Source organism: Halosaccharopolyspora lacisalsi (assembly GCF_014137975.1).
Taxonomy (GTDB): domain Bacteria; phylum Actinomycetota; class Actinomycetes; order Mycobacteriales; family Pseudonocardiaceae; genus Halosaccharopolyspora; species Halosaccharopolyspora lacisalsi.
The window spans coordinates 567,283-624,564 of sequence record NZ_JACGWZ010000001.1; the positions used below are offsets into that span (position 1 = coordinate 567,283).

Genomic DNA, 57,282 nt, shown 5'->3' on the forward strand with positions numbered 1-57,282 from the left:
CTCGTTGTCCGAGCGACAACAGCGCATCGTGGACTACGTTTCCGCGCGGGCGGGCGACCGCGAGATTCCGCTCATGTCCACCAGCGGCGCTCACGGAGCCTCGTCCTACATCATCCACACGGACCTGACCGTGGTCGGGATGGGCGGTTTCACGGGTGGTGACGACGCACCGACCGTGGAGCAGTTGACGCGCTGGCAGCGTGCCGGTCGGCTCGGGTTCGTCCTGGTCGGTGGCGGCTTCGGCGGCCCCGGCGGTGGTGATGTGCCGGGGCGGGATCGCGCTTCCGGCGGCACGCAGTCCCCGGGAGGCGGATTCGGCCGGGACACCGGACGCACGCAGTGGGTCCGGCAGTCCTGCACGCCCGTGGATTCCGCCGCTGTCGGATCCGAGGACGGTTCCTCGCGGCTCTACGACTGTCGTTGACGGGGCGGGAGCCGCGCCCGACGGGCGCGGCTCCCGCCACCCGCGACGGACGTCACAGCGTTGGGAGAGCATGGACCAGTGGCCGGTAATACCGAACAGGAATCCGCCCGGGTGTTGGTCGTCGACGACGAGCCGAACATCCTCGAACTGCTGTCGGCCTCGCTGCGGCTGAGCGGCTTCGAGGTGCGCGCGGTGGCCGACGGTGCCGAGGCGTTGCGTGCGGCGCAGGAGTTCCGTCCGGACATCGTGGTGCTGGACGTGATGTTGCCCGACGAGGACGGGTTCACCGTCGCTCGTCGGCTCCGCGCGGAGGGCGACCGGGTCCCGGTGCTGTTCCTGACCGCGCGGGACACCGTCGAGGACCGCATCGAGGGACTCACGGCCGGAGGGGACGACTACGTCAGCAAGCCGTTCAGCCTCGACGAGGTCGTGCTGCGGCTGCACGCCATCCTGCGACGGGTGCGGCCCGCGGAGGCGGGACCGAGCTCCGGGTTGCGCTACCACGACCTGGAGCTCGACGAGGACACCTACGAGGTGCGCCGGGGTGGCAGGCTGGTGAGCCTGTCGCCCACCGAGTTCAAGCTGCTGCGCTACCTGCTGGTCAACGCCGAGAAGGTGGTCAGCAAGGTGCAGATTCTGGACCGGGTGTGGAACTACGACTTCGGCGGGGACAGCCGGGTCGTGGAGTCCTACATCAGTTACCTGCGGCGCAAGGTCGACGTCGACGGGCCACCGCTGATTCACACCGTTCGCGGTGTCGGTTACATGCTGCGCCTGCGTCCGGAGGACGGGCGGGGTGATGCCTCGTGAGGCGCCTGCTGCACCCGGGTACGTGGTCGCTGCGCGCGCGGCTGGTGTTCGCGCTGGTGGTGCTGACCACCCTCGGCCTGGCCACGGTCGGTGTCACCAGCATCCTGCTGCTGCAGCGGTCCCTCGTGGCCAAAGTGGACGAACGGCTCACCGCGATGTCTCGCCCGTGGGACGAGGGAGGTCCCCCGCGTCCGCCTCCCGACGGAGCGGATTCCGGGCGCGAGTTGCCGACCGACTTCCGACTGCTGTTCTTCGACTCCCGGTACAGGTTGGAGGGGGTGGCCGGGCAGGTGCCCGGGGATTCCTCCGCGCCTGCGGTGCGCCCGGCGGGCATGCGGATACTGTGCGCGCGGGACGGTCCGGCGACCGTGCCGGACGCGACCGGTGGCGCGCCCTGGCGGCTGCGGTGCGAGGTGCTGCCGAGCGGTGACGTGATCGGTGTGGCCCTGTCCCTGGGCAACACCTACGCCACCGTCAACCGGTTGCTGATGATCGAGCTGATCGTGGGCACCGGCGTCGTGCTGGTGCTGGCCGTCGTCGCCACGCTCGTCGTTCGGATCGGATTGCGACCGCTGTCCCGCATCGAGGCCACGGCCGAGGCGATCGCCGACGGTGACCTCGAGCGCCGGGTTCCCGAGTACGAGTCCCGCACCGAGACGGGGCGGTTGGCGGCGGCGCTGAACACGATGCTGGCCCGGTTGTCCGAGGCGCGTCGTGAACGCGAGCTCTCCGAGCAGCGGCTGCGGCACTTCGTGGCCGATGCCTCGCACGAGCTGCGCACGCCGTTGACCTCGATCCGCGGGTTCGCCGAGCTCTACCGCCAGGGCGGGGCGCCCGAGACCGACGACGTGGCCCGGCTGATGTCGCGGATCGAGCAGGAGGCCCAGCGCATGGGGGCGCTGGTCGAGGACCTGTTGCTGCTGGCGCGGCTGGACCGGCAACGTTCGCTGGACCTCGGTGATCTCGACGTGATCGCGCTGCTCGGCGAGGTGGTTCACGACGCCCGCGTCCGCGCGCCCGAGCGCGAGATCACGGCGTCGCTGCCGGAACGGCCCGTGCGCGTTCCGGCCGACCGCAACCGGTTGTGGCAGGTGTTGAACAACCTGGTTACCAACGCTCTGGTGCACACGTCGCCGGAGACGACCGTTCACGTGCGGGCGAGCTACGAGACGCTCGGGAGCGGCGAACCGGTGGCTTCGGCCGGGGTGGACCTCCCGGTCGGTACGCGCCTGGCCCTGGTGGAGGTCGCCGACGACGGAGCCGGTATCGAGCCCGAGCACGCCGCCAGGGTGTTCGACCGCTTCTACCGGGTGGCCGACGGGCGCGGTCGGGCGACCGGGGGCACGGGGTTGGGGCTGGCGATCGCCTCGGCCGTCGTCGAGGCGCACGGTGGCCGGATCGAGCTGTTCAGCACTCCGGGCGAGGGGACGACCTTTCGGGTGCTGCTGCCCCTGACCTGACCGTGCGACCCGGCCCGTGATGCCCGGTCCGTACCGAAGCCGCGGAACCAGGAGGTGCACCGCACCGCAGCGAGGTATGTGCGGGTTTCGCGCGAAACCGCCGAAATGCGGTTTCGCGCGAAACCGCCGAACAGCACGGCCGTCGGGGTCAGACCTTGATGGTCGGGTTGTACAGGTCGAACCAGACGGACATGTCCAGGGCGCGCTCGAAGACGTTGCGCGTGGAGGTGTCCACCCGTTCGGCGGGAGTGTCCACGGAGTCGCGGATCCACTGCCGGTCGAGCAGCGACAGCGCCGGGTCGTCGTCGGAGATCAGCTGCTTGACCTGCTTCTGCAGCTCGGCCGCGTAACCGGGGTCCTGAGTGGACGGGTACGGGCTCTTGACCCGGTCGGTCACGGACTTCGGCAGCGTGTCGGCCGTGGCCTTGCGCAGCAGGCTCTTCTCCCTGCCGTCGAAGGTCTTCAGCGACCAGGGCGCGTTGAACACGTACTCGACCAGCCGGTGGTCGCAGAACGGCACGCGCACCTCGAGCCCGACCGCCATGCTCATCCGGTCCTTGCGGTCCAGCAGCATCCGCACGAAGCGGGTCAGGTGCAGGTAGCAGATCTCGCGCATCTTGCGCTCGAAGGCGCTCTCACCGTCGAGCACCGGCATCTGCCCGACGGCCTTGTCGTACTCGGCCGCGACGTAGCCCGGCAGGTCCAGCGTGGAGGCCAGCGAGGGGTCCAGGACGCCGCTGCCGGACATGTGCTGCTGCTGGGCGATGGCCAGCCACGGGAACGTGTTGGACTCGCGGACCTGCTGGTCGAAGAACCACTTGTAACCGCCGAAGACCTCGTCGGCGGACTCGCCGGACAGCGCGACCGTGGAGTGCTCGCGGATCGCCTTGAACAGCAGGTACAGCGAGTTGTCCATGTCGCCCATCCCCAGCGGGATGTCCCGCGACCGCACGGCGGCCCGGCGCACCGACGGGTCGGCCAGCGTCTTCGGGTCCAGCACGATGTCCTGGTGCCGGGTGTCGACGTGCTTGGCGACGTCCTGCACGTACGGTCCGTCCGGGGTCTCGCGCATGGGGTCGGGCACGAAGTTCTCGGACTGGCCGAGGAAGTCGACCGCGAAGCTGCGCACCTGTTCGTTCTGCTCGGCCAGCTGCCGGGCGGACAGAGCGGTGATGGCGCTGGAGTCCAGCCCGCCGGACAGCAGCAGGCAGCGCGGCACGTCCGAGATGAGCTGGCGGGACACGATGTCGTCCAGCAGCTCGCGCACGTGGGAGACCGAGGTCTCCTGGTCGTCGGTGTGCTCGACGGCCTCCAGCTTCCAGTAGGTGTGCTCGCGCAGACCGTTGCGGTCGAGGGTGACCACCGTGCCGGGCTCGACCTCGCGCATCCCGGACCACACGGCGTGACCGGGGCTCTTGGTCATGGCGAACATCTCGCGCAGTCCGTCGGCGTCGACGACCTTCTCGGCCAGCGGGTTGGCCAGGATCGCCTTGGGCTCGGAACCGAACAGCACGCCGTTGTCGGTGGGGTAGTAGTACAGCGGCTTGATGCCCATGCGGTCGCGAACGAGCAGCAGCTGCTCGACGCGGGAGTCCCAGACCGCGAAGGCGTACATGCCGTTGAGCTTCTCGGCGACCGAGGCGCCCCACTCCAGGTAACCGTGCAGCACGACCTCGGTGTCGCTGTCGGTGTCGAAGCGGTGGCCGCGTCGGCGCAGCTCGTCGCGCAGCTCGGTGAAGTTGTAGGCCTCACCGGAGTAGACCAGTGCCACCGGCCCGTCGGGCGTGTCGAGCTCCATCGGCTGGGTGCCGCCGGGCAGGTCGATGATGGCGAGCCTGCGGTGCCCCAGCCCCGCGTGCGGGCGAACCCAGGTTCCTCCGTCGTCCGGTCCGCGGCACGCCATCGTCTCGCACATCGCGTCGATCACGGATTGTTCGCGAGTCAGGTCGCGCTGAAAGTCGACCCAACCACAGATGCCGCACATGGCTTGCTCCCATCCGAGCGAAATATTTCATTAGCCACGTTAACGAGATTGTTGCACCGATGAAACAAAAAACTTGGTGAGATGGGACACTCGTGAAAGCCGCATAACCGCGAAACTTCCCGAGAACGGCTCGTGGATGTATTCGGTCGGCGGACACTCGTTGGCCAAGGCCGCCGGTGGTGACGTGCCTCCGGAGGTCCTGGCCGCGGACGCGGCGGGAGTGGTCACCGGAACCATCGGCGTCGTCCCCGTCGTCGGCTCGGAGATCAGCCTCGCGAGGGACGTGGGCGCGCTGGGCGTCTACGGCGGTATGGAAGCCGCCACGGGCGGGGAGCTACCACTTTCTTCGACGACCTCGCCGACTACTGGGTGCCCCAGAACCCGGCGCAGGCGGGGATGCACGGCGCGGGCGTCGTCGTTCCCGGTCTCGCGCTGGGCGTTCCACTGTGGAACGCCGTCGAGTCCGGCATCGAAGAGGACCAGGCGGCTCAGGCCGAGCAGGGGAAGAGCGCATGAGCGCGGACACCGACCAGCGGATCGAGACCGAACGCCCTCCTGGGTTCGCGGGCCTTGCCATCGGTCGGTCGGCCGACGAGCTGCGCGCCCGAGCACGCGCACTGGCCACCGAACTGGCCCAGCACGGCGCGGGTGACGTGGAGCAACTGGCCGAACACCTCGCTCTGGTCGGCGCACGCTTCAGTCGCTTCGACGTGCGCGTGTTCGGCCAGTTCCCCGTGGGAGATACCGACCCCGCGTTGGCGACTATGACCCTGGCGGCTTCGGAACTGAACACTGATGACCGGGAAGAGGTCCGTCGGAATCGGTACGCGACCGCCTCGGCGATGCTTCGGCAATACCAGCAGCGGCATCCCGACGCGGACGCACGGATCGTGCAGGTGCCCTCCGGACCGGCGGTGGCCGCTGTCGTCGCGGGCGAGTTTCGCCTGCCCGCCGAGCAGTTCGGCGAGGTGACGCGGACGGGAGGAGGTCGTGCGACCGCTGCGGCGGGCGGAGTTCCAGCTCGTGACTCCGGCCGGTGCGAGCGTGATCGTTCTCGACGTCAGTACGGGCAGCGAGTCGGGCTGGCCCGAAGTGGCCGAGCAGGCGGTCAGGACGGCCCGGAGTATTCGATTGGTCGTGGAGGAGGCACAGGAGTGACTCTCTCCGCGATGCAGCCGGCTCGCTCCTCGTCAGCCGTGCAGGATCATGCCACTGCGGCAGGACCAGTTTTCATCCTCGTTGGGTGCTTCATTGTCGGCGGCGGGATTGTCGCTTTCTTGGCATTCATGCCGCGGCACAGGTTCAAGTCGCCGGAGCGGCAGGCCGAGCTGTTGGTGCGGAAGTTCGACGGTCGACCGGAGGTGTACGTGGGCAAGTCGCACTGGTCGTTGGACTACGGCAGTGTTCGCGATGTTGCCCGGCGGTGCGGTTGTGTCGAAGGTGGGACGCCGGGATACAGGTTCCACGCCTTCCGGCGTCAGTGGTGAGCCCGGAGCCTCAGCGATGCCTCGGCCAGGTGAGGTGACGAGGGCGCAGGAGTTTCCGGTTTCGCGCGAAACCGGGTCACCCACGCAACCAAGCATCCCAGATGACTCGGTTGTCCACAGGGAGTAAGCCGCTCCGGCCAGGCAAGTCCGAGAAGTCACACGTCGGGCGCGAGAGTTCGTGTGGTGATACCGGCCGTACAGGCCGAGCCGGTGATCCTCATCCCCGCACGCCCGCGAGCGGGGGCGTCGGCGGGCTCGGGACGCGCCGTGCGCCCCCGAGCCCGGCCGGATCAGCCGTAGGTGATGTCCTCCGCGGTGTAGAGGCAGTGGGTGTCGTCCGGACCACTGCCGATCTGCTCGGGCTCGCCCTCGGTGACGCCGCGGTACTTGCCGCAGATGGTGATCTCCCGCTCGGAGTCCCCGTGGACCGTGATCCCGGAGAGCCGGGCGGTGTCGCCGTAGTTGGTGTTGATGCCGACCAGGGCCTTGCCCGGCGCGTACACCGACACGTTGTTCAGCACGACGTTGCGCTGGTTCGACTCCGAGCAGTTGCCGCACGAGCGGTAGAGCTTGCCGAAGTCGGAGACGGCGAAGTCCTCGACCCGCACCGTTCCCGGGCCGTTGTGCTGGAAGACCTTGTCCTCCGCCTGGCGCGCCGCGCCGCCACTGATGGTCATGACAGCCTCGGAGGAGGAGGCGTCTGAGGTCGCCGCGTCCTCGCCGACGTCCTCCCACCACACGTTGCTGATCGTGCAGCTGCCGAGGCAGTGCACGCCGTCGGCCGCCGGAGCGCCGATGACGACGTTCCTCAGCGTCGCCCCGTCCTCCAGCGCGAACATCGCGGGCTGGCCCTCGTCCTGGCCGCTCCCACCGAGGTCGCCCGTGCCGTAGTAGCGGGTGAGCTCGCCGTCGAACGTGCCGCTCACCTCGATCGTCGAGTCGACGGCCCGCTCCCCGGTCGGCGTGGGGAAGTCGATGTCGGCAGCCCGTGGGGCGGGGGCCGGCGAAGGAGCTCGACCGTCGGAGGTCGTCGTCGCGGCCTGCGCCGGAGCGCTGACCACGGCCGCGATCACCGCGACCAGCAGAGACGACCGGGATGCCCACCGCAACGCACGTGAACGTGTGGTGCGCGTCCGCTTCGAGAGATGGTGTTGTTCCATGATCCCTTCCTTGGAAAGCGTATTCCAACTGGGAAGAGGATTCCACCACGGTGGGTCGAAGCGGCCAAGACCGCGAATGGGCGAATGCCGCTGGGCCTATTCCGCGCCTCAGCGCCGCGCCGTGCCCGGCCAGGCGAGGGTCACGAGTTCGCGGCCCGACGAGCCGAGGTCGGGTGGGTGCTCCGGGTCGATGCCCAGGTCGCGCAGGGCTCGGTCCACGTCCTGCCGGGCCGTGGGCGGCAGGCACAGTCGCCTGCGGGCGACCTCGACCAGGTCGGCGAAGTTCGCGTACTCCGGTTCCGGTGGCAGGGACCAGTGGTGCACTTCCGGCCGAATGTCGAGTTCGTCCAGCACGCCGCGGAAGTCGTCCACGCTCGGCCCGGTCGGGCGCTCGACGCCGTGGAAGCGCCGCCACAGCGGATTCAGCTCGGTCAGCGGGTGGCGCGGGGTCATCTCGACGATGACGCGGCTCCGGGCGCGCTCGGTCATGGCCGTGACGAAGGTGTCCACGTCGGCGACGTTGTAGGTCACGTTCCCGGCGAGGACGACATCGGACGTGCCCGCCTGCTCGGCGGACTCGGGCCACGAGCCGTGGACGGCGCGGGCCGGGACACCGAGGGCCTCGGCGCGGCGGACGAAGGCCGTCAGCAGTTCGTTGTCGGTGTCGACGGCGGTGACCTCGGTGACCTCCGCGCGTCCCACCAACGGCAGCGAGGTCGCGCCGGAGGCGGCACCGATGTCCAGCACGCTTCCCGGCGAGTCCAGTGCCCGCCGTGCGAGCTCGTGCGTGCTGCCGACCGGGTGGGTGATGTGCCGGTCGGCGCGGCGGGTGAAGACCTCGCGCGGGAGGACCCACGGTGAGTCGGTCGCGTTCTCGGCCACCGACTCCGGGATCCGCCACTGCTCCAGTTGCCGCGCCCAGTTCCGCGAGTTCTCCATCGCGCCACTCACCTCCACGCCCGAATCGGTACCGACATTCGCCAATCACTCTCCCCGGTGACCGCATGAGCGGCAAATCTGGGGCGCGGGCCCGGTAGCTGCTGACGTAAGGGCTTGCGTAAGCGCTTAACCGAAGTCTAACGTCTCGGCAACCCACGGCAGGTCGATGAGCTGCCCCAACGTGGGGTCGATGACGCAGCGAGGAAGGCGGACAGGTCATGGACACGGCACAGCGGGAGGGGCCCGGCCCGCCGTCCGGCGGTCGCTCCGTCGTGGTCGGCGCGTCGGCCATCGCAGCTCTCGGAGGGCTGCTGTTCGGTTACGACACCGGTGTCATCTCCGCCGCCCTGCTCTACATCGGACCCGATTTCGGCCTCTCCGACGCGATGAAGCAGGTCGTCGTCGCCTCGCTGCTGCTCGGCGCCATCGCCGGTGCCGCCAGCGGCGGAGTGGTGGTCGACCGGCTCGGGCGCAAGCGCGCGCTGCTGGTGGCCTCGCTGGTGTTCACCGTCGGCGCGCTGTTGTCGGCGGCGGCCACCGGTGCCGTGTACCTGGTCGTGGCCAGGGTGCTGCTGGGCATCGCCATCGGAGCCAGCTCACTGGTGGTGCCGACCTACATCGCCGAGATCGCCCCGCCCGCGCTGCGGGGCCGGCTGGTCTCGATGAACCAGCTCATGATCACCATCGGCATCTTCACGTCCTACCTGGTCGGGTACGCCTTCGCCGACGCCGGAGCCTGGCGGTGGATGCTCGGCCTGGCGTGCGTGCCGTCGATCGCGATGTTCGTCGGCCTGCTGAAGCTGGACGAGAGCCCGCGCTGGCTGCTCGCGCACGACCGCGTCGATCAGGCCCGCGCCGTGCTGCGCCGGACCCGCTCCGCCGACGAGGTCGAGGACGAGATCGCCGAGATGTCGACGGCGATGCGGGAGGAGAGCAAGTTCTCCTACCGCGACCTGTTCCGCCCGCGGCTGCGCCCGGCCGTTCTGCTGGGCGTCGCGGTGGCGGCCACCAACCAGCTCGTCGGCGTCAACGCGGTGATCTACTACGCGCCGACCATCCTCAAGCAGGCCGGGCTGGGCGACTCGGCCTCCATCCTGTCCTCGGTCGGCATCGGCGCCGTCAACATGATCTTCACGGTCATCGCGCTGCTGCTCGTCGACAGGGTGGGGCGCCGACCGCTGCTCATCGGCGGGACCGGAGTGGTCATCGCCGTCCTGTTCGGACTCGGCGCGCTGTACCTGCTGCCCAGCCTGCAGGGATTGGGGATGCTGCTGACGATCGGGCTGATGCTCTACGAGGCCGCCTTCGCCGCCAGCCTCGGCATCGCCATCTGGCTCATCAACAGCGAGGTGTTCCCGACGGCGGTGCGCGGCAAGGCCGCCAGCGTGGGGACCATGACGCACTGGGTGCTCAACTTCTTCATCTCGATCTCGGTGCTGAGCATCATCAACACCCTGACCGCGACCGGACTGTTCTGGATCTACGGCGTGCTCGGCGTCTGCGGGCTCGTCTTCCTGTACCGCAACCTGCCCGAGACGAAGGGCCGTAGCCTGGAGGACATCGAGATGTCCCTGCGCGGTGCGCGCGGCCGGCAGTCACAGGAGGACGAGTGAACGAGGCCGACCCCGAGCGGTGCGGCGGTGACCTGGACGAACTGGTCGTCAGGGCGCGCGCGTTGACGACGTCCGGCCGCCGCCGCATCCTCGGTATCGCCGGAGCGCCCGCCTCCGGCAAGGGCATGATCGCGGACCAGCTGCTGGAGCGGTTGGGCTCGTCGGCCGTGCTGGTGCCGATGGACGGCTTCCACCTGGCCGAGGCCGAACTGCACCGGCTCGGGCGGCACGAGCGCAAGGGCGCCCCGGACACCTTCGACGCCGCCGGTTATCTCGCGCTGCTGCGCCGGATCCGGTACTCGGACGACGAGGTCGTCTACGCCCCGAAGTTCCACCGCGAGATCGAGGAGTCCTTCGCCGGGGCCATCGCGGTACCCCCGGACGTGCCGCTGGTCATCACCGAGGGCAACTACCTGCTGCTGGACAGCGGACCGTGGGCGCGGGTGCGGGGGCTGCTCGACGAGGCCTGGTTCCTGGCGCCGGAGGAGGACGAGCGCGTCGAGCGCCTCATCGCTCGCCACGTTCGCCACGGCCGCACTCCCGAGCAGGCCCGGGAGTGGGTGCACCGCAGCGACGAGCGCAACGCCGCCCTGATCGCTCCCACGCGGGCCCGTGCCGACCTCGTCATCTCCGGCGATTCGGTGTAGTCGGTGCCGACGCGGGATGCAGATCTCGCGGTATCCCTCCGAGCACCCGATGCCCGGTCGACGGTCGTAGCTCGCAGGGATGCAGGCGCAGCACGCCGCGCACCCCGACGACGAAGGTGTCCGGGGCGATCGGCTCTTCCGCTGACATCACGGTCGGCATGATAGGCGGACCGGGTGGGGGACCGGCCGGCCTGTGGTTCCTAACGCAGGTCGAGTTCGGCGCGGACGTCGTCGGGGATGCGTCCCGTGTGGTCGATGGGAGTCCACGGCTCGCTGCGAATCCACTGTGAACCGCACCCCCGGCAGGCCAGCAGGGGCAGTCCGCCGAGGTCGGTGGGAGTGCGGTGCCAGGAGCACAGCGACCGGCAGGCGTGGACGGCGAGTTCGGGCATCAGCGACCCGACCGCGTGGTGGACGACGAGGTGTCGGAGTCCGACGAGGTCGGTTCCTCGGTGGTCGTGGGCGTCGAGCTCGACGTCGGCGGTTCCGTCGATGTCGACGGCGGTGACGTGGGCGTCGGTGGTGTGGAGTCCTGGGAGGTGGTCGGCGTATCCGGCGGCGGTGGCGGCTCCGGCGGACGTGGCCGCGTCGCCGTACCGGTCGACTCCGGTGGCGACGACGACCGCTCGTGGTCGTCCTCGGAGCTCGTCGATGTCGTCGACGAGGTCGTGGTGGTCGACTCGTCACTCGTGCTCGGCCCGGTGGATTCGGACGACGACCGCGGGCCGCTCGACTCCGGCGGGGGCAGCACGGGGGGAGCGGATCCGGACACCGGCGTGCTCGTACTGGTGGAGACACCGGGTGCGTGGATCGTCATGTTCGGCCCGGCGGCCTGGTACTGGCTGCTGCCGAGGACCATCGCGGCGACGGTGGCGAAGCCCGTCGCGACCACCATCCCCGCCCCCGCCAGGACGACCAGTCGCCAGGACTGGGCGTCGGTGTCTTCCTGCGGCATCGCGTCCATGGGCGTCCACTCGGTCGGGTTTCTGGGCCGGACTCGTCCTGAGGACGGCTCGGGCAGTGCGGCATCATACCGGGTGTGACGGAAACGGATTCGATTCGACTGACCGCGTGGGTGCACGGGCGCGTGCAAGGAGTGGGTTTCCGCTGGTGGACCCGTTCGCGAGCACTGGAGCTCGACCTGGTCGGCAGTGCGGCCAACCGGCCGGGCAACCGCGTCGAGGTGATCGCCGAGGGGCCCCGGAGCAGCTGCGAGCAACTCCTGGAGTCGCTGCGTTCGGGGGACGCGCCGGGAGAGGTGGACCACGTCGCCGAACAGTGGTCGCAACCGCGCGGTAACCTCACGGATTTCGTGGAACGCTGAACCGAGCGTGGTCGTGCGAGGTCACGGCCGCGCTTCACGTAAGCTTTCCCGAACGGCGGTTACGCCGTGTGGAGTACTCACCTCGCGGGAAGGTCGCCGACACGCCGTGTACTTGAAGAGCCTGACGCTCAAGGGATTCAAGTCCTTCGTCTCGACCACGACGCTGCGGTTCGAGCCGGGAATCACCTGCGTGGTCGGGCCGAACGGTTCGGGCAAGTCCAACGTCCTCGACGCGCTGACCTGGGTGATGGGCGAGCAGGGCGCGAAGGCCCTGCGCGGCGGCAAGATGGAGGACGTCATCTTCGCCGGCACCTCCGGGCGCGCCCCGCTGGGTCGCGCCGAGGTCACCCTGACCATCGACAACGCCGACGGCGTGCTGCCCATCGACTACACCGAGGTCTCGATCACCCGGCGGATGTTCCGCGACGGCGCCAGCGAGTACGAGCTCAACGGTTCCTCGTGCCGGTTGCGCGACGTCCAGGAGCTGCTGTCGGACTCCGGCATCGGCCGCGAGATGCACGTCATCGTCGGTCAGGGACAGCTCTCCACCATCCTGCAGGCCAAACCCGAGGAGCACCGCAAGCTCATCGAGGAGGCCGCCGGGGTGCTCAAGCATCGCAAGCGCAAGGAGAAGGCCCTGCGCAAGCTCGACGCGATGCAGGCGAACCTGACCCGGCTGACCGACCTGACCAGCGAGCTGCGCAGGCAGCTCAAACCGCTGGGCAAGCAGGCCGAGATCGCCCGCAAGGCCCAGTCGGTGCAGGCCGAACTCCGCGACGCCCGGCTGCGCCTGATCGCCGACGAGCTGGTCACGGCCCGGTCCGAGCTGGCCCGCGACGAGGCCCAGCAGGAATCCGCGCGCGCCCGGCGCGCCGAGGTCGAGCGCGACCTCCAGCACGCCCAGAACGAGGAGAAGACCCTCCAGGAGCAGGTCTCGGCCGACGCCCCGAAACTCGCTCGCGCCCAGGACACCTGGTACCGCCTCTCGGCGCTCGAGGAGCGCCTGCGCGGCACGTCGCGGCTGGCCGCCGAGCGGTACAAGCACCTCACCGCTCCCGCCGAGGAGCACCGCGGGGAACGCGACCCGGAGGAGATGGAGCTCGAGGCCGAGGAGGTCGCCGAACGGGAGGAGACCCTCCAGGAGGAGGCGCAGCGGGCGCAGGACGCGCTGTCGGAGGTGGTGCGGCGCCGCTCCGAGCTGGAGTCGGCGGCTCAGGAGGCCGAGCGGGCGCACATGGCCGCCGTCCGGGCCATCGCCGACCGCAGGGAGGGCATGGCCCGGCTGTCCGGCCAGGTCGAGTCCATGCGCAGCAAGGTCAGCGCGACCGACGAGGAACTCGAGCGGTTCTCCGGGTCGCTGACCGAAGCCACCGAACGGGCTCGGGTCGCCCAGCAGGCTTACGACGAGGCCGCGGTCGAGGGCGGCGACGGCGACACCGACGAATCGCAGCTGCGAGAGCGCCACGACCATGCCGCGCAGGAGCGCGACACCGCCCGCGAACGAGTGGACGAGCTCGTGCGGGCCGAGCGGTCCACCGAACAGGAGATCGCCTCCTGGACGGCTCGGGTGGAGGCGCTGTCGATGGGACTGCGCCGCAAGGACGGCGCCGCCGCGCTGTTGGCGGCCGGTGAGCGCGTGTCCGGTCTGCTCGGTTCGGTCTCCGACCTGCTCACCGTCGAACCGGGCGCGGAGGCGGCACTGGCCACGGCACTCGGTGCTGTGGCCGACGCCGTGGCCGTGAGCGGTGTCGACGACGCCGTGGAGGCGTTGGAGGTGCTCAAGACCGACGACGCCGGCCAGGCCGGCGTGCTGGTCGGGGAGGCGGCACCGACCGACCGGGAGCAGTGGCCGGAGCTGGAACGGGGCGCGCGGTGGGCGGTCGACCTCGTGCACGTGCCCGAGTCGTTGCAGGCGGCCGTGACCCGGGCGCTGGATCGGGTGGCGGTCGTCGACGGGCTGGCCGAGGCGCGGACGCTGGTCCGGCGTCATCCCGAGGTGTGCGCCGTGACCGGGGAGGGCGACGTCCTCGGGGGACACTGGGCCACCGGCGGGTCCGGCCAGGCGCAGAGCCTCATCGAAGTGCGCGCGGCCGTCGACGAGGCCGAGCAGGAGCTCACCGCCGCTCGCAGGCGTTTGGAGCACCACTCGGCGGCCCTGGAGGGCGCACGAGCCGAGCAGCGGGCTCGCGAGGAGGAGGTGCGCGCGGCACAGGAGCGAATCAACGAGGCCAAGGTCGCGCGGGCGCGCAGTTCCGAGCGCCTGTCCAGTCTGGAGCAGGCGGCCCGTTCCGCCTCCGACGAGGTCGACCGCCTGCACCAGCAGCGGAGTTCGGTGGAGCAGTCCCGGCAGGAGGCGTCGACCCGGCTGGCCGAGCTGGAGGAGCGGCTGGAGGTCATCCAGGACGACCAGCAGGACCAGGACGAGCCCGACACGACCGAGCGGGACCGTCTCAACGAGGAGCTCTCCGGCCTGCGCCAGGAGGAGATGGACGCCCGGCTCGGGGTGCGCACGGCCGAGGAGCGGGCGCGGGCGGTGCAGGGCAAGGCCGAGCAACTGCGCCGGGCCGCCCAGCAGGAGCGCGAGGTCCGGGCCCGGGCCGAGGCGGCGCGCAGGGCCCGGCAGCACGGAGCGCGGGTGGCCGAGGTGGTCGTCAACGGCTGCGATACGGCACTGGAACGCATCGCTTCTTCGCTGCGCGCGGCCACCGAGGAGCGGGACACCGTGCAGGCGCAGCAGAGCGAGCACCAGCAGGCGCTCGACTCGATGCGCAACCGCGTCCGGGAACTGTCAGGTGAGCTGGAGAAGCTCACCGACGCCGTGCACCGCGACGAGGTCGTGCGCGCCGAGCAGCGGCTGCGCATCGAGCAGCTCGAAAACAAGATCATCGAGGACTTCGGGGTCGGACTCGACGATCTGCTCGACGAGTACGGCCCGACCGTGCCGGTTCCGCCGAGCCCGGCCGAGATGGCCGAGTACGAGGCGGCTAAGGAGCGCGGCGAGCAGGTCAGCGAACCGCCCTCGATGCCCTTCGACCGCGACACCCAGCAGCGGCGCGCCGACCGGGCGGAGAAGGACCTGGCGAAGCTGGGCAAGGTCAACCCGCTGGCCCTGGAGGAGTACGCCGCGCTGGAGGAGCGCTACAAGTACCTGTCCGGTCAGCTGGAGGACCTCAAGGCCACCCGCAGGGACCTGCTCGACGTGGTCAAGGAGGTCGACGAGAAGATCCTGGAGGTCTTCTCGTCCGCCTTCGATGACGTGGCCGCAGAGTTCCGCGAGGTCTTCGGGGTGTTGTTCCCCGGCGGCGAGGGACGGCTGGTGCTCACCGACCCCGAGGACATGCTCACCACCGGTGTGGAGGTCGAGGCGCGCCCGCCCGGCAAGAAGGTCAAGCGGCTCTCACTGCTGTCGGGCGGGGAGAAGTCGCTGACGGCGGTGGCGATGCTGGTGGCGATCTTCCGGGCGCGGCCCTCGCCGTTCTACGTGCTCGACGAGGTCGAGGCGGCCCTGGACGACACCAACCTGCGGCGGCTGATCGGGCTGCTGGACCAGCTGCGCAAGACCTCGCAGCTGCTCATCATCACCCACCAGAAGCCCACCATGGAGATCGCCGACGCGCTCTACGGCGTGAGCATGCGTGGCGACGGGATCACCACGGTGATCTCCCAGCGCCTCGGTTCGCGCGCCCGACCCGTCGAGAACGTCGAGGCCGTCGAAGGCTCTCCGGGCTCCGAGACCTCCGAGACCTCCGAGACCTCCGAGACCTCCGAGGAACGGAATGCGTCCCCGGAGACCCCGGAGCAGGCGCCCCCGGAGTCCGAGGAGGTCTGACCGGAGCGAGCGGGGGTTTCCCGGTTTCGCGCGAAACCGGGAAACCCCCTGTGCCGTGGTCGAGGTTTGCGCTCGCTGTGGCCGTCGCCTCGTGTCTGGCTTCCCGCCTCGAGGCCATTGTCGGGTGCCTCGGAGGTCAGACTGCCTCGGACTCGAGCGAGACGGGTTCCTGCGGCGGGTTCGAGCGGTGCCGCAGCGACAGCAGTCCCCCCACGAGCAGCGTGATGATCACGCCGATCGGGGTGTACCAGGGGAACGCCAGCGGATCCCGACCGCCCTCGCCGTTGGGGAAGGTCACCCCGGCGACCAGGTACAGCATCACCAGCAGGGTGACCACGAAGGCGACGACGGCGTCGCTCTGCCGCGCTCGGCGCACGAGCAGCCCCAGCAGGAAGGCGCCCAGCAGGGCACCGTAGGTGTAGCTGGCGATTCCCAGCCCGACCTCCACCACGGGGTTCTCGGTGCTGCTGAACAGCGAGGCGAACACGATGAACACCGCCGCCCAGATCACGGTCCAGAGCTTGCCCTGGCGCAGCACGGTGGCGTCGTCGAGCTCGTGCTTGGTGATGCGCTGGTAGAGGTCGCTGACCGTCGAGGTCGACAGCGAGTTCAACGAGGACGACAGCGTGCTCATCGCCGCGGCGAGGATGCCCGCGATCAGGATTCCGGACAGTCCCGGGGGCAGCTGCTCGACGATGAAGCGGGGGAACAGTTCGTCGTCGCTGGCCATGCCCAGGGTCGAGGGGTCGGCGCCCTGGAAGAACGCCCACAGCATCGAGCCGATGAACAGGAACAGGGCGAACTGCAGTGCCACCACGATGCCGCTGGTGATCAGCGCGCGTTGGCTGTCGCGCAGGTTCTTGCAGGACAGCAGCCGCTGGACCATGAGCTGGTCGGTACCGTGCGAGGCCATCGAGAACACCGCACCGCCGACGATGGCGGTCACCGCCGAGTACTGGTTGGTGATCACGGAGGACTCGAAGTCGAAGAGCTGGAACTTGCCCTGAGCCATGGCCTCGCCGAACCATCCGGCGGGCAGTTCGCCGAACAGAATGGCGCCGGCGACGATCGATCCGCCGACGTAGACGAGCATCTGGATCGCGTCCACCCACACTACGGCCCTGATCCCGCCGAGGTAGGTGTAGATCACGGTCAGCAGCGACAGCACCGCCACGATCTGCCAGTAGGAGACGTTCACGCCGAAGGACGCCATCATGACCTTGACCGGGATCGCCGTGGCGAACAGCCGCAACCCGTCGGCGAGCAGTCGCGTGATCAGGAACGTCACCGAGGCGGTTCCCTGGATGCCGGATCCGAAGCGCTGTCCGAGGAAGGCGTAGGCGCTGATCATGTTTCCCGCGTAGTAGCGGGGCAGCAGCACGAACGCGACCACGACCCGCCCGATCAGGTAACCGAAGGCCAGCTGCAGGTAGGTGAACGATCCCAGGTAAGCCACCGTCGGCACGCTGATCACGGTGAGGGTGGAGGTCTCGGTGGCCACGACCGAGAAGCACACCGCCCACCAGGGCAGTCTGCGGTCCCCGACGAAGTAGTCCCGCGCGGTGCGTTGTCGCCCGCTGAGCAGGACGCCCACGGCGGGCATCGCCAACAGGTAGAGCACGATCACTATGAGGTCGGCGATGCGCATGGCGCCTCCTGCTCGTCGTCGGCGTCGTGGTCGGTCACGCGGAGGGACCGCACCGGCTGCGCGGCCGGTCGCGGCAGGCGCAGGGGTGTCGTCCCGGGAGTGATACTGCCCAGCGAGCGCGGTTCACGCGCGCCGGTCGTTCCCGGAACGTTGCCGGGCAGCCCGTTGAAGGTCAGAAAGCCCAGCAGGGCGGCGAGGTAGGCCTCCTTGCCGTCGGTGGGCAGCCCGTGATCGTCGCTGAGCACCAGTTCGGTGCCGTGCTCGGCGAGTCGGCGGCGCAGGGCGGCCATCAGCACCGGATTGCCGGTCCCGCCGCCCGACGCGACGACCTCGCGGGGGTGGTGCCGGACGCAGGCCGCGGCGACGGTGACCGCCGTCAGCTCGGTGAGCGTGGCCAGCAGGTCGGAGTCGTCGACCTCACCGACCCTGTCGAGCGCTCGCCGGAGATGGTCCCCGTTGAAGTGCTCCTTGCCGGTGGACTTCGGCGGCGGGGCCTCGAAGTAGGGGTCCGCGAGCAGCTCCTCCAGCAGGTCGGTGCGAATCCGGCCCCCGGCGGCGAGGCGCCCACCGGTGTCCTGCGTGGCCCGGCCTCCGGTGACCGTCGTCGCCGCGACGTCGATGAGAGCGTTGCCGGGCCCGGTGTCGTAGGCCAGCGGTCGGTCCCCGCCGACCACGGTGATGTTGGCGATTCCGCCGATGTTGAGCGCGATGGTCACCGTTCCCGCCCCGGGCGCCAGCCACAGCGCGTCGAGGACACCGGCCAGCGGCGCGCCGTGTCCTCCGGCCGCCACGTCACGAGCGCGCAGGTCGGCGACCACGGGAAGCCCGGTGGTTTCGGCGATCCAGGCTGGTTGGCCGAGTTGCAGGGTCCCGCGGGCGCGGCCGTCCTCGACCCAGTGGTGCAGCGTCTGGCCCAGGGAGGCCACCAGCTCCGCTCGTCCGCCCGCCAGCGCCTCGGCACCGTGCCGGGCCGCCTCGGCGAAGGCCCGGCCGACCCCGGTGTCGAGCTCGCACAGTTCCCCGGCGCCGCACGCTTCCCCGGCCACGGCGGTCATCAGGCGCGTGCGCAGCCGCGACGGGTAGGTGACCGCGGTGTGGCCGAGCGGACTCAGCTCGACGGTCTCCCCGCGCAGCCGCAGGTCCGCGGCGGCCACGTCGATGCCGTCCATCGACGTGCCCGACATGAGTCCCAACACCCGAACGCCGCTCGCGGGTGTGGCGTGCTCCACCGTCATGGAAAGATATAAGCACATAGGTCAAGAGTTGGTTAATCGCTCACCTGGGTCCGCGCTGGCAGCAGCGGTCCGAGGTGCGACGATGGACGGCGTGACCACCACGAACGTGATCCTGATCATTGTCGTCGCGCTGATCGTGCTCGGCCTGCTCATCGTCGGCGGTGTGGCGCTGAACCGCCGCAGGCGGATCAGCCTGAGCCGGTCCGAGGAGCGAACCGACAGCACGGAAGCCGGTCCGGGCGGTTACCGCACCGAGAGCGGGATCAGTCTGTCCAGCGGTGGTACCGGTACCGCCGCCCCGCCGGAGCCCCCGGCCGGTGAACGCACCGAGGTGGAGGGCCAGCCGGGCGTCGGGGACGACGCGGCCGTGCCGCGTGACGCCGAGCGCCGCGACATCGTGGACGTCCCGCTGCCGGAGCAGTCCACGACCGAGACCGCGCCCACGAGCTCCGCGACGGAGTCCGACACCACCGCGACGGAGAGCGTGGAACCCGTCGTCGAGTCCGTGACGGAGATTCCCACGCAGGACGAGCGCCCGACGACGATCGAGCCGCCCGAAACCACCGCGCCCCCCGAAACCCCCGCGCCGGCCGAGCCCGCCGAGCCGGAGGCCGCTCCCACGGCTCCGCCCGAGCAGGCCGAACCGACCGCTCCGCCCGAACCCGTCGAGGAGATCGAGCCCACCGCGGGCCGACTCGAAAGGCTGCGCGGCCACCTGTCGCGGTCCCGCTCGACCTTCGGCCAGAGCCTGCTCGGCCTGCTGGGTGCCGGTGACCTCGACGAGGACTCCTGGGAGGAGATCGAGGACACCCTGCTGATGGCCGACCTGGGCGCGGCCACCACGACAGAGATCATCGAGCGGCTGCGCTCGGAGATCGCGGCTCGCGGCGTGCGGACCCCCGAGCAGGTGCGGGCGCTGCTGCGCGAAGTGCTCATCGACACGCTGGACCCGACCATGTCGCGTTCGGTGCGGGCGCTGCCGCACGGTGACCCCGCGGACGGCGGCAAGCCCGCCGTGGTGCTCGTGGTCGGTGTCAACGGCACGGGCAAGACCACCACGACCGGCAAGCTGGCCCGGGTACTGGTGGCCGACGGACGCACCGTCCTGCTCGGCGCCGCCGACACCTTCCGCGCCGCCGCGGTGGAGCAGCTCGCCACCTGGGGCGAGCGCGTCGGCGCCGAGGCGGTGCGCGGCGAGGAGGGTGCCGACCCGGCCAGCGTCGCCTTCGACTCCGTCCAGCGCGGCTCCGAGACCGGTGTCGACGCGGTACTCGTCGACACCGCCGGGCGGCTGCACACCAAGACCGGGCTGATGGACGAGCTCGGCAAGGTCAAGCGGGTGGTGGAGAAGCGCGCTCAGGTCGACGAGGTGCTGCTGGTGCTGGACGCCACCACGGGGCAGAACGGACTCACCCAGGCCCGCGTGTTCTCCGACGTCGTCGACGTCACCGGCATCGTGCTCACCAAGCTCGACGGCACCGCCAAGGGAGGCATCGTCTTCCAGGTGCAGCGTGAGCTCGGTGTCCCGGTCAAGCTCGTCGGCCTCGGCGAGGGAGCCGATCACCTCGCTCCGTTCGAACCCGAAGGCTTCGTCGACGCCCTGCTGGGGTGATTCCACCGCGGCTTCGGCGGTACGGTCGGTGATCGTGCCCAGCCTCGCCCGACGGAGGGAACACCGGTGAGCGCGGAGTCGGACGCCCCGTCAACGGTCACTCGCGGTCCCGCCTCCCGAGCGGGAACGACCACGGTGATCACCCTGGTGTTGATCGTGCTCGTGGCCCTGGCGTTGCGGCCGCCCGTGACCGCCGTGGCCCCGCTGCTGGAGCGGATCCTCCGCGACCTGGGGTTGTCCACCGCGTTCGGCGGTGCGCTCACCACCCTGCCGGTGGTCTGTCTCGGGCTCTTCGCCTTCCTGGCTCCCGGACTGCGGCGGCGCTTCGGCGACGAGCGGGTGCTGCTCGGCTGCCTGGTCGTGCTGCTGGTGGGAAACGCGGTGCGGGCGGTCGGGTCGGCGTGGTCGCTGCTGACCGGGACCGTGGTCGTCGGCGCCGGGATCGCGGTGGCCAACGTGGCGCTGCCCGGGCTGATCAAACGGGACTTCCCGCACAGCATTCCGCTGGTCACCGCCGTGTACACGATGTGCCTGACGCTGGGTGGCGCCGCCGCGGCGAGCATCGTCGTCCCGCTCGGCGGGATGCTGGGATCACCGTGGCGGGCACCGTTGGGACTGTTGGCCGCGCCGGTCCTGCTGGCCCTCGTGATCAGCCTGTTCGTGCTGCGCAGACGTTCGGGCGTGGGAAGTCCGGCGGCACGTCCCGGTGCACTGTGGCGTGACCGGCTGGCCTGGCAGGTCACCGCGTTCATGGGCATGCAGTCGCTGATGGCCTACGTGGTGTTCGGCTGGTTGCCCTCGATGGCGCTGAGTCGGGGACTGAACCCGGCTTCGGCGGGGGTGCTGCTCGGCGTGCAGGCGGCCGTGCAGGCGCTCGGGTCGCTGACCGTACCGGTGCTGTGCCGGAAACTGCGTGATCAGCGGCCGATCGCGGCGGTGGTGGCGGTGCTGACGGCGCTCGGCTTCGCCGGCATCGTCGTCGGTCCCGTTCCCGGCGGCGTCTGGGCGGCGACCGTGTTGCTCGGGGTGGCCCAGGGCGCGGCGTTCGGCCTGGGGCTGACGCTGTTCGGCCTGCGGTCCCCGGACAGCGACACCACGGCCGCGCTGTCGGCGATGGGGCAGGGAGCCGGGTACCTCATCGCCGCCGTCGGCCCGCTGGCCATGGGGCTGGTGTACTCGCTGACGGGAAGCTGGACCGTCCCGTTGATCCTGTTGCTGTTCGGCTGTGCGGTGGAACTCGTCGCCGGGCTCTTCGCCGGACGCCCCGCTCAGGTGCCCTCCGTCCGGCAGCCGGAGAACACCGCGTAACACGCCGTTGACCGGCGAAACGGGGACTTCACGAACGTGGTGCGGGGATTCACGGCGCCGCAACAGCGACAACCTCGCCTCGAAACACCGGTGCCCGAAGGTGTGGACCTGGCCCTGATGGCTCGGTCGGCAAGGGAGGCAAGGTGGATTCAGGCGACACCGCATGGGTACTCGTCAGTGCGGCGCTGGTCATGCTCATGACACCGGGACTCGCGTTCTTCTACGGGGGAATGGTGCGCTCGCGCGGCGTGCTCAACATGCTGATGATGAGCCTGGGCAGCATGGGCGTGGTCGGCGTGCTGTGGGTGCTCTACGGGTACTCGACGGCCTTCGGCTCGGATCTCGGCGGGCTCGGACTGCTGGGAGCACCGACGGAGTTCTTCGGCATGGGCGGACTGCTCGGCACCGATGAGGTTTCCGACACCGTTCCGACACTGGCCTTCGCGGCCTTCCAGGCGATGTTCGCGATCCTGACGGTGGCGCTGATCTCCGGGGCGGTGGCCGATCGGGCGCGCTTCGGCCCCTGGCTGCTGTTCGGCGGAGCGTGGGCGACGCTGGTCTACTTCCCCGCCGCCCACTGGGTCTTCGACCTGAGCGAGTCCGGAGGATGGATCGCCACCCGGCTCGCGGCGATCGACTTCGCCGGAGGTACCGCCGTACACATCAACGCGGGCGCCGCGGCGCTGGCGCTGGTGCTGGTCCTGGGCAGGCGCAGTGGCTGGCCGCGGGAGATGGGCAAGCCGCACAACCTGCCCTTCGTCGTGCTCGGGGCCGGGCTGCTGTGGTTCGGCTGGTTCGGCTTCAACGGTGGTTCGGCGCTGGCCGCGGGGCACACGGCCGCCGTGGCCTTCGTCAACACGCTGGTGGCCACCAGCGCCGCGATGCTCGGGTGGTTGCTGGTCGAACGCCTCCGCGACGGCCACGCGACCACGCTCGGCGCCGCATCCGGCATCATCGCCGGCCTCGTGGCGATCACCCCGGCGTGCTCGTCGGTGACTCCGTTGGGGGCGATCGCGATCGGCGTGCTCTCGGGAGGCGTGTGCGCTTTGGCCGTGAGCCTGAAGTACCGCTTCGGTTACGACGACTCCCTCGACGTCGTCGGTGTCCACCTCGTGGGCGGAGTGGTCGGCACCCTGCTGGTCGGGCTGTTCGCCGCTCCGGCCGCACCGGAGGGCGTGGCCGGACTGCTCTACGGAGGTGGTCTCGACCAGCTGTGGCGTCAGGCGGTCGGAGCCGTGGCGGTGCTGGTCTACTCCTTCGTGGTCAGCTTGCTGATCGCTTGGGTGATCAAGGCCACCGTCGGTTTCCGGGTCGGTGCCGCCGACGAGGCCGATGGCATCGACGAGCGGCAGCACGCCGAGACCGGTTACCACTTCGGTGACGAGCACGCGCTGTCGCAGCGTTCCCGGCTCCGCGAGTCCGTCGAACACGAACTGGAGGGCAACAAATCGTGAAACTGGTGACCGCGATCGTTCAGCCCAGCCGGCTGGACGAGCTCAAGGACGTGCTGGAACGGCTCGGTGTGCTGGGAATGACGGTCAGCAAGGTCGAGGGCTACGGGCGTCAGAAGGGACACAAGGAGGTCTACCGGGGCGCGGAGTACTCGGTGGACTTCCTCGACAAGCTGCGGATCGAGGTCCTCGCCGACGACCCGGACGTGGAGCGGATCGTCGACGGCATCGTCACGGCCGGCCGCACCGGCAGGGTCGGAGACGGCAAGGTCTGGGTCGCACCGGTGGAGACCGTCGTGCGGGTACGGACGGGAGAGACCGGCGTCGAAGCGCTGTGAAGAGCCGTTTCAGGACGGCTCGCGAAGTGGGCACGGGCCGAGCAGGCCCGTGCCCACTTTTTTCGGTGCGGTGCCGTCGGCTCCGCTCCCGGCAGTGGGCAGGTTTACGCAGCGGTGACGAGGGGGATCTGCGTAGCACTACGCAGATGCATCCAGGGGGCTTCACGGTCTCGTACGGGCCGCTGAGGCGGCAGACTTCGGGACGCGACGCGATGAGGAGGAGCCGGCAGGGGAGTCCCCGCCCGTTCTGGGGGTCGGGCGGGGAAGGTGCCGGGACGTCGGCATCGCGTCCGGGGGACCGGTGCCGGGATGGCCCGTCGAGGGGGGCGGGCCATCCCGGAAGCCGGCTGGATCGTTTCGACCGCTTTGTCCGGAGCTACGAGCGGTGAAGATCATGGCGCGCGTAGCCTAAACGTTACATGGATACTTCGGAGGCGACCGTCAACTCGGCCGAGCCGACACCGCCACGAGTGCGGGTCGGCCGCTGCGACCTCGTTGTTTTCGCAGGTCTGCCCGGCGCGGGCAAGAGCACCGTGCTGCACAAGCTGTACGCCTCCGAAACCGTCCCGGTGCTCGACTCCGAACAGGTCCGCGGGGCCGTGCGTTCACTGCTTCCACGGAGCGTGCCGTACGGCAGTTACCGGGCCGTGGTGCACTGCATTCACCGTGCCCGCATCGCCTGGTACTGCGCCGCTGCCGCCTCTCCGGTCATCGCACACGAGCCTTCGACCCGCCCCACGACTCGCGTGATGCTGCTCCTGATCGCGTTGCTGACGCGGCGGCAGCGGGTGCTGGTGTGGTTGCACGTGGACGCCGTCGAGGCCCTGGCCGGTCAGTACGCGCGCGGACGCCGTATCCGCGCGCACTCCTTCGTGCGTCACGTGCGGCACGCCGACCGGGTTCAGAGTCTGTTGCGCAGGGGATGTCGGTTGCGCGGATGGAACACGGTCCACGTTTTCACCCGCGAGGACCTCGATTCCGGTGTCGAACTGGACGTCGCGCAGTGAGATACGTCGCTTCCGGCGGGGCGGGGGGCATGGGGGGATTCGGGGGCGCGCTATCCTGATGGAGCGCGTGCCGGAAAGTGTCCGGCGCGGTTGGCTGAGATATCGAGCTGCGAGTGACTGGCAACAGTGTGTGCGTTGCAGGTGTGCGCGGCTTGACTAGCGCGAGCAGCGCAACCCCGACAGGTGGTGCTGCGCTCGGACCTGACTGTTGCTGATCCTTCCAGTGGACGTTGGTGCAGGGCCGTTTCGCGTCCCTTCAGCCGCAGCGACCACTTTGAGGAGACTCATCCACAGCATGTCCACTTTCGACTCCCTCGATCTCGACTCCCGCGTCCTCCAGGTCATCACCGAGCTCGGCTACGAGACCCCCTCGTCGATCCAGGCCGAGACGATCCCCACGCTGCTGTCCGGGCGCGACGTCGTGGGCCAGGCGCAGACCGGCACCGGCAAGACCGCCGCGTTCGCCCTGCCCATCCTGTCGAACCTGAACTTGGAGGCGAAGAAACCGCAGGCACTGGTGCTGGCCCCCACCCGGGAGCTGGCCATCCAGGTGGCCGAGGCGTTCCAGCGCTACGCCGCTCACCTGCCCGGTTTCCACGTGCTGCCGATCTACGGCGGCCAGAGCTACGGTCCGCAGCTGTCCGGACTCCGGCGCGGTGCGCAGGTAATCGTGGGCACCCCCGGCCGAGTGATCGACCACCTCGACCGCGGCTCGCTGGACCTGTCCGAGCTGACCAACCTCGTGCTGGACGAAGCCGACGAGATGCTGCGCATGGGCTTCATCGAGGACGTCGAGCGGATTCTGAGGTCGGTGCCGGAGAAGCGTCAGGTCGCCCTGTTCTCGGCGACCATGCCCAACGCGATCCGCAAGATCAGCCAGTCCTACCTGAACAACCCGGCGGAGATCTCGGTCAAGAACAAGACCGCCACCGCCACGAACATCAGCCAGCGCTACTGGCCGGTGCGCGGCGTGCACAAGCTCGACGCGCTCACCCGCATCCTCGAGGTCGAGACGTTCGACGCGATGATCGTGTTCGTGCGGACCAAGCAGCTCACCGAGGAGCTGACCGAGAAGCTGCGGGCGCGCGGATTCAGCGCCGCCGCGATCAACGGCGACATCGCCCAGGCCCAGCGTGAGCGCACCATCGGGCAGTTGCGGGACGGTCGCACCGACATCCTGGTGGCCACCGACGTGGCCGCTCGCGGGCTCGACGTCGACCGCATCTCGCACGTGCTCAACTACGACATCCCGCACGACAGCGAGTCCTACGTGCACCGCATCGGCCGTACCGGCCGGGCCGGGCGCAGCGGCGAGGCGATCCTGTTCGTGTCCCCGCGGGAACGCGGCATGCTGCGCTCGATCGAGAAGGCCACCAAGCAGTCCATCACCCAGATGGAGCTGCCCAGCGTGGACGCGGTCAACGACCAGCGACTCGCGCGGTTCGCCCAGAACATCACCGACAAGCTCGAGTCCGGCGGGCTCTCGGTGTTCCAGGGGCTCGTCGAGGAGTACGAGCGTACCCACGACGTGCCCGCCGCCGAGATCGCCGCCGCCCTCGCCAGCATGGCCCAGGGCGACCAGCCCCTGCTGCTGCAGCCGGACCCCGAGCCGGTCGAGAAGCAGCGTCGCGCACCGGAGAGGGAGATCACCGGTTCGGACAGCGCCGTGTTCCGCGTCGAGGTCGGCCGCCGCAACCGCGTGACCCCCGGTGCCCTGGTGGGAGCCCTGGCCAACGAGGGCGGCCTGTCCAGCAAGCGGATCGGTCACATCGACATCCGCGACGAGCACAGCCTCGTCGAGCTGCCCTCCGAGATCCCCGAGGACATGCTGCGCAAGTTGAGCAAGACCCAGGTCGCCGGCCGGGGACTGCGGATCAGCCGCGCCGAGGGTGAGGTTCTCGAGCGCGGCGGCGGTGGTGGCCGGTCGGGGCGGGACAAGCCCAAGCCGCACCGCAAGGGTCGCAACTCCCCGCGTCCCGCCGAGAACAAGCGACCCGCTCGCGAGCGCGGCTGAGCTGACGGCCGCGGTCATCGCCCGATCGCGTGGCGGGGTGGATCGTCGCTTCCCTGACGAAAAACCCCGTCGGGCGGTTACCCTCGCAGTGCTACACCCACGACTCTGGAGCCCGTGAACCCGTGTTCGACACTCTTTCCGACCGGCTCACCTCGGTCCTGAAGAACCTGCGTGGCAAGGGACGGCTGTCCGACGCCGACATCGACGCCACCGCGCGGGAGATCCGCGTTGCTCTGTTGGAAGCCGACGTGGCGCTTCCCGTGGTGCGCAGTTTCATCGCGGGTGTCAAGGACCGGGCCAAGGGTGCCGAGGTCTCCCAGGCGCTCAACCCGGCCCAGCAGGTCATCAAGATCGTCAACGAGGAGCTCGTCAGCGTTCTCGGCGGCGAGGGCCGCCGGTTGGAGTACGCGAAGAACCCGCCGACGGTCGTCATGCTCGCCGGCTTGCAGGGCTCCGGTAAGACCACGCTGGCGGGCAAGCTGGCTCGCTGGTTCGCCGGTCAGGGCCACACGCCGATGCTGGCGGCCTGCGACCTCCAGCGGCCGAACGCCGTCACCCAGCTGCAGGTGGTCGGCGAACGCTCCGAGGTTCCGGTGTTCGCGCCGGAACCGGGCAGCGGCGTGGGCGATCCGATCGACGTGGCCCGCCGCAGCATCGACGAGGCCAAGCGGAACCACCAGGACGTCGTCATCATCGACACGGCGGGCCGGCTGGGTGTCGACGAGGAGCTGATGCAGCAGGCCGCGGACATCCGCGACGCCGTCACTCCCGACGAGACCCTGTTCGTCGTCGACGCCATGATCGGGCAGGACGCCGTGAGCACGGCGGAGGCCTTCCGCGACGGTGTCGGGTTCAGCGGTGTGGTGCTGACCAAGCTCGACGGTGACGCGCGCGGTGGTGCGGCGCTGTCGGTCCGGCACGTGACGGGACAGCCGATCATGTTCGCCTCCAACGGCGAGAAGCTGGAGGACTTCGACGTCTTCCATCCGGATCGGATGGCCAGCCGGATCCTGGGCATGGGCGACGTGCTCACACTCATCGAGCAGGCCGAGCAGGCCTTCGACGCCGACCAGGCCGAGCAGGCGGCGCAGAAGATCGGCACGGGCGAGATGACCCTGGAGGACTTCCTGGAGCAGATGCAGGCGGTCCGCAAGATGGGGCCGCTGCAGAATCTGATCGGGATGTTGCCCGGCGCCAATCAGATGAAGGACCAGCTCTCCGAGTTCGACGACGCCCACCTGGATCGGGTCCAGGCGATCATCCGGGGCATGACGCCGACGGAACGGGCCGACCCGAAGATCATCAACGCCTCCCGCAGGCAACGCATCGCGGCCGGTTCCGGCGTCAAGATCAGCGATATCAACGATCTGGTCACCCGGTTCTTCGAAGCCCGCAAGATGATGCAGCAGATGGCCGGGCAGTTCGGCGGCGGTGGTGGCGGGGGCACCCGCAAGACCAAGAAGGGCAAGAAGGGCAAGAAGGGCAAGAACAAGGGCCCGACGCCGCCGAAGGCGGCGCGCGGCGGAATGCCCGGTGGGATGCCCGGCCTTCCGCCCGGCGGGATGCCCGGTTCCGGTGGCGGCAACACCCCCGACCCGGCGCAGCTCCAGGGCAGTCTCAACGAGCTCCCCTCGGGTTTCGACCCGTCCAAGCTCGACTTCGGTACCAAGAAGAAAAAGAAGTGAGCGTTCGCCATGACGGCCCTGCACCTGCGCGGAGTGGTCCTGCCCGACGGTGAGCACCGGGATCTCTGGGTACGTGACGGCGTGATCAGTCACGAACCGGTTCCCGGTGCGTCGACCGTGTTCGACGGCGGCTACCTGCTGCCCGGTCTGGTCGACGCGCACTGCCACGTCGGTGTCGGTCCGCAGGGTCCGGTCGAGCTCGACGAGGCCGTGACCCAGGCCGAGACGGACCGGGACGCCGGGACGCTGCTGATCCGGGACTGCGGTGCGCCGGTGGACACGCGGCCGCTGCGGGATCGTGCCGACCTGCCGAGGATCGTCCGTGCCGGTAGGCACCTGGCCCGGCCCAAGCGCTACATCCCCGGCCTGGCCGACCAGCTGGAGGACCCCACCCGGCTTCCGGAGGCCGTGGCCGCACAGGCCGACTACGGAGACGGGTGGGTCAAGCTGGTCGGCGACTGGATCGACCGTTCCGTGGGGGACCTGGCCCCGCTGTGGAGCGATGACGTGCTCGCGGAGGCGATCGCGGCCGCCCACGAGCGTGGCGCACGGGTCACCGCGCACGTGTTCGGCGAGGACGCCCTGCCCGGGCTGCTCGCCGCCGGTATCGACTGCGTCGAGCACGGCACCGGGCTCACCGACGACACCATCGACCTGATGGCGCGGCAGGGTACCGCCCTGGTCCCGACACTGATCAACATCGAGAACTTCCCGTCGTTCGCGGCGGCGGCGACCAAGTACCCGCGCTACGCCGCGCACATGACCGAGCTGTACCGGGCCGGTGACCGCACCGTGTCCAGGGCCGTCGAGGCCGGGGTGCCCGTGTACGCGGGCACGGACGCCGGTGGCGGCATCGAGCACGGGCGGCTGGTCGACGAGATCCTCGCACTCACCCGGGTGGGCATGTCGGCCGAGCAGGCCCTGGGGGCAGGATCCTGGTCGGCCCGCGAGTGGCTGGGGTGGTCCGGTCCGGAGCACGGGGCCGTGGCCGACCTGGTCTGCTACGACTCGGACCCGCGCAAGGATCCGGCCGCACTGCGCCATCCACGACGGATCGTGCTGGACGGCGACGTCGTGGCCTGAACAGTCGTGGCCTGAAGAACCGTCCAGGATACGCCGAACGGAGACGCAGCAGTGGGGCAACCGAACGAGCAACCTCCCCGGTACGACCAGGGGGAATCGGTGCCACCTTCATCCGGCGACCCGGTGGGTCACGTTCCGGGGCACGCGTCGGGTCCGTCCTGGCTGAGCTATGGCAAGCCCATGCGTGCGGCTGAGGACACCCGGGATCCGGAACTGCATCCGCGTTTCTGGGAGGGACAGCTGGAAGCGGCTCGTCGCGGCAGCCTGGCCTGGGGATTCGCGGCGTTCTTCATCGGCTACGGCGGGTACTACCTCGGCTCGTTCATCCTCAGTGCCCTGATTTCCGCACACGTGGGGGGCTTCGACGCGGCGAACCCTCCGCAGCTGGGTCCGTTGCTGCTGCTGTCCTTCGCCCCCAACGTCCTGCTCGGGCTGGCACCCGCGGTCTATTCGTGGCGCTCGGGCAACGGGCTGCGGTCCGATTTCGGCATCGTGCCGAAGTGGCGGGACGTGCGGGTCGGCGTGCTCTGCGGAGCCGCCGCGCTGCTCGCGTCGTGGCTGCTGGGGCTGGTGCTGATCAGTCTCTCCGGCCAGCCTCCCGCCGGTAGCGGTATCACCGGCCTGCTCGGAAACGAGCGCACCGTGTGGCTGTTCCTGTTCGCGCTCTTCGCGTTCCTGGGAGCACCGCTCACCGAGGAACTGCTCGTGCGCGGAGCGCTGTGGGGCGCGCTGGAGCACTACCGGCTGCCTCGCTACGCCGTTCTGCTGATCACGGCGCTGTTCTTCGCCTTCATGCACATGGAGCCCTGGCGGATGCCCATACTGTTCGCCGGTGGCATCGCGATGGGGCTCGCGCGAATGATCACCGGCCGGGTGAGCGCCAGCGTGATCGCGCACGCGACGAACAACCTCATCCCGGCATTGGCGATCTTCCTGGCGGCAGGCTGAGCAACGTGAATGCTCAGGGCCGTTCGCATGGGTAATCTGGCATTTCCACCGCCGGGGTCCCACGGACCGGGCGGTTCCTCGATGTTCGGTCAGCCGGAGGCGCCCGTTGAACGCACCGCAACCGCCCGAGCCCGCCGAACACACGCCTGCGGTGCGTGCGGACGATTCCGACGGGCGGCGTGCCCACAGCTGGGGCTTCGGCGCCTTCTTCCTGGCCGAAGCCGTGTTCGTGCTGGTGTCGGTGACGCTGGCGGCGGCCCTGGAGAACCCCGGTGACGACGCCGGCGCGATCGGGTTCGCGCTGATGCTGACCCTGATACTGCCCACGGTGTTGGCCGCGGTGGTGGCGTTGATCGTGCCCCTGGTGCGGGGCAACGGCCCTCGCCAGGACTTCGGGTTGCAGTGGCGGCGTTCCGACGTGCGCACCGGATTGTGGATCGGAGTGGGCGGACTGGTGGTCACCACGCTGGCCACGATGCTGTGGACCCGCTGGATGGGGCCGCAGGCCAGCTCCGCGATCGGTGGCCTGCTCGATGGTGTCCGGCTGCCTCCCGTCGTGGCCGTCGTGGTCTTCCTGCACGTGTGGCTGGTCGCCCCGTTCTGCGAGGAGCTGTTGTACCGCGGTCTGCTCTGGGGGGCGATGGAGCAGCTCCGCTTCAAGCAGCTGACCGTGTTCCTGCTCAGCACAGCGCTCTTCGCCATCGGCCACCTCGAACCCTCGCGCACGTTGTTGTTGCTGGTGATCGCGCTGCCCATCGGGCTGGCCCGGTTGCTCACCGGCCGCCTGATCGCCAGTGTCGTCGCTCACCAGGTGAACAACTTCCTCCCCGCGCTGGGGTTGTTGCTCATGTCACTGGGGTTGTTGCCCGCCTGACCGTTCGGGAGCGAGCCGGGCCCCACCGGTGCACCCCCGGTGGGGCACCTCTGGCACAATGGGGAGTTGTTCGCCGCGGATCGGGCCCTCTCACCGTTTCGTGGCTTGTCGAAGTACGAGTGTTTCCCCCCGTCTTCCCCACGCGGGTCCGGAATCCTCACCCTGTGACGAACGAGAGTCCGAGGAGCACCACCACCCGTGGCTGTTAAGATCAAGCTGATGCGGCTCGGTAAGATCCGGGAACCGCACTACCGCGTTGTCGTTGCCGATTCCCGTACCCGCCGTAACGGGCGTGCGATCGAGGAGATCGGCCAGTACCACCCCAAGCAGCACCCGAGCCACATCTCGGTGAACTCCGAGCGCGTGCAGTACTGGCTGAGCGTCGGCGCGCAGCCGACCGAGCCGGTCCAGGGCATCCTGGAGGCCACCGGTGACTGGCAGAAGTTCAAGGGTCTGCCCGGCGCCGAGGGGCACCTGAACACTCCTGCCGCGAAGAAGAGCAAGCAGGACCTGTTCAACGAGGCACTGGCCGCCGCGGGCGAGGAGCCCGGCCTCGAGGCCACCACCCCGAAGAAGAAGGGTGGCGGCAAGAAGGCCGAGGGCGACAAGGCCGAGGGCGAGCAGAAGTCCGAGGAAGGCCAGGCGTGACAGTCCTCGTGGACGCACTCGAACACCTGGTGCGCGGCATCGTCGACAATCCCGACGAGGTCCGTGTGCAGTCGGTCGCCTCCCGTCGCGGTAGCACCCTCGAAGTCCACGTCAACCCGGACGACCTGGGCAAGGTCATCGGTCGCGGGGGACGGACGGCGACGGCACTGCGCACCGTGATGTCGGGTGTCGGCGGCCGAGGTGTTCGGGTGGACGTGATCGACACCGATCGCTGAACGTCGTTATGAGCGATCAGGACGTGCGCCGACTCGTCGTCGGTCGAATCGTCAAGCCGCACGGTGTCCGGGGCGAGTTCGTCGTCGAAGTGCGTACGGACAGCCCCGAACAGCGGTTCGTGCCCGGCGCGGTGCTGGGCGTGCGGCGCGGCGGAGCCGCCCGCGCGAGCGATCCCGAAACACTCACACTGGTTGCCGCCCGTCCTCATGACGGGCGGCAACTGGTGTACGCCGAGGGCATCGGGGGCCGTGAGGCAGCGGAGTCGCTGCGGGGCGCGCTGCTGACCGTGGCGGCCGAGGAGCTGGAACCGACCCAGGACCCGGAGGAGTTCCACGACCACGAACTGGAAGGGCTCCGGGTCGTGCTGACCGACGGCGGTGTCGTGGGCACCGTGGACGAGGTGCTGCACTCCCCCGCGGGGGAGCTGCTTCAAGTGCGTACGAGCGGGGGCGGTCAGGTACTCGTACCGTTCGTGTCCGCGATCGTGCCCGAAGTCGACCCGGACGAGGGACGTATCGTCGTCGATCCTCCGGAAGGATTGCTCGACGAGGCGTGACCCCTCGGTCGGCATCGGTTGTTGAGGGGTGTCCATGCGCATCGACGTCATCACGATCTTCCCCGACTACATGGCCCCGCTGCGTGAGGCTTTGCTGGGCAAGGCCATCGAGCGGGAACGGATCTCCGTGGGGGTCCACGACCTGCGTGGCTGGACGCACGACGTGCACCGCGCGGTCGATGACAGCCCTTACGGCGGCGGTCCCGGCATGGTGATGAAACCCCAGGTGTGGGGTGAGGCACTGGACGAGGTGTGCGCGGGTTCGGACTCGCCACCACGGTTGGTGGTGCCCACGCCGGCCGGAAGTCCGTTCACCCAGCAAACCGCCGTGCGGTGGTCCGAGGAACCGTGGTTGGTCTTCGCCTGCGGGCGCTACGAGGGCATCGACCAGCGCGTGATGGACGACGCCGCCCGGCGGATGCCCGTCGAGGAGGTCTCCATCGGAGATTACGTCCTGGTCGGGGGTGAGGTCGCCGCGCTGACCATGATCGAGTCGGTGGTTCGGTTGCTGCCGGGCGTGCTCGGGAATCCGGCCTCGGCCGAGCAGGACTCGTTCTCGGACGGCTTGCTCGAGGGGCCGTGCTACACGCGGCCGGAGGCATGGCGGGACCTGCCGGTTCCGGACGTGCTGCGTTCCGGCAACCACGCGGCGATCGACCGGTGGCGCAGGTACCAGGCGCTGGAGCGGACCTGGCAACGTCGTCCCGACCTGCTCGAAGCGCTGAGTGACGACGAACTCGATCGTGCCGACCGCGCGCGCCTCGACGAGCTGCCTACCGAGGACGATCGGTAACCCGTCCACGAGGCGCTCTCGGGTCCTGATATGCTGCTCGGCGAAGGAAAACACCCGAGCGGGTCAGATACGGCAGTTGTGGCAGATTTTGTGGCAGCTGCGGCAAGGTATCCGATCCGGGGGTCACTTGTTCTTACCTGCTACGGCAGGCGTCCTCCCCCTGTAGTGGGGCGACGATAAACGCCGTGCAGGCCACCCGGTGAAGACCCAACGAGGATCCGGGGACTGCCAGGAGAGGCTCACGCGGAGGCACGCCACGTGCTCCGGGTGGGTCGATGCCGCACCACGAGGTGTCGGCTCACCGGAACGAGATCGTTGTTTCGGTGAACGGTCAACGACACGGATGAGGACGGACCACCGATGAACACCCTGGACGCTCTGGACGCCCAGTCGCTGCGTTCCGACATCCCCGCCTTTCGGCCTGGCGACACGCTGAAGGTCCACGTCCGCGTCATCGAGGGTTCGCGCGAGCGCGTTCAGGTCTTCCAGGGCACGGTCATCCGCCGTCAGGGCGGAGGCATCCGGGAGACCTTCACCGTGCGCAAGATTTCCTTCGGTGTCGGCGTGGAGCGCACCTTCCCGGTGCACAGCCCGAACATCGCCAAGCTCGAAGTTTCCATGCGCGGTCACGTCCGGCGGGCGAAGCTGTACTACCTGCGTCACAAGCGCGGCAAGGCCGCCAAGATCAGGGAGCGTCGGGAGCCCGTCAAGGCTTCCTGACCCGCTTCTCCCCGAGAAGTATGTTGACGGCCCGGGCCCGGCCCGGGCCGTTACGCATGTCCGCGCCCGGTGTGTCGAGCTTTCGGACGGGTCGCTTTCGGGGAGCCTCTTTCGGGTGAATCTGGTGATTCGGCCCCGGCGTACCGGCGGCGGTCGAATGCCGTTCGACCGATCACGACCGGGTCTCCGGGGCTGCCCGAAGGTGAGAAAAATGCACGTCACGGGGCGTTCGGGGAGGTTTCGGGCATCCTGTACCCCGCCCGGAGTCCGAGCGGGGTACTCGGTGTTTTCCGCTCGAAGTCGAGTAGCCTGGCCCGGTGGCCGACGTCATGCGTTCCCCAGGACCAGAGGAAGAACCTCAGGACAACAGCGGTGCGGAGCACGGAGCCGACGAGCAGCGGTCCGGTGACCACTCCGATCAGCAAGCTTCCGGGCACGGGAGGAAGAAGCGACAGAAGAAGAAGGGGTCCTTCTGGCGCGAGCTACCCATCCTGGTCGTCACCGCGCTCGTGCTGACGGTCCTGATCCAGGCGTTCGTGGCTCGTGTGTACGTCATCCCGTCGGAGTCGATGGAAGACACCCTGCACGGCTGTGAGAACTGCACCAACGACCGCATCCTCGTCGACAAGATCACGTACCGGTTCACCGACCCGGCGCCCGGTGACGTGGTCGTGTTCCGGGGACCGGACACCTGGATGCCCAACGAACTGGGGAGCACGGAACCGAGCAACCCCGTCTCCGGCTTCTTCCGGCAGGTGGGCTCGCTGCTGGGCTTTTCCGCGCCCAACGAGAAGGACTTCGTCAAGCGGGTCATCGCCACCGAGGGACAGACCGTGGCCTGCTGCGATGCTCAGAACCGGGTGACGGTCAACGGCGATCCGCTGCACGAGTCCTACATCCACTGGGGTGGGGGGAAGCCCCACACGCAGATGGACTTCGGACCGGTGACGGTGCCGGAGAACCATCTGTGGATGATGGGTGACAACCGCAACAACTCCGCCGACTCGCGGGTGCAGGGTGGCGGTGGAGTCCGGGGCGCGGTGCCGCTGGACGACGTGATCGGCAAGGCGCAGTTCCGGGTGCTCCCGCCCACGCGCTGGGGTGGTATTACCGAGGCGAACCCGCAGACGACCGCGTTGGGAGCCACCGGCAGCATGCCGGGACTGCCCGCCGGAGTGGGGTTCGCGCTAGTGTGGCCGGTGATGCGGGTGAATCGCCGACTTTTCGACGCTGCTGACGTTCGTCGTGTGCGGGAGTACTACTGATCGTGGCGGTGACGTTCGCCGAACTGCGCCCACCCCGGACGGTGATCCGACGAAGTACGGGTAACTGGGCGTTGCAGAGCGCGCTCGATCGTCGGGGGCTGGGCCCCGTCGCCGGAGTGGACGAGGCCGGGCGAGGGGCGTGTGCGGGTCCCCTGGTGGTGGCCGCGTGTGTGCTCAAGCCCGGTGACGCACGCCGTTTCGACGAGCTCACCGACTCCAAGCTGCTGTCGGTCGAGCAACGGGAACGCCTGTTCGCGCTGATCGCGCGACGGGCGTCGAGCTGGTCCACGATCGTCGTCGCCCCCGAGGAGATCGATGCCGCCGGCGTTCACCGGGTGAACCTGGAGGGGATGCGCAGGGCCGTGGCCGCACTGGCCGTGCATCCCGGGTACGTGCTCACCGACGGTTTCCGGGTCTCCGGGCTGGCCGCGCCGAGCGTGGCGGTACCCAAAGGCGATCGGGCCGCCGCCTGCGTCGCCGCGGCGTCGGTGCTGGCGAAGGTCACCCGCGACCGGATCATGGCGGATCTGCACGTCTGCTCGCCTCAGTACCGTTTCGACCAGCACAAGGGTTACTCCACGCCCGCGCACACGCGCCAGCTGCACCAGCACGGGCCGACCCCGCAGCATCGGTGGTGCTACTCCAACGTCGCCGAGGCAGCGCGCAGACACGGTATGCGTCCACCGCGCGAGATCACCGGTAAGCCCGGATTGTTCGATGCTGACAGGGACGATGTGGGGGATAATGAGGAGCGGTAGACGGACCAGCGACGTGGAAAGGCTCACGCACCGATGAGCGCCGAAGACCTCGAGAAGTACGAGACCGAGATGGAGCTGCAGCTCTACAAGGAGTATCGCGACATCGTCGGCCAGTTCAGCTATGTCGTGGAGACGGAGCGGCGTTTCTACCTGGCCAACGGCGTGGACGTCCAGGTGCGCAACTCCGACACCGAGGTCTACTTCGAGGTGGCCATGTCCGACGCCTGGGTGTGGGACATGTACCGGCCGACGAGGTTCGTCAAGAACGTGCGGGTCATCACGTTCAAGGACGTCAACGTCGAGGAGCTGGACAAGCCGGATCTTCGCCTCCCCGATGACGGACCGTTCGGCGGGTGAGCCGTTGGACCGCGTTGTCGGTCGTTACCTTTTCGCGTTTTTTTGAATCCCTCGACGCTGGGCGTCGAGGGATTTTTTCATCAGTGCGGGTGCTTTTGCTGCACACGGTAGTCGGCACTGATGGTGATTCCACCCGATCGTGCTGAATCCAGCTTATTCGGCTGGAATGGGTCGTGCTGGTTGTTCACAGGAGAAGGGTTTGTCCACAGGCCGAAAAGGGACTCCTGGATTTCGCGGCCGATCGCGGGCAGATTGGTTGTCGGGCAATCGAATGCGACGGGAGCGATGATGACGGGGAAACCCTTTCTCGGGAAGCTGTCCGACGACGACACCCGTGGGCGGCGTCATGCGCTGGGCAGGGCGGGTGAGTCCTTGGCCGCCCGGTACCTGGAGCAGCACGGACTCGTCGTGCTCGCGCGGAATTGGCGGTGTCGGCTGGGAGAAATCGACATCGTCGCCACCGACGCTCGGAAAGTGGTGGTGTGCGAGGTCAAGACGCGTTCGGGAGTCGACTACGGCAGTCCGCTGGAGGCGGTGGGCCCGGAAAAGGCGGGGAGGTTGAAGGAACTGGCCCGTGCCTGGCTGGCCGAGCACGATGTGCGGTGGTGCCAGGTTCGCTTCGATGTGATTTCCGTGTTGTGGCCTCCGGAGGGTCCGGTGCGCATCGACCATCGCGCGGAGGTGTTGTGAGATGGCACTGCGACACACCTGGGCCGTGGCGCTGTTCGGCGTCGACGGGGTGGTGGTCGAGATCGAGGCCGATGTCCGCAGCGGTGGCTTGCCGAGCGTTCAGCTGTTGGGACTGCCCGACGCGGCCCTGCAGGAGTCGAAGAACCGGATGCGCTCGGCGATCCAGAACTGCAAGGAGGAATGGCCGCAGAGCTGTGTGGTTCTGGCGCTGTCGCCCGCGGCGATGCCCAAGAACGGTACTTCCTACGATCTCGCCTTGGCGATGGCGGTACTCGCGGGAGCCGAACAGGTTCCGTCGAACCGGCTGCTCGGCACCGTGTTGTTCGGGGAACTGGCACTGGACGGGCGCATCCGTGCGGTGCCGGGACTGCTTCCCGGCCTGATCGCGGCCCGGCGCGCGGGTATGGAACGGGCGATCGTCCCGGTGGAGGGGCTTGCCGAAGCCCGGCTCGTCGGCGGAATCGAGGTACTCGGAGCATCCCACCTGCGCGAGGTGATCGCCTGGGCCAGGGAGCAAAGCGATCTCGACGACGAGCCGCCGTGGCAGTCGACTCCGGAGACGGAGGACGTTCCCGAGCTGGCCGACGTACTCGGGCAGCCCGAAGCTCGCTGGGCGCTGGAAGTGGCGGCGGCGGGTGGGCACCACCTGTTGATGGTCGGTCCGCCGGGTACCGGAAAGACCATGTTGGCTCGGCGCTTGTCCGGACTCCTGCCCGAACTGGGCAGGCAGGCCGCGTTGGAGGTCACGGCGATCCGTTCGCTGGCCGGTCAGCTCGCGGAGCAGGCGCCGATGATCAGTAGTCCGCCGTTCGTCGCTCCCCACCACTCGATCTCGGTGTCCGGACTGGTCGGTGGTGGTGTCGGGATGGCCAAACCGGGAGCGCTCAGCAGCGCTCACCACGGTGTGCTGCTGTTGGACGAGGCTTGCGAATTCGGGCCCAAGAGGTTGGAAGCGCTGCGCACGGCGCTGGAGGACGGGGAGGTCCGGTTGTGCCGCCGTGACGGCACGCTGCGCTATCCGGCACGGTTCCAGTTGGTGCTGGCCACCAATCCGTGTCCCTGCGCCCCGGCCCGCGATATCGACTGCCAGTGCCCGTCCCAGGCCCGCCGCCGTTATCTGGGCAAGTTGTCGGGACCGCTGTTGGACAGGGTGGATCTGCGCGTGCGGATGCGTCCGATCACGGCCATGAGCCTGTCCGCCGGTGGTGATCCGGAATCGACCGAGGTGGTGCGCGAGCGTGTGGCACGAGCTCGGTCCGAAGCCGCCGAACGCTGGGCGGAGCACGGCTGGAACACCAATGCCGAGGTGCCCGGTCCCGTGTTGCGCAAGGAATACGCCCTGCCGAACAAGGCGACGGCGCTGCTGGATCGTGGACTGGAGACGGGAGCGGTGACCGCGCGGGGAGCAGACCGGTGTCTGCGGGTCGCCTGGACGCTGAGCGATCTCGACGGCAGCGTGCGCCCCGATGCCGACCACGTGGCCGCCGCTCTGGAATTCCGGGATCGGAGGTCGGTATGAACACGGGGGCGGACGACTCGGCCGAGGAAGCCCTGCTGGTGGCACGGGCTTATCTGTCCGCGGTGGCCGAACCACCCGCACCGGCACTCGTGGAGTTCATCGCCGAGCACGGGGCATTGCTCGCCGCCGACCGTGTTCACCGGGGACGGTTACCGTCCAGGGTGTTCGACGAGGTCCAGGCCAGGCGCGAGCACGTTCGAGGACGACGAACACTGGAGGCGGCGCGCGAGGACGGTGTCCGGCTGGTCGTTCCCGAACAACACGAGTGGCCTCGGCAGCGGTTTTCCTGTTTCGCCGAGGCCACGGCGGTGGGGCTCGCGGAGGTGGCCGAACCGATCGCCCTTTGGGTACGTGGTGCCGCCTCGGTCGGAGTCACCGTGGACACGTCCGTGGCGGTCGTGGGAGCCAGAGCTGCTTCCGGCTACGGGGAAGCTCTCGCGGCCGAATTCGGGTACGGGTTGGCTTCGGCGGGGCACACGGTGGTCTCCGGTGCCGCCTACGGCATCGACGGAGCGGCACACCGAGGTGCGGTGACGGCGGGAAAGCCGACCGTGGCCCTGTTGGCCTGCGGCGTGGATGTGGACTATCCGGCCGGCCACGGTCGACTGCTGCGCTCGATCACCGAGCAGGGCTTGGTGATCAGCGAGTACCCGCCGGGAACACCGCCACGGAAGCACCGCTTCCTCGTGCGTAATCGACTGATCGCTGCGCTGGGAGCGGGAGTGGTCGTCGTCGAGGCCGGAGCTCGTAGCGGTGCCGGCAACACGGCGGGTACGGCCGAGGCTCTCGGCAGGCCGGTGATGGCGGTTCCCGGTCCGGTCACCTCGTCGAGCTCGGTCGGCTGCCACGCGATGGTGCGCTCGGGTAAGGCGATCCTGGTGACCAGGACCGATGACATCATCGAGGTCGTCAGCCCGTTGGGTACGGCCGCCTCGACCGAGGTCGGTGGCCCTTCGCGGACCACCGATCGATTGGAACAGCGGGCGAGGCAGGTCCACGACGCCCTGGACGGTGCGGGGGCGGCGAGCGCGGAGCAACTTGCCCGGGACTCCGGCCTGTCCCTGCGTCAAGTGCGAGCCCTGCTTCCCGCACTGGAAATGGCCGGCTTCGTCACACAGTCCGAAGGAGGCTGGCAACGATGCGCCCCGTGAGCCTTACCTGTCGGTGCGCAAGCCGCTCCGTGGTCACTCCGACCGCGTGGCGTTGCTTGACCGGGAAGCTCATTCCGAGCAACGTCACCGGACATGGTCCCGAAATCTTTCCGCGAGCGACCGAGGCCGGATCTGCGCGCGGCCCGCCGGGAGTTACCCGAACCGTTGGCCACGGTGGTCGATCGATTCGAGCAGCACCTGCGCTGGGAACGTGGTCTGTCCGCGCACACTCTCCGTGCCTACGTCGGTGACGTGGTCTCCTTGTTGGATCACTGGCACGGTTCGGGGAGTGGCAACCCCACGGAAATCGAATCACTCACCGTGGCTGGGTTGCGTGAGTGGTTGGCAGCCCAGCACACTGGCGGCGCCAGCAGAACGACCCTTGCGAGACGGGCGGCCTCGGTACGCACGTTCACTGCGTGGGCCTCGCGTACGGGGCTGTTGCGCAGGGATCCCGGCCCTCGGCTGTCCGCACCGAGCAAGCAACGGCAATTGCCGCAGGTGCTGCGCAGGGACCAGGCCGAATCGGCAATGGCCGCGTCGGAGACGGGGGCGGAACAGGGGGACCCGGTGGCGTTGCGTGACCATGCGGTGCTCGAGCTGCTGTATGCCACTGGCGTGCGGGTTTCCGAACTGTGTGGGCTCGATATCGACCACGTTGATCACGAGCGGCGTGTCGTGCGAGTCATCGGCAAGGGGGACAAGGAACGGAGCGTACCTTTCGGAACACCCGCCGATCGGGCGCTCGGGCGGTGGCTCACGGGAGGCCGTCCCACCCTTGTGGACTCACGTTCCGGCCGGGCCCTGTTTCTCGGCGTCCGAGGTGGACGGCTCAATCCGCGAGCCGTGCGCCGGCTGGTGCACGATGCCGTGGGCACGGCTACGGGTGCCGCCGACACCGGTCCGCATGGCATACGTCACTCCACGGCGACCCACTTGCTGGAGGGGGGAGCCGACCTCCGTAGCGTTCAGGAGTTGCTTGGTCACGCTACGCTCTCAACGACGCAGCTCTACACGCACGTGACCGTCGAACGGCTGAAGGCGATCCATGACCGAACCCACCCCCGTTCCTGACGATGCCGGGGGCGAAGCCCACGCCGCGAACACCGCGTCCGCGGCGGGGCGCCATACCGCGACAGATGCCCCGACCAACGGCCACCACGTCAACGGCGTGTCGCAGCGCGAGCCCGCCTCGATGCGTGCTCGCGTGTTCGACGCGAACGTCTCGTCGGACTCGGAAACCGAGCAACGGGACGGGGGCGATGTCGAAGCGGGCATCGTCGGCCTGTGGCAGGCTTTCGGCCAGTACCGCGACCAGCGGCGACGGGACCGCTTGGTGTTGCACTACGCCCCGCTGGTGAAGTACGTCGCCGGTCGGGTCGGTACGGGGCTGCCCGCTCACGTCGAGGTTTCGGATCTGATCCAGTCGGGGATCTTCGGGCTGGTCGACGCGATCGAGAAGTTCGAGCCCGAACGGGGGCTGAAGTTCGAGACCTACGCGATGCAGCGCGTACGGGGTGCCATCCTGGACGATCTGCGGGCGCAGGACTGGGTGCCGCGGTCGGTGCGCAGCCGTGCCCGGGACGTGGAACGCGCGGAAGAGCGACTCGAGGCCAAACTGCAGCGCTCGGCCACCGATACGGAACTGGCCGACGAGCTCGCGCTGTCGGTCGAGGAGCTGCGCGAGCTGCTCGCCCAGTTACAGATGACCAGCGTGGTGGCGCTCGATGATCTCATCGGGGTGGAGCCGGGAACCGCCTCGCTGGCCGAGACGCTGCCCGACGAGAGCGCGGAGGACCCGGTCACCGCCTTGGTCAACCGGGACAGCCGCAGGCAGTTGGCCGAAGCCGTCGAACGACTCGGCGAACGCGACCGGGTCGTGGTCACGCTCTACTACTTCGAGAACCTCACCCTCGCCGAGATCGGCAAAGTCCTCGGTGTCACCGAGTCCCGAGTCTGCCAGCTACACACCCGCGCCGTACTGCGCTTACGCGGCAAGCTCACCGAGAACGCCAACTGAGCGACCGAGCCCGTAACGCGATTAATGATCATGATCGGAACGGCCCCGCCAGGGCAGTAGCCGCGCGGTCGTGTGCGACAGCAGTCGCAGCGGGTTCAGGTGGTCGTCGTGTTGCCGGGCTCCCCAGTGCAGGCAGGTCCGGGGTGCCGGGGCGATGCATTCGGGATGGCCGGAGTCGAGTCGTCCGATCGGTTGACCTCGCCTGACGGTCTGTCCGACCATCACGTTCGCCGCGACGGGTTCGTAGGTCGTGCGTAGTCCGCCGGCGTGTTCGACGGATACGACTCCGCGTCCGGCCAGCCGCCCGGCGTAGACGATCACGCCCGGGCCCGCGGCCCGTACGGACCGGCCCGTCGAAGCGGCCAGATCCACCCCGCGGTGTCCCGGCCCGTACTCGGTGACCGGTGGATCGAAATCCCGTACGACTTCGTGCGCGCCCGGTAGCGGCCAGTCGAAACCGCCTCGGTTCGTGGCGGAGGAGGGGGGAGTGCGAACGGGAGCCGGGCCCGTTTCGGGGGCCCGCGCGGGAGTGGACATCGGAACGACCGAGGCGCCGAGTGTCCCGGTCAGCACCAGTGTGGCGATCAGCGGACGCATGCGTTCACGTTGGCCGAGGCCCGCTCCGTGTGCCAGGGGTTTTTCCAGGGGCGGTGGATAGCAGTCGTGGTTGTGGACGACTCGCCACCACTTCGCCCCGAAGAGCTGGGGTCACGTATACTGCACGTGCGGTTCGTATCAGCACCCGACGGTGCTTGCCGAGGGTTCTGCCAGTGGCATTGCCAGCGAGGTCCCGCCGGTGGGGGTTTCCTGCCGGTGGTGTCTGTCAGCGGTGGCTGAAAACGATCCGACTACGCGTGCGCGCGCACCTTCCTGCTTCACCGTTGTGAACCGGTTTCACGGTTCCTGAAGGAACTGTCCGGATCCGACGGCACTGCTCGGCAGGGCGGGGACGCGGTACTTCCGTGGTCCCGGGATCGCTCGACGGGTTCCGGGTGGGAGTCCCGGCGCGGCACCAGGGCGGCGAGTCACCCGGCTCGTCGCGGCAACCGAATCCGCGCGTCATCCCGACGCGCCCGACACAAGAGGTGCGAAACAGGCCATGGCCGTCGTCACCATGAAGCAGCTGCTCGACAGTGGCGTGCACTTCGGGCACCAGACCAGGCGCTGGAACCCGAAGATGAAGCGCTACATCTTCACCGAGCGCAACGGCATCTACATCATCGACCTGCAGAAGACCCTGTCGTACATCGACGGGGCCTACGACTTCGTCAAGCAGACGGTCGCCCACGGCGGCACGATCCTGTTCGTCGGTACGAAGAAGCAGGCGCAGGAAGCGATCGCCGAGCAGGCCCTGCGAGTGGGCATGCCCTACGTCAACCAGCGGTGGTTGGGCGGCATGCTCACGAACTTCCAGACCGTGCACCGTCGCCTGCAGCGGCTCAAGGAACTTGAGACGATGGAGCAGACGGGCGGCTTCCAGGGGCGCACCAAGAAGGAAATCTTGATGCTGACCCGCGAGAAGGACAAGCTGGAGCGGACCCTGGGCGGTATCCGCGACATGTCCAAGGTCCCGAGCGCCATCTGGATCGTGGACACCAAGAAGGAGCACATCGCCGTCGGCGAGGCCAGGAAGCTGGGCATCCCGGTGGTCTCCATCCTGGACACCAACTGTGACCCGGACGAGGTCGACTACCCGATCCCGGGTAACGACGACGCGATCCGTTCGGCGGCCATGCTGACCCGCGTGGTGGCCGACGGTGTCGCCGACGGTCTGATGGTCCGCAGCGGTAAGGGCGGCGAGACCGCCGAGGGCGAGGAGAAGCCCCAGACCGGTGAGGAACCGCTGGCCGAGTGGGAGAAGGAGCTGCTTTCCGGCTCCACCGAGGGCGAGACCACCGGCTCCGGCGAGTCCGCCCAGACCGAGCAGCCCGCGGAAGCTGAGCAGCCCGCTCAGTCGTGACTCCAGCGCTTCGCGCCCGCCCGGAATGCGGCGGGCGCGAAGCGTGTCCGACTGGCTTTTGCGCGTACATTCTTCGACAAGAACGGACAACGCACGATGGCGAACTACAGTGCGGCCGACGTCAAGCGTCTTCGCGACTTCACTGGCGCCGGCATGATGGACTGCAAGAAGGCGCTCGAGGAGACCGACGGCGACTACGACAGGGCCGTTGAGAACCTGCGCATCAAGGGTGCCAAGGACGTCGGTAAGCGGGCCGAGCGCGCTACCGCCGAGGGTCTGGTGGCCGCCGACAACGGTGTGCTCATCGAGCTCAACAGCGAGACCGACTTCGTGGCCAAGAACGAGGAGTTCGTCAAGCTGGCGAACCGGATCGTGGAAGCGGCCAAGGCGGTCAACTCCTCGGACCTGGAGACCGTGCTGGGCGCCTCGCTCGACGGCGGGACGGTCGGCGAGGCCATCCACGAGCTCTCCGCCAAGATCGGCGAGAAGCTCGAGCTGCGGCGGGTTGCCGTTTTCGAGGGCCAGGCCACCGCGTACCTGCACCGCCGCGCCGGCGACCTGCCTCCTTCGGTGGGTGTGCTGGTGGAGTACACCGGCTCCGACGAGGAGGCCGCCCGTGGCGCCGCGATGCAGATCGCGGCTTTGAAGCCGCGCTACCTCAGCCGTGAGGACGTGCCCGAGGACGTGATCGCCGACGAGCGCCGCATCGCCGAGGAGACCGCGCGCTCCGAGGGCAAGCCCGAGCAGGCCATGCCGAAGATCATCGAAGGCCGCCTGAACGGGTTCTACAAGGACAGCGTGCTGCTGGACCAGCCGTCGGTGCAGGACAACAAGAAGACCGTCAAGGACCTGCTGGACGCGGCCGGTGTATCGATCACCCGGTTCGCCCGGTTCGAGGTCGGTCAGGCATAACAGGCTGCGGCCGTCCGTCGGCGGCGAGTCGAGAACCGCGCCCCGCCTTCGCTTCAGGCGAGGGCGGGGCGTTTTCGGGAGGAACCAGTGATCGACGAGGGCGTCCTGACCAGCGACGAGGACAGCGACGGTTACAGTCGTGTGCTGCTCAAGCTGGGCGGTGAGATGTTCGGTGGTGGAAGTGTCGGTGTGGATCCCGATGTGGTCGGGGCCGTGGCCAGCCAGATCGCCGAGGTCATCGCCGACGGGGTCGAGGTGGCCGTGGTTATAGGCGGTGGCAACTTCTTCCGCGGCGCCGAGCTGCAACAGCGCGGCATGGAACGCTCCCGCGGGGACTACATGGCCATGCTCGGCACCATGATGAATTGCCTGGCCCTCCAGGACTTCCTCGAACGTGAGCACGATCTCGACACTCGTGTGATGAGCGCGATCGCGATGGGCCAGGTCGCCGAGCCCTACATCCCGCGCCGCGCGATCCGGCACATGGAGAAGGGCCGAGTGGTGGTTTTCGGTGCCGGTACCGGTATGCCCTACTTCTCCACCGACACCGCGGCGGCGCAGCGTGCCCTGGAGGTCGGAGCCGAAGTGGTGCTCATGGCCAAGGGCGTGGACGGGGTTTACACCGCCGATCCGAAGACGACCCCGACGGCGGAGTTGTTCGAAACCATCACCCACCGGGAGGTGTTGGAGCGCGGCCTCAAGGTCGCCGATGCGACGGCTTTCAGCCTGTGCATGGACAATCACATGCGCATCCTGGTGTTCAACCTCCTCCAGGAGGGCAACATCGCGCGGGCGGCCAGTGGTGCGAAAATTGGAACCCTGGTCAACACCCCGGCCACACCCTCGGTGTGAGCTTGCTGGGATCCTGATCACCGTCGGCGACCGTGCGCATCGACCTTTGCGGTCCCACCCGACACCCAAGCCCCTCGGTCGGCACATCTAAGGAGTAGCCGTGATCGACGAGACTCTTCTCGAAGCCGAAGAGAAGATGCAGAAGGCGGTGGCGGTGGCCAAGGACGACCTGGCCACCGTACGCACCGGTCGTGCGAATCCCGCGATGTTCAACGGCATCGTCGTCGACTACTACGGTTCGCCGACGCCGCTGAACCAGCTCGCCAGCATCAACGTCGCGGAGGCCAGGATGGTGGTGATCAAGCCGTACGACGCCAGCCAGCTGGGCGCGATGGAAAGGGCCATCCGCGACTCGAACCTGGGCGTCAACCCCACCAACGACGGCAGCCTCATCCGGGTGACGGTCCCGCAGATGACCGAGGAGCGTCGCCGGGAGATGGCCAAGCTCGCCAAGTCCAAGGGCGAGGAGGCGCGGATCACCGTGCGCAACCTGCGGCGCAAGGCGAAGGAGGAGATCGACCGCGTCGTCAAGAACGGCGAGGACGGTGAGGACGAGGGGGCTCGTGGCGAGAAGGAGCTGGAGAACATCACCCACCGTTACGTCGCTCAGATCGACGAGTTGGTCAAGAACAAGGAAACCGAACTCCTCGAGGTCTGAGACGACGTGGTGACGGCGGGTCGACGCGAAGGTGAGTCCGGAATGTCCGCTGACGTGCCGGGCCGGCCGTCGCATCCCTCCAGAGCCGGCCGTGATCTGCCGGCGGCACTGACCGTGGGACTGGTTCTCGGGGCGGGAATCATCGTTTCCCTGCTGATGCTGCGACAGGTTTTCCTGGGCATGGTCGCGGTGGCCACGCTGATTTCCACCATCGAACTGGCCGGAGCACTGCGGCGCGGTGCCGGTATCCGGGTATCGCTACCGCCGGTGCTGGTCGGCGGTCAGGTGATGGTGTGGTTGTCCTGGCCCTTCGGAGTGCACGCGGTGCTGGTCGCCTTCGCGTCGACCACCCTCGGCTGTCTGGCCTGGCGGTTGCGGCACGGGGTGGACGGCTATCTGCGTGACGTGAGCGCCTCGGTGTTCACCAGCGCCTACGTTCCCGTGTTCGCCGCTTTCGCCGGGATGATGATCGCTCCTCCCGACGGGGGGTTCCGCGGGTTGTGCTTCATGATCGCGGTGGTCGCCTCGGACACCGGTGGTTACGCCGCCGGGGTGCTGCTCGGGCGGCATCCGATGGCGCCCCGGGTGAGCCCGAAGAAGTCCTGGGAGGGTTTCGCGGGCTCGATGGCGACCGGCATCGTCTCGGGCGCGCTGTCCGTCAGTCTGCTCCTGGGCGGGCAGTGGTGGCAGGGTGCGCTGTTCGGGGCGGCCCTGGTGTGCAGTTCCACGCTCGGTGACCTCATGGAATCGCTGATCAAGCGGGACCTCGACATCAAGGACATGGGCACTCTGCTGCCGGGTCACGGCGGCCTGATGGACCGAATGGATTCGCTGCTGCCCTCGGCGGTGGTGGCCTGGATGCTGTTGTCCTGGTTCGTGCCGGTTTAGCGGCATTTCACGGCGGCCTCGGAGGATCCCCCGTCCGAGCTCTCCGCCGCCCCCGGGTGTTACTTGTCAGTAGCTTTTGCGGGTACGCATCCGAATGACGCCTTGCTCTCCGGGGCGTGACGTGATCGACTGAACTCGGTGACGCACTGTGGGGCGTGTTCGCCACGGACGTGACCGACCAGTACCCGATCCCGGTAACCAGGAGCGCTGATGATCATACGCGCGGGTAAACCGGTCACCGCGGGTCTGAGCCGAGTCGCGCGGATGGAGCCGCGTGAGAGAGCCCGGATCGTCGGCGAGCTGTATTCCCAGCACCCGGTGTTCCGATCGCTGCTGAGGCAGGTGAACCTCGCTCGGACGGTGGGGTTCGGTTCCGCGTTGATGCTCGCGGTCGCGGTCATGTTGCTGGTGCAGGACGCATCGGTGTGGTGCGTCTGCGTGCTGGTGCTGGCCGGGATGGCCGGTTTCGGTTTCGTGACGGTCGTGCTCACCGACAACCGCTTCGACCTGCTGATGGCGGTCATCGGAGCCCATCGCACCGACGAGCTGCACGGGCAGTTGGTCGCCGAGGAGGTCTACGAGGACGAGGTGAACGCTCGCGAGTCGCGCGCCGCTACTCCCGAGCCGCGCGCCTCGCGCAGCGTCACTGCCGCACCATGACCGACAGCGCCGCGGCGATCTCCGAGCCGAGGAAGTGGGTCTGCGCTCCGGGCTTGTCCCCGACGAGCACCACGAGCGGACCGCCGAAGGGCTTGCGCTCGACCACCTCGATGCGGTTGCCCAGGGTCAGGTCGTGATCGGTGAGGTAGCGCAGCAGCTCGGAGTCGGTGTCCCAGACCCGGGCGATCGTGCCGACGGTGCCGGGATCGAGCTGGTCGAGCAGTTTCGTGGCGGGCTTTTCGACGACTCCCTCCGAAGTGGGGATCGGGTCGCCGTGGGGGTCGTGGGTGGGATGTCCGAGCTTGGCGGCGATGTGCTCGATCAGCTCGTCGGAGACCGCGTGCTCCAGTGAGTCCGCCTCGGGATGCACCTCGTCCCAGGTGTAGTCGAGCTCCTCGACCAGGAACAGTTCGAGCAGGCGGTGCCTGCGCAGCACGTCGAAGGCCAGCCGTCGTCCGGAGGTGGTCAGTTCCACGCTGTGGTAGCGGACGTGGGTGACGAGATCGAGCTGGGCGAGCTTGTTGATCATTCCGGAGACCGAGGAGGGGCTCAGACCCAGCCGTTGGGTCAGCGTCGCGTTGGTGACGGCGACACCTCGCTCGCTGAGTCCGTAGATCGCCCGCACGTAGTCTTCCACGGATGCGGAAGGGCGCTCGGCCATACTTGCCATAATCTCACCATAAGAGGATGTGCGGAGCGATTTGCACCGCGGTACGTGTACGGATTCGCCCATCGCTCGGCCGGCGCCCCCCGCGGAGACGCTGCGCGCAGTGGACACGTCGGCTGCCCCGATACGGCGACCTCACGCCAGGGCGACGTCGAGCGAGAGCATGAGCATCAGGCCGGCGACCAGGCCCAGCGTGGCGAGCCGCTCCCGTTCGTGAGCGTGCATCTGCGGGACGATCTCGTGGCTGATGACGTAGAGCATCCCGCCCGCGGCGAACCCCATGGCGTACGGCAGCAGCGGTTGGACGACCGAGACGAGGGCGGCCCCGAGCACAGCCAGCGGTATTTCCACGAGTCCGGCGCGAGCGCCGGTCACGGCCGCGTAGGACAAGTTGCCCAACCCGGCTCTGCGTGCCGAGATGGCCACGGCCAGCCCTTCGGGAATGTTCTGGATGCCGATGGCCAGCATGAGCGCCACGGCGTTGCCGATGTTACCGGATCCGAAACCGACGCCGACGGAAAGCCCCTCGGGCATGTTGTGCAGCGTGATGGCGACGATGAACACGATCGTGCCGGTGAGGCGGGGCTGGGAGACCGCGTTCGGGGAGAGTGCCGCTCGAGTGCTCTCGTGAACCTGAGCGGCTCCGGGAGCTTCGGTGCTGTCGGCGATCGTGCTGCGGGATCGGCCGGTGACGAGAAAGTGCACGTAAGGCACCCAGGATTCGGCTCGGCTCAGCAGGAGCGCTCCGAGCGCGATGCCGACCAGCACGGGCAGCAGCCCGCCGTCCTCGATGCCGGGCAGGATCAGACTGGTGAAGCTGGCGGCGACCATGATCCCGGCGGCGAAGCCCAGCGCCACGTTCATGCTCCGTGGTGACGGATTGCGCCACACCAGCACCGCCAGCGCGCCCAGCAGGTTGAGGAAGGCGATCACCAGACCGCCGAACAGTCCCTGCACCACGGGGTTGGTCCCCACGAGGGTGACGAGCAGTCCCTCCGCGCCGCTCATGATCCGGCCCGGCGGCGGTCTCGCGTGAGCGTGCGGCTCAACCTTTTTTGCGGCATCACGAAAACCCACTTTAGCCGCACCCAAAGCAGCCGTGAAGGTGTCATCGGCGGTGAGTGCGCACACGGTCGGTGCTAGCCCTGCTTGCAGGTCACGACCGGGGACGTGAGAAGATGGAGGGGCTATGACCTCGACTTCGCTCCCGCTTGTCTTCGACGCGCCCCGGCGCGGTATGCCCCCGCGTCACCTGGCCGACATGTCGGCCGAGCAGCGTCGTGCTGCCGTGACCGACCTGGGGGAGAAGCCGTTCCGCGCGCGCCAGCTCGCCCAGCACTACTTCGGTCGCCTCACCGCCGACGCGGAGTCGATGACCGACGTGCCCGCCGCCAGCCGTGAGCGCCTCGGCCAGGACCTGCTGCCGACCCTGCTCAGTCCGGTCCGCACCGTCGACACCGACGAGGGAACCACGCGCAAGACCCTGTGGCGGCTGCACGACAACACGATGCTGGAAAGCGTGCTGATGCGCTATCCGGACCGTGCCACGATCTGCGTGTCGAGCCAGGCCGGCTGCGGGATGGCCTGTCCGTTCTGCGCCACCGGGCAGGGCGGATTGCAGCGCAACCTGTCCACGGCCGAGATCGTCGAGCAGGTTCGCTCCGCCGCGGCGATGATGCGCGACGGAGACGTTCCCGGCGGGGCGGGCAGGCTGTCCAACGTCGTGTTCATGGGGATGGGCGAGCCCCTGGCCAATTACCGGCGCGTCATCGACGCCGTGCGCCGCATCTGCGACCCGGCTCCGGAGGGACTGGGGCTGTCCCAGCGTTCCGTGACGGTTTCCACCGTCGGGCTGGCGCCCGCGATCCGGCGCATGACGGCCGAGGACCTCCACGTGACCCTGGCGGTTTCGCTGCACACGCCCGACGACGAGCTGCGGGACACGCTCGTTCCGGTCAACAACCGCTGGAAGGTCGAGGAGGTGCTGGACGCCGCGCGCGGTTACGCCGAGCACACCGGCCGCAGGGTTTCCGTGGAGTACGCGCTGATCCGCGAGGTCAACGACCACCCGTGGCGCGCGGACATGCTGGGCAAGCTGCTGCACAAGCATCTCGGCCAGTGGGCGCACGTCAACCTGATCCCGCTCAACCCGACGCCGGGCAGCGAGTGGGACGCCAGCCCGAAGCCGGTCGAGCGGGAGTTCGTGCGCCGCGTCCGTGACCAGGGGGTTCCCTGCACGGTCCGCGACACGCGCGGTCAGGAGATCGCCGCCGCCTGCGGTCAGCTCGCGGCCGAGGAGCAGTAAGGAGTTCTTTTCCGGAGCACCGCGGCCGGGTGAGCCGGTCGCGTGGGGTTTCGGCGGTTTCGCGCGAGACCACCGAAACCACCATCAACCTTCGAGGTGGTGACTCCGGTGCCCTGCCGTACGAGTCGGGCCGGCACCCGCGCGGGTGCCGGCCCGTTTCTCGTTCAGGGAGGCGTCGAGCGCTCTCCGCTCGTCGAAGGCGTGCCTCAGCGGTCGCGCCAGGAGAGGCGGCGGCGGCGCAGGTCCCAGAGCAACCCCACGGCCATCCCCACGGTGATCACGATCAACCAGATGTCGGCGGCCTTGAACCCGTTACCGCCGCTGAGGATGCCCTGGTGGTTGCCGACCAGCATCATGCCCATCGCGAAGGTGCAGAACCAGCCCGAGATCTGAAGCCCCTTCGGGAATCCCCCGTGCCAGCCCCAGTCGACCGACGGCTCCTCGGCGGGGTCGATGGCCTCGCCGGGCTTGTCCTGACCGGACGTCTTCTCCAGATCCGTGGTCGCCACGTCGTCCTCCTCGGCCCTCTGGCGGTCCCGCCGAACCGCTTCTCGCCAGCGTTCGTGTGGCCGAATCATCCCACACCGGCTCCCCCGGATCTCCAGTGACTTGGTGCGGGTGTGACGAGTTCGAGGGGAGCGCGCACGGATCGTCGCGGTGCTTCGGGGACAATGGCGGCGATGCCTGCTGCCACGCCTCCTGCGAGTCCGGTCGCCGATTCGACCCTCGGCGACCCCCGAACCCGGCCGGACGAGCCACGCACCGTGACCATCCTGGGCTCCACCGGCTCGATCGGAACCCAGGCCCTGGAAGTGATCCGGGCCAACCCGAAACGCTTTCGGGTGCTGGGACTGGCCGCGGGCGGTAGTGATCCCGCCGCGCTGGCCGCGCAGGCCGTGGAGTTCGGTGCCGAAGTGATCGCCGTGGCGCGGGAGACCGCGGTCGAGGACGTGCGGTCGGCCCTGGACACCGCGGCCCGGCGTCTCGGCCGTCCCGCCGAGGTCCCCGTTCCGCGGGTGATCGGTGGCGCGGAAGCCGCCACCGAGCTCGTCGAGGCCACCCGTGCCGACGTGGTGCTCAACGGCATGGACGGTTCGCGGGGGTTGCGCCCCACCCTGGCCGCGCTGGAGGTCGGCTCCCGGCTGGCCCTGGCGAACAAGGAGTCACTGATCGCGGGTGGGCCGCTGGTGCTGCGGCGGGCCGCACCCGGTCAGATCGTGCCGGTGGACTCCGAGCACTCGGCGCTGGCGCAGGGGCTGCTCGGTGGGCGTGCCGACGAGGTCGACCGGCTGATCCTGACCGCCTCCGGCGGGCCGTTCCGGGGACGGAGTCGCGAGCAGCTCGAACACGTCACCCTGGAGCAGGCGCTGGCGCACCCGACGTGGTCGATGGGCACGGTCGTCACCCTGAATTCCGCCACCATGGTGAACAAGGGATTGGAGCTCATCGAGGCCCACCTGCTGTTCGGCGTGGACTACGACCGCATCGACGTCGTGGTGCACCCGCAGTCGATGGTGCACTCCATGGTCACCTTCGTCGACGGCTCGACGTTGGCCCAGGCCAGCCCCCCGGACATGCGGCTGCCCATCGCGCTCGGGTTGGACTGGCCGCGCCGGGTTCCGGGGGCGGCCCCGGCGCTGTCGGTGGCCGAAGCGGCGACGTGGACGTTCGAGCCGGTGGACGACGAGGCGTTCCCGGCGGTGTCGCTGGCCCGGCACGCCGGAAAGGCCGGTGGTTGCCTGCCCGCCGTCTACAACGCGGCCAACGAGGAGGCGGTGGCCGCGTTCGTGCGAGGCGACACCGGTTTCACATCGATCGTGCACACTGTGGAAGGGGTGCTGCGAAGTGCCGATCAGTGGCGGCGCGAACCGGCGGGCACCGACGACGTCTTCGAGGCAGAGGAGTGGGCACGCGTGCGGTCCCGGGAACTCGTGGGTAGGGGGACGACCGAGTGATACTGGTCATCCTGGGCATCGTCATCTTCTTCCTGGGGCTGCTGCTGTCGATCGCCTGGCACGAACTGGGACACCTGAGCACCGCGAAGATGTTCGGAATCAAGGTCAACCAGTACATGGTCGGCTTCGGTCGCACGATCTTCTCCCGGAAGGGCCGCGAGACCGAGTACGGCGTCAAGGCCATCCCCTTCGGCGGTTACATCCGCATGATCGGCATGTTCCCGCCGAAGAAGGACGAGGCCTACGGGCGCACGGCGTCCTCGTCGCCCTGGCGCTCCATGGTCGAGGACGCCAGGCAGGCGGTGGCCGAGGAGGTCAGGCCCGAGGAGGCGCACCGGCAGTTCTACCAGCGCAGCCCGTGGAAGCGGATCATCGTGATGTTCGCGGGCCCGTTCATGAACCTGCTGCTGGCCTTCGGCATCTTCACCGGCATCCTGATGGGCTACGGCCTGCCCGAGCCCACGACCACGGTGAAGTCGGTCAGTGAATGCGTGGTGTCCGCCAAAGCCCAGGTCGAGCAGGGCGAGTGCCCGCCCGGCGCCCCGAAGTCCCCCGCGGCCGAGGCCGGGCTCAGGCTCGGGGACGAGATCGTGGCCTTCAACGGCGAGCCGGTCCGCTCCTGGAACCAGCTGCAGACCTCCATCCGCAACGCCTCCGGCACGGTCTCGCTGACCGTCGAGCGCGACGGGCAACGCCGGACGCTGACCCCGACACTGATGCAGAGCACCCAGCCGAAGATCGGCGAACAGGACGAGTACGTCAAGGTCGGTTTCCTCGGTTTCTCGCCGACTCGACACCTCGTCCAGCAGGGCTTCGGCGACGTGGTCGGGCGCGTCGGCGAGATGGTCGGCATGACCGCGCAGAAGATCGTGCAGCTACCGCAGCGGGTCCCGGGCCTGGTGGGGGCCATCGCCGGGCAGGAGCGCGAGGACGACTCGCCGATGGGCATCGTCGGCGTCAGCCGCATCGGTGGTCAGGTGCTGTCCTACGACGAGGCCTCGATCGGCGCGCGCCTGATCACCATGCTCAACCTGCTGGCCGCGGTGAACCTCTCGCTGTTCGCGCTCAACATGCTGCCGATCCTGCCGCTGGACGGCGGGCACATCGCGGGTGCGCTGTGGGAGTCGATCCGGCGCAAGTTCGCCCGGTTGGTTCGGCGACCGGACCCGGGGCCGTTCGACACGGCCAAGCTGATGCCGCTGGCCTACGGGGTCAGTCTCGTGTTCATCGCTTACTCGTTGCTGGTGCTCGTCGCCGACGTGGTCAATCCCGTGACCCTGTATTGACGCACCGGTGAACGCGGTGGAAACGACCGCGATGCCGCATCGGGTGACCTGTGTGGCACGGTTCCCGCCCTGAGCCGCCGCTCGTTCGGCGGTACCCTTGTTGGGGGTGACCGCTGCCGCGCGGCACCCGATCGTGTCGCCATGCACGTTTCGTGCACGCAGTCGCAGCGCAGAGGTGGAGAGGAATCCATGACCGTCGATCTGGGCATGCCCGGAGCAGCCGACCCCGTGCTCGCTGAGCGTCGTAAGACCCGGCAGTTGCAGGTGGGGCCGGTCGGAGTGGGTAGTGATCATCCCATCTCGGTGCAGACGATGACGACGACCAACACCCGTGACATCAATGGGACGTTGCAGCAGATCGCGGAGTTGACCGCGGCGGGGTGTGACATCGTGCGGGTGGCGTGTCCGACGAGTGAGGACGCGGAGGCGTTGCCGGTGATCGCGCAGAAGTCGCAGATTCCGGTTATCGCCGATATTCATTTCCAGCCGAAGTACGTGTTCGCCGCGATCGAGGCGGGTTGTGCGGGGGTGCGGGTCAATCCGGGCAACATCCGCAAGTTCGACGATCAGGTGCGGGAGATCTCGCAGGCGGCCAAGGATCACGGCACGCCGATCCGGATCGGGGTCAATGCGGGGTCGTTGGACAAGCGGTTGATGGACAAGCACGGCAGGGCCACGCCGGAGGCGTTGGCGGAGTCGGCGTTGTGGGAGGCGGGGTTGTTCGCCGAGCACGACTTCCACGACGTCAAGATCTCGGTCAAGCACAATGATCCGGTGGTGATGGTGCGTGCCTACGAGTTGTTGGCCGAGCGGTGTGATTATCCGTTGCATCTGGGGGTGACCGAGGCGGGTCCGGCGTTTCAGGGCACGATCAAGTCGGCCACGGCGTTCGGGGCGTTGTTGCGGCAGGGCATCGGGGACACGATTCGGGTGTCGTTGTCGGCGCCGCCGGTCGAGGAGATCAAGGTCGGTACCCAGATTCTGCAGTCGATGAATCTGCGTCCGCGCAAGTTGGAGATCGTGTCGTGTCCGTCGTGTGGGCGGGCGCAGGTGGATGTGTACAAGTTGGCCGACGAGGTCACCGCCGGGTTGGAGGGCATGGAGGTGCCGCTGCGGGTGGCGGTGATGGGGTGTGTGGTCAACGGGCCCGGGGAGGCCCGTGAGGCCGATCTGGGGGTGGCCTCCGGCAACGGCAAGGGCCAGATCTTCGTGCGCGGCGAGGTCATCAAGACCGTGCCCGAGCACCAGATCGTGGAGACCCTCATCGAGGAGGCCGGGCGCCTCGCCGAGGACATGGACGGCACCACCACCAGCGGCGAACCCACCGTCTCCGTCAGCTAACCCCAACCACGCTCGTCACGAGGCCCCATCCGGATCCGCCGGGTGGGGCTTTCGCGTGCTCGGGCCAGCCGTCGCAGAAGCCACCGGTCTCGCACCGACCACGCCTCGCGCGGTTCGACAGCGCAGCCCCTGAACGTGCGTGACCGCCGCCCGCACGTACGAGGGACGCCACCGCCGAGAACGTGCCGTGTATCACCAGCACGGCGGCGTCCGGATCTGGCACCCTGGGCGGGTGCTCAAGCTTGCCGGTGCACGGAGGCTGGAGGATCGAGACCTCTCCGGCGTTCGTGCCCTGCTGGACGCGGACCCGGCCGTGGCCTGCATGGTCGCGGCCCGGGTCGAAGCTGTCGGACTCCAGCCGTCCCGTCTCGGGGGTGAGCTGTGGGGGTTCGGGCCCAAGCTCGACGGCCTGTGCTTCTCCGGTGGCAACCTGATCCCGCTGCGCGGCGGTCGCGGCGCTATGCGTGCCTTCGCGGACCGGGCGTTGCGCCGCGGACGTATCTGCTCCTCCCTCGTCGGCCCCTCGGAGCAGGTGCTGGCGTTGTGGCGCGAGCTCGCCCCGGACTGGGGCCCGGCCCGGGAGGTACGTCCCCAGCAGCCGCTGATGGTGATGTCCGGTCCGCCCCGGGTGCGTGCCGATCCGCTGGTGCGTCCGGTTCGTTCCGACGAACTGGACCGCTACCTGCCCGCGGCGGTGGCCATGTTCACCGAGGAAGTGGGCGTCGACCCGCGCGACGGTGGCGGAGCGGACAGCTACCGGGCCCGGATCGCCGAACTGATCGCCGGGGGTCGTGCCTTCGCCCGCTTCGAGGGGGACCGGGTGGTGTTCAAGGCCGAGATCGGTGCCCTGTCCCGATCGGCGGGGCAGATCCAGGGGGTCTGGGTGCACCCCCGCTACCGGGGCACCGGTCTGGGCACCGCCGGTACGGCCACCATCGCCGACAGGTTGGTCCGCGGTATGGGACGTGTGGCCAGTTTGTACGTCAACGATTTCAACGTCGCGGCGCGGAGGGCTTACGGCCGCGTGGGCTTCCAGCAGGCGGGAACCTTCGGCACCGTGCTGTTCTGACTCCCTCCGTCCAACGCCGAACTCGTGTTTCGATCATGTTGCCGTGGGCCGTCGTGGTGTGACCCGATCCGAACTTGTTAGGCATACTGCCGGATGTGCCTGTACCACGTTTCGTGAGTGTGCTGTCCGGCCTGCTGCTCCTGCTTCCCGTGGCCGGTTGTGGATTGGTCGACAGTGGACCTTCGGCGAAGGACGTCGCCGCGGCATTCCTGGCCTCCTTCGCCTCCGGGAACAACGCGGCCGCCGCCGATCGGACCGACGCCCCGGAGACCGCACGGCGGTTGCTCGACACGACCCGCGAGGAGTTGTCGCCGAAGTCGGTCAGCGCGTCGGTGACCGGGGTGGACGAGGGTTCCGACCAGCAGTCCACCAAGGCCCGTTTCGACGTCTCGTGGCGCTTCGGTCAGGGCCGGGTGTGGAAGTACAGCGGTTCGATGGAGCTCAACGAGGGAAAACGGGGCTGGAAGGTGCACTGGCGACCTTCGGTGATCCACCCGAAGCTCGCCGCGCAACAGACGCTGGATTTCCGTGAGCAGCATCCGAAGCCGGCCCCGATCCTGGGCCGCAACGGCGTGCGGATGATGGGGCCGGAGGAGCTCGTGCGGGTGACCGTCGTGCCCGGCCAGGTTGGTGGTGACCTGCCCGGAGTGGCGGAGAAACTGGCTTCGGGGCTCGAGGAGGTGGCTCCCTCGGTCACTTCGAAGGGCATCGTCGACGGCGCCAAGGCCACGCCACCCGACCAGGCCTACACGGTGGTGACGCTGCGCCGAGCCGACTACGGGAAGGTGAAGTCGCGCATCTACGAACTGCCCGGCGTGCGCTTTCCGACCACCACCCAGCTGGTCTCCTCCGAACAGAACTACGGCTCGCAGGTACTGCCCGGCGTGGCCGAGCACCTCGACGAGCGGGTCCACGGCACGGCGGGTTGGAGCGTGGTCACCCGCAACGTCGCCGGAGCCGAGGTGCGGACCCTGCACAAGGTGCCGCCGAAACCGGCCGAGGCCGTGAAAACCACCCTCGACGACCGGGTGCAGAGGGCCGCGGAGAAGGCCGTCGACCCGATCGGCAAGAGCGCGATGATCGTGGCGATGCAGCCCTCCAGCGGGGATCTGCTCACCGTGGCCCAGAACGCCGC

At 68.8% G+C, this 57,282-nt stretch carries 55 protein-coding genes (2 of these 55 cut by a window edge); 45 read left to right on the plus strand and 10 right to left on the minus strand.

Annotated elements, in window-relative coordinates:
* From FHX42_RS26930 to FHX42_RS02795, 3 genes are all read left to right on the plus strand, one after another.
* Positions 1–424, plus strand: partial view of a glycosyltransferase family 39 protein gene (locus FHX42_RS26930; RefSeq protein WP_182542575.1) — the end only. The gene continues 1,652 nt to the left of window position 1, outside the view; only the last 424 of its 2,076 coding nucleotides appear in the window; its start codon lies off the left edge, out of view; the stop codon is at positions 422–424.
* 78 nt (positions 425–502) lie between these two features.
* Positions 503–1,234, plus strand: coding sequence for a response regulator transcription factor (locus FHX42_RS02790; RefSeq protein WP_328795864.1), 732 nt, complete (start codon positions 503–505; stop codon positions 1,232–1,234).
* On the plus strand, positions 1,231–2,694 hold the full coding sequence (locus FHX42_RS02795) for a sensor histidine kinase (protein ID WP_328795865.1): 1,464 nt from the start codon (positions 1,231–1,233) through the stop codon (positions 2,692–2,694). Before FHX42_RS02790 ends, FHX42_RS02795 begins: the two co-directional genes overlap by 4 nt.
* A gap of 148 nt (positions 2,695–2,842) precedes the next feature.
* Here FHX42_RS02795 and asnB read toward each other — a convergent pair whose 3' ends face one another.
* Positions 2,843–4,678: an asparagine synthase (glutamine-hydrolyzing) gene (asnB, locus tag FHX42_RS02800; protein ID WP_182542577.1), complete on the minus strand. Its 1,836-nt coding sequence runs from the start codon at positions 4,676–4,678 to the stop codon at positions 2,843–2,845.
* 369 nt (positions 4,679–5,047) lie between these two features.
* On the opposite strand from asnB, the gene FHX42_RS02805 reads away from it, so the two are divergent.
* Together FHX42_RS02805 and FHX42_RS02810 are read left to right on the plus strand one after the other, a co-directional pair.
* A complete protein-coding gene (locus FHX42_RS02805; RefSeq protein WP_182542578.1) occupies positions 5,048–5,194 on the plus strand; it encodes a hypothetical protein in 147 nt (48 codons plus the stop codon).
* Positions 5,191–6,165 (plus strand): hypothetical protein, encoded by a 975-nt coding sequence (locus tag FHX42_RS02810; protein WP_182542579.1) that lies wholly within the window; start codon positions 5,191–5,193, stop codon positions 6,163–6,165. Before FHX42_RS02805 ends, FHX42_RS02810 begins: the two co-directional genes overlap by 4 nt.
* Before the next feature lie 290 nt (positions 6,166–6,455).
* Here the strand turns inward: FHX42_RS02810 and FHX42_RS02815 are convergent, their stop codons facing one another.
* Positions 6,456–7,325: a pectate lyase gene (locus FHX42_RS02815; protein ID WP_182542580.1), complete on the minus strand. Its 870-nt coding sequence runs from the start codon at positions 7,323–7,325 to the stop codon at positions 6,456–6,458.
* Positions 7,326–7,433: 108 nt separating this feature from the next.
* Entirely contained in the window at positions 7,434–8,264 is an 831-nt protein-coding gene (locus tag FHX42_RS02820) for a class I SAM-dependent methyltransferase (RefSeq protein ID WP_182542581.1), read from the minus strand.
* Between the two features lie 218 nt (positions 8,265–8,482).
* On the opposite strand from FHX42_RS02820, the gene FHX42_RS02825 reads away from it, so the two are divergent.
* Together FHX42_RS02825 and FHX42_RS02830 are read left to right on the plus strand one after the other, a co-directional pair.
* Positions 8,483–9,877: a sugar porter family MFS transporter gene (locus tag FHX42_RS02825; protein ID WP_182542582.1), complete on the plus strand. Its 1,395-nt coding sequence runs from the start codon at positions 8,483–8,485 to the stop codon at positions 9,875–9,877.
* Entirely contained in the window at positions 9,874–10,524 is a 651-nt protein-coding gene (locus FHX42_RS02830) for a nucleoside/nucleotide kinase family protein (protein ID WP_182542583.1), read from the plus strand. Before FHX42_RS02825 ends, FHX42_RS02830 begins: the two co-directional genes overlap by 4 nt.
* Positions 10,525–10,724: 200 nt before the next feature.
* Here the strand turns inward: FHX42_RS02830 and FHX42_RS02835 are convergent, their stop codons facing one another.
* Positions 10,725–10,916, minus strand: coding sequence for a hypothetical protein (locus FHX42_RS02835; RefSeq protein WP_182542584.1), 192 nt, complete (start codon positions 10,914–10,916; stop codon positions 10,725–10,727).
* Positions 10,917–10,931: 15 nt separating this feature from the next.
* Between FHX42_RS02835 and FHX42_RS02840 the strand changes: the two genes are divergently transcribed.
* From FHX42_RS02840 to smc, 3 genes are all read left to right on the plus strand, one after another.
* Entirely contained in the window at positions 10,932–11,567 is a 636-nt protein-coding gene (locus FHX42_RS02840; protein ID WP_182542585.1) for a hypothetical protein, read from the plus strand.
* Positions 11,555–11,848 (plus strand): acylphosphatase, encoded by a 294-nt coding sequence (locus FHX42_RS02845; protein WP_182543465.1) that lies wholly within the window; start codon positions 11,555–11,557, stop codon positions 11,846–11,848. Before FHX42_RS02840 ends, FHX42_RS02845 begins: the two co-directional genes overlap by 13 nt.
* A 106-nt stretch (positions 11,849–11,954) precedes the next feature.
* Positions 11,955–15,677 (plus strand): chromosome segregation protein SMC, encoded by a 3,723-nt coding sequence (smc, locus tag FHX42_RS02850; protein ID WP_182542586.1) that lies wholly within the window; start codon positions 11,955–11,957, stop codon positions 15,675–15,677.
* Between the two features lie 136 nt (positions 15,678–15,813).
* On the opposite strand, the gene FHX42_RS02855 is transcribed toward smc, so the two are convergent.
* Together FHX42_RS02855 and FHX42_RS02860 are read right to left on the minus strand one after the other, a co-directional pair.
* Positions 15,814–17,325 carry a sodium:solute symporter gene (locus FHX42_RS02855; protein WP_182542587.1) on the minus strand — a complete coding sequence of 504 codons (1,512 nt, stop codon included), beginning with the start codon at positions 17,323–17,325 and terminating at the stop codon, positions 15,814–15,816.
* A complete protein-coding gene (locus FHX42_RS02860) occupies positions 17,304–18,560 on the minus strand; it encodes an anhydro-N-acetylmuramic acid kinase (protein ID WP_182542588.1) in 1,257 nt (418 codons plus the stop codon). Before FHX42_RS02860 ends, FHX42_RS02855 begins: the two co-directional genes overlap by 22 nt.
* Before the next feature lie 82 nt (positions 18,561–18,642).
* Between FHX42_RS02860 and ftsY the strand changes: the two genes are divergently transcribed.
* The 23 genes from ftsY (at position 18,643) to FHX42_RS02975 (ending at position 41,594) form a co-directional block, all read left to right on the plus strand.
* Entirely contained in the window at positions 18,643–20,172 is a 1,530-nt protein-coding gene (gene ftsY, locus FHX42_RS02865) for a signal recognition particle-docking protein FtsY (RefSeq protein ID WP_182542589.1), read from the plus strand.
* A 66-nt stretch (positions 20,173–20,238) separates the two neighbouring features.
* Positions 20,239–21,480, plus strand: a complete 1,242-nt coding sequence (locus FHX42_RS02870) for a CynX/NimT family MFS transporter (RefSeq protein ID WP_328795866.1) — start codon at positions 20,239–20,241, stop codon at positions 21,478–21,480.
* A gap of 143 nt (positions 21,481–21,623) precedes the next feature.
* Entirely contained in the window at positions 21,624–22,934 is a 1,311-nt protein-coding gene (locus FHX42_RS02875) for an ammonium transporter (RefSeq protein WP_182542590.1), read from the plus strand.
* Positions 22,931–23,269, plus strand: a complete 339-nt coding sequence (locus FHX42_RS02880) for a P-II family nitrogen regulator (protein WP_182542591.1) — start codon at positions 22,931–22,933, stop codon at positions 23,267–23,269. The genes FHX42_RS02875 and FHX42_RS02880 overlap by 4 nt, the downstream gene beginning before the upstream one ends.
* Before the next feature lie 419 nt (positions 23,270–23,688).
* A complete protein-coding gene (locus tag FHX42_RS02885) occupies positions 23,689–24,276 on the plus strand; it encodes an AAA family ATPase (RefSeq protein WP_182542592.1) in 588 nt (195 codons plus the stop codon).
* A 295-nt stretch (positions 24,277–24,571) separates the two neighbouring features.
* Positions 24,572–26,290, plus strand: coding sequence for a DEAD/DEAH box helicase (locus tag FHX42_RS02890; protein WP_182542593.1), 1,719 nt, complete (start codon positions 24,572–24,574; stop codon positions 26,288–26,290).
* A gap of 122 nt (positions 26,291–26,412) precedes the next feature.
* Positions 26,413–27,975: a signal recognition particle protein gene (ffh, locus tag FHX42_RS02895; protein WP_182542594.1), complete on the plus strand. Its 1,563-nt coding sequence runs from the start codon at positions 26,413–26,415 to the stop codon at positions 27,973–27,975.
* A 9-nt stretch (positions 27,976–27,984) separates the two neighbouring features.
* Positions 27,985–29,058, plus strand: a complete 1,074-nt coding sequence (locus tag FHX42_RS02900) for a metal-dependent hydrolase family protein (protein WP_182542595.1) — start codon at positions 27,985–27,987, stop codon at positions 29,056–29,058.
* Between the two features lie 180 nt (positions 29,059–29,238).
* Positions 29,239–30,006, plus strand: a complete 768-nt coding sequence (locus tag FHX42_RS02905) for a CPBP family intramembrane glutamic endopeptidase (protein ID WP_182542596.1) — start codon at positions 29,239–29,241, stop codon at positions 30,004–30,006.
* A 106-nt stretch (positions 30,007–30,112) separates the two neighbouring features.
* Positions 30,113–30,880 carry a CPBP family intramembrane glutamic endopeptidase gene (locus FHX42_RS02910; protein WP_182542597.1) on the plus strand — a complete coding sequence of 256 codons (768 nt, stop codon included), beginning with the start codon at positions 30,113–30,115 and terminating at the stop codon, positions 30,878–30,880.
* A 198-nt stretch (positions 30,881–31,078) separates the two neighbouring features.
* The gene (rpsP, locus tag FHX42_RS02915; RefSeq protein ID WP_182542598.1) at positions 31,079–31,528 is read left to right on the plus strand and encodes a 30S ribosomal protein S16; all 450 of its coding nucleotides are present in this window, start codon (positions 31,079–31,081) and stop codon (positions 31,526–31,528) included.
* The gene (locus tag FHX42_RS02920; RefSeq protein ID WP_182542599.1) at positions 31,525–31,764 is read left to right on the plus strand and encodes an RNA-binding protein; all 240 of its coding nucleotides are present in this window, start codon (positions 31,525–31,527) and stop codon (positions 31,762–31,764) included. The genes rpsP and FHX42_RS02920 overlap by 4 nt, the downstream gene beginning before the upstream one ends.
* A gap of 8 nt (positions 31,765–31,772) precedes the next feature.
* The gene (rimM, locus tag FHX42_RS02925) at positions 31,773–32,321 is read left to right on the plus strand and encodes a ribosome maturation factor RimM (protein WP_182542600.1); all 549 of its coding nucleotides are present in this window, start codon (positions 31,773–31,775) and stop codon (positions 32,319–32,321) included.
* A gap of 34 nt (positions 32,322–32,355) precedes the next feature.
* Complete coding sequence (gene trmD / locus FHX42_RS02930; protein WP_182542601.1) at positions 32,356–33,114, plus strand: tRNA (guanosine(37)-N1)-methyltransferase TrmD; 759 nt, start codon at positions 32,356–32,358, stop codon at positions 33,112–33,114.
* 360 nt (positions 33,115–33,474) lie between these two features.
* Complete coding sequence (rplS, locus tag FHX42_RS02935; RefSeq protein ID WP_182542602.1) at positions 33,475–33,834, plus strand: 50S ribosomal protein L19; 360 nt, start codon at positions 33,475–33,477, stop codon at positions 33,832–33,834.
* A gap of 317 nt (positions 33,835–34,151) precedes the next feature.
* On the plus strand, positions 34,152–35,099 hold the full coding sequence (gene lepB, locus FHX42_RS02940) for a signal peptidase I (protein WP_182542603.1): 948 nt from the start codon (positions 34,152–34,154) through the stop codon (positions 35,097–35,099).
* Positions 35,099–35,857 (plus strand): ribonuclease HII, encoded by a 759-nt coding sequence (locus FHX42_RS02945; RefSeq protein ID WP_182543467.1) that lies wholly within the window; start codon positions 35,099–35,101, stop codon positions 35,855–35,857. The genes lepB and FHX42_RS02945 overlap by 1 nt, the downstream gene beginning before the upstream one ends.
* Positions 35,858–35,890: 33 nt before the next feature.
* Positions 35,891–36,214: a DUF2469 domain-containing protein gene (locus FHX42_RS02950; RefSeq protein ID WP_182542604.1), complete on the plus strand. Its 324-nt coding sequence runs from the start codon at positions 35,891–35,893 to the stop codon at positions 36,212–36,214.
* Between the two features lie 288 nt (positions 36,215–36,502).
* Positions 36,503–36,904: a YraN family protein gene (locus tag FHX42_RS02955; protein ID WP_182542605.1), complete on the plus strand. Its 402-nt coding sequence runs from the start codon at positions 36,503–36,505 to the stop codon at positions 36,902–36,904.
* A 1-nt stretch (position 36,905) separates the two neighbouring features.
* Positions 36,906–38,423 (plus strand): YifB family Mg chelatase-like AAA ATPase, encoded by a 1,518-nt coding sequence (locus FHX42_RS02960; protein ID WP_182542606.1) that lies wholly within the window; start codon positions 36,906–36,908, stop codon positions 38,421–38,423.
* Complete coding sequence (gene dprA, locus FHX42_RS02965) at positions 38,420–39,574, plus strand: DNA-processing protein DprA (RefSeq protein WP_182542607.1); 1,155 nt, start codon at positions 38,420–38,422, stop codon at positions 39,572–39,574. The genes FHX42_RS02960 and dprA overlap by 4 nt, the downstream gene beginning before the upstream one ends.
* A 93-nt stretch (positions 39,575–39,667) precedes the next feature.
* Positions 39,668–40,648, plus strand: coding sequence for a tyrosine recombinase XerC (locus FHX42_RS02970; RefSeq protein ID WP_182542608.1), 981 nt, complete (start codon positions 39,668–39,670; stop codon positions 40,646–40,648).
* Positions 40,623–41,594, plus strand: coding sequence for a FliA/WhiG family RNA polymerase sigma factor (locus FHX42_RS02975; RefSeq protein WP_182542609.1), 972 nt, complete (start codon positions 40,623–40,625; stop codon positions 41,592–41,594). Before FHX42_RS02970 ends, FHX42_RS02975 begins: the two co-directional genes overlap by 26 nt.
* Before the next feature lie 21 nt (positions 41,595–41,615).
* On the opposite strand, the gene FHX42_RS02980 is transcribed toward FHX42_RS02975, so the two are convergent.
* The gene (locus FHX42_RS02980) at positions 41,616–42,191 is read right to left on the minus strand and encodes a murein hydrolase activator EnvC family protein (protein ID WP_182542610.1); all 576 of its coding nucleotides are present in this window, start codon (positions 42,189–42,191) and stop codon (positions 41,616–41,618) included.
* A gap of 502 nt (positions 42,192–42,693) precedes the next feature.
* Between FHX42_RS02980 and rpsB the strand changes: the two genes are divergently transcribed.
* The 6 genes from rpsB (at position 42,694) to FHX42_RS03010 (ending at position 47,524) form a co-directional block, all read left to right on the plus strand.
* A complete protein-coding gene (gene rpsB / locus FHX42_RS02985; RefSeq protein WP_182542611.1) occupies positions 42,694–43,554 on the plus strand; it encodes a 30S ribosomal protein S2 in 861 nt (286 codons plus the stop codon).
* A gap of 96 nt (positions 43,555–43,650) precedes the next feature.
* Complete coding sequence (tsf, locus tag FHX42_RS02990; protein WP_182542612.1) at positions 43,651–44,466, plus strand: translation elongation factor Ts; 816 nt, start codon at positions 43,651–43,653, stop codon at positions 44,464–44,466.
* A gap of 105 nt (positions 44,467–44,571) precedes the next feature.
* Positions 44,572–45,318, plus strand: a complete 747-nt coding sequence (gene pyrH, locus FHX42_RS02995; RefSeq protein ID WP_182543468.1) for a UMP kinase — start codon at positions 44,572–44,574, stop codon at positions 45,316–45,318.
* Between the two features lie 100 nt (positions 45,319–45,418).
* The gene (gene frr / locus FHX42_RS03000) at positions 45,419–45,976 is read left to right on the plus strand and encodes a ribosome recycling factor (RefSeq protein WP_182542613.1); all 558 of its coding nucleotides are present in this window, start codon (positions 45,419–45,421) and stop codon (positions 45,974–45,976) included.
* A gap of 42 nt (positions 45,977–46,018) precedes the next feature.
* Complete coding sequence (locus FHX42_RS03005; protein WP_182542614.1) at positions 46,019–46,864, plus strand: phosphatidate cytidylyltransferase; 846 nt, start codon at positions 46,019–46,021, stop codon at positions 46,862–46,864.
* Between the two features lie 210 nt (positions 46,865–47,074).
* Positions 47,075–47,524 (plus strand): hypothetical protein, encoded by a 450-nt coding sequence (locus tag FHX42_RS03010; RefSeq protein ID WP_182542615.1) that lies wholly within the window; start codon positions 47,075–47,077, stop codon positions 47,522–47,524.
* Here the strand turns inward: FHX42_RS03010 and FHX42_RS03015 are convergent.
* Both FHX42_RS03015 and FHX42_RS03020 read right to left on the minus strand, forming a co-directional pair.
* On the minus strand, positions 47,508–48,185 hold the full coding sequence (locus FHX42_RS03015; protein WP_407926203.1) for a metal-dependent transcriptional regulator: 678 nt from the start codon (positions 48,183–48,185) through the stop codon (positions 47,508–47,510). The two genes, FHX42_RS03010 and FHX42_RS03015, sit on opposite strands and share 17 nt — an antisense overlap.
* A gap of 141 nt (positions 48,186–48,326) precedes the next feature.
* The gene (locus FHX42_RS03020) at positions 48,327–49,199 is read right to left on the minus strand and encodes a ZIP family metal transporter (RefSeq protein ID WP_182542617.1); all 873 of its coding nucleotides are present in this window, start codon (positions 49,197–49,199) and stop codon (positions 48,327–48,329) included.
* Between the two features lie 181 nt (positions 49,200–49,380).
* Here FHX42_RS03020 and rlmN point away from each other — a divergent pair, with 181 nt between their 5' ends.
* The gene (gene rlmN, locus FHX42_RS03025) at positions 49,381–50,496 is read left to right on the plus strand and encodes a 23S rRNA (adenine(2503)-C(2))-methyltransferase RlmN (RefSeq protein ID WP_182542618.1); all 1,116 of its coding nucleotides are present in this window, start codon (positions 49,381–49,383) and stop codon (positions 50,494–50,496) included.
* A gap of 206 nt (positions 50,497–50,702) precedes the next feature.
* Here rlmN and FHX42_RS03030 read toward each other — a convergent pair whose 3' ends face one another.
* Positions 50,703–51,005, minus strand: coding sequence for a DUF2631 domain-containing protein (locus tag FHX42_RS03030; protein ID WP_182542619.1), 303 nt, complete (start codon positions 51,003–51,005; stop codon positions 50,703–50,705).
* A 171-nt stretch (positions 51,006–51,176) separates the two neighbouring features.
* On the opposite strand from FHX42_RS03030, the gene dxr reads away from it, so the two are divergent.
* From dxr to FHX42_RS03055, 5 genes are all read left to right on the plus strand, one after another.
* Positions 51,177–52,451 carry a 1-deoxy-D-xylulose-5-phosphate reductoisomerase gene (gene dxr / locus FHX42_RS03035; RefSeq protein WP_182542620.1) on the plus strand — a complete coding sequence of 425 codons (1,275 nt, stop codon included), beginning with the start codon at positions 51,177–51,179 and terminating at the stop codon, positions 52,449–52,451.
* Entirely contained in the window at positions 52,448–53,737 is a 1,290-nt protein-coding gene (locus FHX42_RS03040) for a M50 family metallopeptidase (protein ID WP_328795868.1), read from the plus strand. Before dxr ends, FHX42_RS03040 begins: the two co-directional genes overlap by 4 nt.
* A 189-nt stretch (positions 53,738–53,926) precedes the next feature.
* A complete protein-coding gene (ispG, locus tag FHX42_RS03045; protein WP_182542621.1) occupies positions 53,927–55,078 on the plus strand; it encodes a flavodoxin-dependent (E)-4-hydroxy-3-methylbut-2-enyl-diphosphate synthase in 1,152 nt (383 codons plus the stop codon).
* A gap of 232 nt (positions 55,079–55,310) precedes the next feature.
* Entirely contained in the window at positions 55,311–56,147 is an 837-nt protein-coding gene (locus FHX42_RS03050; RefSeq protein WP_182542622.1) for a GNAT family N-acetyltransferase, read from the plus strand.
* Between the two features lie 95 nt (positions 56,148–56,242).
* Positions 56,243–57,282: the 5' portion of a penicillin-binding transpeptidase domain-containing protein gene (locus FHX42_RS03055; protein ID WP_182542623.1), read on the plus strand. Its footprint extends 766 nt past the window's final position; the window shows 1,040 of its 1,806 coding nt (coding positions 1–1,040); the start codon lies at positions 56,243–56,245; the stop codon falls past the right edge of the window.

Coding starts and splice junctions, on each gene's coding strand:
- asnB (WP_182542577.1), bottom strand. CDS start 4,678: ATGTGCGGCATCTGTGGTTGGGTCGACTTTCAGCGCGACCTGACTCGC.
- FHX42_RS02810 (WP_182542579.1), top strand. CDS start 5,191: ATGAGCGCGGACACCGACCAGCGGATCGAGACCGAACGCCCTCCTGGG.
- FHX42_RS02815 (WP_182542580.1), bottom strand. CDS start 7,325: ATGGAACAACACCATCTCTCGAAGCGGACGCGCACCACACGTTCACGT.
- FHX42_RS02820 (WP_182542581.1), bottom strand. CDS start 8,264: ATGGAGAACTCGCGGAACTGGGCGCGGCAACTGGAGCAGTGGCGGATC.
- FHX42_RS02825 (WP_182542582.1), top strand. CDS start 8,483: ATGGACACGGCACAGCGGGAGGGGCCCGGCCCGCCGTCCGGCGGTCGC.
- FHX42_RS02835 (WP_182542584.1), bottom strand. CDS start 10,916: ATGCCCGAACTCGCCGTCCACGCCTGCCGGTCGCTGTGCTCCTGGCAC.
- FHX42_RS02855 (WP_182542587.1), bottom strand. CDS start 17,325: ATGCGCATCGCCGACCTCATAGTGATCGTGCTCTACCTGTTGGCGATG.
- FHX42_RS02860 (WP_182542588.1), bottom strand. CDS start 18,560: ATGACGGTGGAGCACGCCACACCCGCGAGCGGCGTTCGGGTGTTGGGA.
- ftsY (WP_182542589.1), top strand. CDS start 18,643: ATGGACGGCGTGACCACCACGAACGTGATCCTGATCATTGTCGTCGCG.
- FHX42_RS02885 (WP_182542592.1), top strand. CDS start 23,689: ATGGATACTTCGGAGGCGACCGTCAACTCGGCCGAGCCGACACCGCCA.
- FHX42_RS02890 (WP_182542593.1), top strand. CDS start 24,572: ATGTCCACTTTCGACTCCCTCGATCTCGACTCCCGCGTCCTCCAGGTC.
- FHX42_RS02900 (WP_182542595.1), top strand. CDS start 27,985: ATGACGGCCCTGCACCTGCGCGGAGTGGTCCTGCCCGACGGTGAGCAC.
- FHX42_RS02905 (WP_182542596.1), top strand. CDS start 29,239: ATGCGTGCGGCTGAGGACACCCGGGATCCGGAACTGCATCCGCGTTTC.
- rimM (WP_182542600.1), top strand. CDS start 31,773: ATGAGCGATCAGGACGTGCGCCGACTCGTCGTCGGTCGAATCGTCAAG.
- trmD (WP_182542601.1), top strand. CDS start 32,356: ATGCGCATCGACGTCATCACGATCTTCCCCGACTACATGGCCCCGCTG.
- rplS (WP_182542602.1), top strand. CDS start 33,475: ATGAACACCCTGGACGCTCTGGACGCCCAGTCGCTGCGTTCCGACATC.
- FHX42_RS02950 (WP_182542604.1), top strand. CDS start 35,891: ATGAGCGCCGAAGACCTCGAGAAGTACGAGACCGAGATGGAGCTGCAG.
- FHX42_RS02955 (WP_182542605.1), top strand. CDS start 36,503: ATGACGGGGAAACCCTTTCTCGGGAAGCTGTCCGACGACGACACCCGT.
- FHX42_RS02960 (WP_182542606.1), top strand. CDS start 36,906: ATGGCACTGCGACACACCTGGGCCGTGGCGCTGTTCGGCGTCGACGGG.
- dprA (WP_182542607.1), top strand. CDS start 38,420: ATGAACACGGGGGCGGACGACTCGGCCGAGGAAGCCCTGCTGGTGGCA.
- FHX42_RS02970 (WP_182542608.1), top strand. CDS start 39,668: ATGGTCCCGAAATCTTTCCGCGAGCGACCGAGGCCGGATCTGCGCGCG.
- FHX42_RS02975 (WP_182542609.1), top strand. CDS start 40,623: ATGACCGAACCCACCCCCGTTCCTGACGATGCCGGGGGCGAAGCCCAC.
- FHX42_RS02980 (WP_182542610.1), bottom strand. CDS start 42,191: ATGCGTCCGCTGATCGCCACACTGGTGCTGACCGGGACACTCGGCGCC.
- rpsB (WP_182542611.1), top strand. CDS start 42,694: ATGGCCGTCGTCACCATGAAGCAGCTGCTCGACAGTGGCGTGCACTTC.
- tsf (WP_182542612.1), top strand. CDS start 43,651: ATGGCGAACTACAGTGCGGCCGACGTCAAGCGTCTTCGCGACTTCACT.
- FHX42_RS03005 (WP_182542614.1), top strand. CDS start 46,019: ATGTCCGCTGACGTGCCGGGCCGGCCGTCGCATCCCTCCAGAGCCGGC.
- FHX42_RS03010 (WP_182542615.1), top strand. CDS start 47,075: ATGATCATACGCGCGGGTAAACCGGTCACCGCGGGTCTGAGCCGAGTC.
- FHX42_RS03015 (WP_407926203.1), bottom strand. CDS start 48,185: ATGGCCGAGCGCCCTTCCGCATCCGTGGAAGACTACGTGCGGGCGATC.
- FHX42_RS03020 (WP_182542617.1), bottom strand. CDS start 49,199: ATGAGCGGCGCGGAGGGACTGCTCGTCACCCTCGTGGGGACCAACCCC.
- rlmN (WP_182542618.1), top strand. CDS start 49,381: ATGACCTCGACTTCGCTCCCGCTTGTCTTCGACGCGCCCCGGCGCGGT.
- dxr (WP_182542620.1), top strand. CDS start 51,177: ATGCCTGCTGCCACGCCTCCTGCGAGTCCGGTCGCCGATTCGACCCTC.
- ispG (WP_182542621.1), top strand. CDS start 53,927: ATGACCGTCGATCTGGGCATGCCCGGAGCAGCCGACCCCGTGCTCGCT.